Origin of the sequence: Muricoccus roseus, assembly GCF_900141905.1 — a bacterium.
Lineage (GTDB): Bacteria > Pseudomonadota > Alphaproteobacteria > Acetobacterales > Acetobacteraceae > Roseomonas > Roseomonas rosea.
The window spans coordinates 320,528-376,023 of sequence record NZ_FQZF01000002.1; the positions used below are offsets into that span (position 1 = coordinate 320,528).

54 protein-coding genes, 2 tRNA genes, 1 pseudogene and 1 riboswitch (1 of these 58 cut by a window edge) are annotated in these 55,496 nt (G+C 71.4%); of the genes and pseudogenes, 35 read left to right on the forward strand and 22 right to left on the reverse strand.

The window, feature by feature from the left end; all coding sequences use genetic code 11:
- Window positions 1-22: 22 nt before the first annotated feature.
- Window positions 23-1,024, reverse strand: coding sequence for an ATP-grasp domain-containing protein (locus BUB97_RS01545; protein WP_073130661.1), 1,002 nt, complete (start codon window positions 1,022-1,024; stop codon window positions 23-25).
- Window positions 1,025-1,112: 88 nt separating this feature from the next.
- Window positions 1,113-2,693 carry an ABC transporter substrate-binding protein gene (locus tag BUB97_RS01550; RefSeq protein ID WP_073130664.1) on the reverse strand — a complete coding sequence of 527 codons (1,581 nt, stop codon included), beginning with the start codon at window positions 2,691-2,693 and terminating at the stop codon, window positions 1,113-1,115.
- A gap of 132 nt (window positions 2,694-2,825) precedes the next feature.
- Between BUB97_RS01550 and BUB97_RS01555 the strand changes: the two genes are divergently transcribed.
- A complete protein-coding gene (locus BUB97_RS01555; protein WP_073130667.1) occupies window positions 2,826-4,280 on the forward strand; it encodes an N-acyl-D-amino-acid deacylase family protein in 1,455 nt (484 codons plus the stop codon).
- A gap of 4 nt (window positions 4,281-4,284) precedes the next feature.
- On the opposite strand, the gene BUB97_RS01560 is transcribed toward BUB97_RS01555, so the two are convergent.
- From BUB97_RS01560 to BUB97_RS27155, 3 genes are all read right to left on the reverse strand, one after another.
- Window positions 4,285-4,590, reverse strand: coding sequence for an AzlD family protein (locus tag BUB97_RS01560; protein ID WP_245818127.1), 306 nt, complete (start codon window positions 4,588-4,590; stop codon window positions 4,285-4,287).
- Window positions 4,587-5,291, reverse strand: a complete 705-nt coding sequence (locus BUB97_RS01565; protein WP_073130670.1) for an AzlC family ABC transporter permease — start codon at window positions 5,289-5,291, stop codon at window positions 4,587-4,589. The genes BUB97_RS01560 and BUB97_RS01565 overlap by 4 nt, the downstream gene beginning before the upstream one ends.
- An 81-nt stretch (window positions 5,292-5,372) precedes the next feature.
- Window positions 5,373-6,032 carry a RecX family transcriptional regulator gene (locus tag BUB97_RS27155; RefSeq protein WP_073130673.1) on the reverse strand — a complete coding sequence of 220 codons (660 nt, stop codon included), beginning with the start codon at window positions 6,030-6,032 and terminating at the stop codon, window positions 5,373-5,375.
- 94 nt (window positions 6,033-6,126) lie between these two features.
- Here BUB97_RS27155 and BUB97_RS26520 point away from each other — a divergent pair, with 94 nt between their 5' ends.
- From BUB97_RS26520 to BUB97_RS01610, 8 genes are all read left to right on the forward strand, one after another.
- Entirely contained in the window at window positions 6,127-7,278 is a 1,152-nt protein-coding gene (locus tag BUB97_RS26520; RefSeq protein ID WP_073130676.1) for a PRC-barrel domain-containing protein, read from the forward strand.
- Window positions 7,279-7,515: 237 nt separating this feature from the next.
- Entirely contained in the window at window positions 7,516-7,890 is a 375-nt protein-coding gene (locus tag BUB97_RS01580; RefSeq protein WP_073130679.1) for a hypothetical protein, read from the forward strand.
- A gap of 216 nt (window positions 7,891-8,106) precedes the next feature.
- Complete coding sequence (locus BUB97_RS01585; protein WP_175562529.1) at window positions 8,107-9,312, forward strand: aspartate aminotransferase family protein; 1,206 nt, start codon at window positions 8,107-8,109, stop codon at window positions 9,310-9,312.
- Window positions 9,309-10,262 carry an ornithine carbamoyltransferase gene (gene argF / locus BUB97_RS01590; RefSeq protein ID WP_073130682.1) on the forward strand — a complete coding sequence of 318 codons (954 nt, stop codon included), beginning with the start codon at window positions 9,309-9,311 and terminating at the stop codon, window positions 10,260-10,262. Before BUB97_RS01585 ends, argF begins: the two co-directional genes overlap by 4 nt.
- Window positions 10,263-10,353: 91 nt before the next feature.
- Window positions 10,354-11,067 (forward strand): CBS domain-containing protein, encoded by a 714-nt coding sequence (locus BUB97_RS01595; protein ID WP_073130687.1) that lies wholly within the window; start codon window positions 10,354-10,356, stop codon window positions 11,065-11,067.
- Window positions 11,068-11,221: 154 nt separating this feature from the next.
- Window positions 11,222-12,169 carry an Hsp33 family molecular chaperone HslO gene (gene hslO / locus BUB97_RS01600; protein ID WP_245818129.1) on the forward strand — a complete coding sequence of 316 codons (948 nt, stop codon included), beginning with the start codon at window positions 11,222-11,224 and terminating at the stop codon, window positions 12,167-12,169.
- 43 nt (window positions 12,170-12,212) lie between these two features.
- Complete coding sequence (locus BUB97_RS01605) at window positions 12,213-12,821, forward strand: hypothetical protein (RefSeq protein ID WP_073130696.1); 609 nt, start codon at window positions 12,213-12,215, stop codon at window positions 12,819-12,821.
- Between the two features lie 75 nt (window positions 12,822-12,896).
- Complete coding sequence (locus BUB97_RS01610) at window positions 12,897-13,247, forward strand: hypothetical protein (protein WP_073130699.1); 351 nt, start codon at window positions 12,897-12,899, stop codon at window positions 13,245-13,247.
- A gap of 72 nt (window positions 13,248-13,319) precedes the next feature.
- Here the strand turns inward: BUB97_RS01610 and folE are convergent, their stop codons facing one another.
- The 4 genes from folE to metZ all read right to left on the reverse strand — a co-directional run bounded on the left by folE (window position 13,320) and on the right by metZ (window position 16,588).
- The gene (gene folE, locus BUB97_RS01615; RefSeq protein ID WP_073130702.1) at window positions 13,320-13,982 is read right to left on the reverse strand and encodes a GTP cyclohydrolase I FolE; all 663 of its coding nucleotides are present in this window, start codon (window positions 13,980-13,982) and stop codon (window positions 13,320-13,322) included.
- Between the two features lie 143 nt (window positions 13,983-14,125).
- Window positions 14,126-14,536, reverse strand: a complete 411-nt coding sequence (apaG, locus tag BUB97_RS01620; protein ID WP_073130704.1) for a Co2+/Mg2+ efflux protein ApaG — start codon at window positions 14,534-14,536, stop codon at window positions 14,126-14,128.
- 91 nt (window positions 14,537-14,627) lie between these two features.
- Complete coding sequence (locus tag BUB97_RS01625; protein ID WP_073130706.1) at window positions 14,628-15,239, reverse strand: LysE family translocator; 612 nt, start codon at window positions 15,237-15,239, stop codon at window positions 14,628-14,630.
- A 101-nt stretch (window positions 15,240-15,340) separates the two neighbouring features.
- A complete protein-coding gene (gene metZ / locus BUB97_RS01630; RefSeq protein WP_073130709.1) occupies window positions 15,341-16,588 on the reverse strand; it encodes an O-succinylhomoserine sulfhydrylase in 1,248 nt (415 codons plus the stop codon).
- 45 nt (window positions 16,589-16,633) lie between these two features.
- A riboswitch (SAM riboswitch) is annotated at window positions 16,634-16,711 on the reverse strand.
- 250 nt (window positions 16,712-16,961) lie between these two features.
- Between metZ and BUB97_RS01635 the strand changes: the two genes are divergently transcribed.
- The 10 genes from BUB97_RS01635 to BUB97_RS01680 all read left to right on the forward strand — a co-directional run bounded on the left by BUB97_RS01635 (window position 16,962) and on the right by BUB97_RS01680 (window position 24,664).
- Window positions 16,962-17,036 (forward strand) — tRNA-Gly (locus tag BUB97_RS01635).
- 211 nt (window positions 17,037-17,247) lie between these two features.
- Window positions 17,248-17,577 carry a hypothetical protein gene (locus tag BUB97_RS25725; RefSeq protein ID WP_139281274.1) on the forward strand — a complete coding sequence of 110 codons (330 nt, stop codon included), beginning with the start codon at window positions 17,248-17,250 and terminating at the stop codon, window positions 17,575-17,577.
- 136 nt (window positions 17,578-17,713) lie between these two features.
- A complete protein-coding gene (locus tag BUB97_RS01645; RefSeq protein ID WP_139281275.1) occupies window positions 17,714-18,049 on the forward strand; it encodes a hypothetical protein in 336 nt (111 codons plus the stop codon).
- Window positions 18,050-18,604: 555 nt separating this feature from the next.
- The gene (locus BUB97_RS01650; RefSeq protein ID WP_139281276.1) at window positions 18,605-19,120 is read left to right on the forward strand and encodes a hypothetical protein; all 516 of its coding nucleotides are present in this window, start codon (window positions 18,605-18,607) and stop codon (window positions 19,118-19,120) included.
- 147 nt (window positions 19,121-19,267) lie between these two features.
- On the forward strand, window positions 19,268-19,510 hold the full coding sequence (locus tag BUB97_RS01655) for a hypothetical protein (RefSeq protein ID WP_073130722.1): 243 nt from the start codon (window positions 19,268-19,270) through the stop codon (window positions 19,508-19,510).
- 76 nt (window positions 19,511-19,586) lie between these two features.
- A complete protein-coding gene (locus tag BUB97_RS01660) occupies window positions 19,587-20,399 on the forward strand; it encodes a DUF6065 family protein (RefSeq protein WP_073130724.1) in 813 nt (270 codons plus the stop codon).
- Window positions 20,396-21,355 (forward strand): DMT family transporter, encoded by a 960-nt coding sequence (locus BUB97_RS01665; RefSeq protein ID WP_073130726.1) that lies wholly within the window; start codon window positions 20,396-20,398, stop codon window positions 21,353-21,355. Before BUB97_RS01660 ends, BUB97_RS01665 begins: the two co-directional genes overlap by 4 nt.
- A gap of 14 nt (window positions 21,356-21,369) precedes the next feature.
- Window positions 21,370-21,534 carry a hypothetical protein gene (locus BUB97_RS26090; RefSeq protein WP_175562530.1) on the forward strand — a complete coding sequence of 55 codons (165 nt, stop codon included), beginning with the start codon at window positions 21,370-21,372 and terminating at the stop codon, window positions 21,532-21,534.
- A 161-nt stretch (window positions 21,535-21,695) separates the two neighbouring features.
- Entirely contained in the window at window positions 21,696-22,523 is an 828-nt protein-coding gene (locus tag BUB97_RS01675) for a hypothetical protein (protein ID WP_073130731.1), read from the forward strand.
- Window positions 22,524-22,696: 173 nt separating this feature from the next.
- Window positions 22,697-24,664 carry an AfsR/SARP family transcriptional regulator gene (locus BUB97_RS01680; RefSeq protein WP_073130734.1) on the forward strand — a complete coding sequence of 656 codons (1,968 nt, stop codon included), beginning with the start codon at window positions 22,697-22,699 and terminating at the stop codon, window positions 24,662-24,664.
- A 10-nt stretch (window positions 24,665-24,674) separates the two neighbouring features.
- Here BUB97_RS01680 and modC read toward each other — a convergent pair whose 3' ends face one another.
- From modC to BUB97_RS01700, 4 genes are all read right to left on the reverse strand, one after another.
- A complete protein-coding gene (gene modC / locus BUB97_RS01685; protein WP_073130736.1) occupies window positions 24,675-25,757 on the reverse strand; it encodes a molybdenum ABC transporter ATP-binding protein in 1,083 nt (360 codons plus the stop codon).
- Window positions 25,757-26,452, reverse strand: a complete 696-nt coding sequence (modB, locus tag BUB97_RS01690) for a molybdate ABC transporter permease subunit (protein WP_073130738.1) — start codon at window positions 26,450-26,452, stop codon at window positions 25,757-25,759. Before modB ends, modC begins: the two co-directional genes overlap by 1 nt.
- On the reverse strand, window positions 26,452-27,240 hold the full coding sequence (gene modA, locus BUB97_RS01695) for a molybdate ABC transporter substrate-binding protein (RefSeq protein WP_073130740.1): 789 nt from the start codon (window positions 27,238-27,240) through the stop codon (window positions 26,452-26,454). The genes modB and modA overlap by 1 nt, the downstream gene beginning before the upstream one ends.
- A 73-nt stretch (window positions 27,241-27,313) precedes the next feature.
- The gene (locus BUB97_RS01700; protein ID WP_073130743.1) at window positions 27,314-27,883 is read right to left on the reverse strand and encodes a hypothetical protein; all 570 of its coding nucleotides are present in this window, start codon (window positions 27,881-27,883) and stop codon (window positions 27,314-27,316) included.
- Between the two features lie 197 nt (window positions 27,884-28,080).
- Here BUB97_RS01700 and fdnG point away from each other — a divergent pair, with 197 nt between their 5' ends.
- From fdnG to BUB97_RS01750, 9 genes and pseudogenes are all read left to right on the forward strand, one after another.
- On the forward strand, window positions 28,081-31,167 hold the full coding sequence (fdnG, locus tag BUB97_RS01710) for a formate dehydrogenase-N subunit alpha (RefSeq protein ID WP_139281277.1): 3,087 nt from the start codon (window positions 28,081-28,083) through the stop codon (window positions 31,165-31,167).
- 44 nt (window positions 31,168-31,211) lie between these two features.
- Window positions 31,212-32,162, forward strand: coding sequence for a formate dehydrogenase subunit beta (gene fdxH / locus BUB97_RS01715; protein WP_175562536.1), 951 nt, complete (start codon window positions 31,212-31,214; stop codon window positions 32,160-32,162).
- Entirely contained in the window at window positions 32,162-32,842 is a 681-nt protein-coding gene (locus tag BUB97_RS01720; RefSeq protein WP_073130752.1) for a formate dehydrogenase subunit gamma, read from the forward strand. Before fdxH ends, BUB97_RS01720 begins: the two co-directional genes overlap by 1 nt.
- A gap of 42 nt (window positions 32,843-32,884) precedes the next feature.
- Complete coding sequence (fdhE, locus tag BUB97_RS01725; RefSeq protein ID WP_073130754.1) at window positions 32,885-33,808, forward strand: formate dehydrogenase accessory protein FdhE; 924 nt, start codon at window positions 32,885-32,887, stop codon at window positions 33,806-33,808.
- A gap of 3 nt (window positions 33,809-33,811) precedes the next feature.
- Entirely contained in the window at window positions 33,812-35,200 is a 1,389-nt protein-coding gene (gene selA / locus BUB97_RS01730) for an L-seryl-tRNA(Sec) selenium transferase (protein WP_073130756.1), read from the forward strand.
- Window positions 35,187-35,972: a tetratricopeptide repeat protein gene (locus BUB97_RS01735; RefSeq protein ID WP_073130758.1), complete on the forward strand. Its 786-nt coding sequence runs from the start codon at window positions 35,187-35,189 to the stop codon at window positions 35,970-35,972. The genes selA and BUB97_RS01735 overlap by 14 nt, the downstream gene beginning before the upstream one ends.
- Window positions 35,969-37,795 (forward strand): annotated as a pseudogene (gene selB, locus BUB97_RS01740) (selenocysteine-specific translation elongation factor); the annotation flags it as partial. The gene BUB97_RS01735 and the pseudogene selB, both read left to right, overlap by 4 nt.
- A 108-nt stretch (window positions 37,796-37,903) precedes the next feature.
- Window positions 37,904-37,999, forward strand: a tRNA-Sec gene (locus BUB97_RS01745).
- 14 nt (window positions 38,000-38,013) lie between these two features.
- Window positions 38,014-38,394: a hypothetical protein gene (locus tag BUB97_RS01750; protein WP_073130760.1), complete on the forward strand. Its 381-nt coding sequence runs from the start codon at window positions 38,014-38,016 to the stop codon at window positions 38,392-38,394.
- Window positions 38,395-38,673: 279 nt separating this feature from the next.
- Here BUB97_RS01750 and BUB97_RS01755 read toward each other — a convergent pair whose 3' ends face one another.
- Window positions 38,674-39,021: a hypothetical protein gene (locus BUB97_RS01755; protein ID WP_073130762.1), complete on the reverse strand. Its 348-nt coding sequence runs from the start codon at window positions 39,019-39,021 to the stop codon at window positions 38,674-38,676.
- A 55-nt stretch (window positions 39,022-39,076) separates the two neighbouring features.
- Entirely contained in the window at window positions 39,077-40,156 is a 1,080-nt protein-coding gene (gene selD / locus BUB97_RS01760) for a selenide, water dikinase SelD (RefSeq protein ID WP_073131088.1), read from the reverse strand.
- Window positions 40,157-40,411: 255 nt separating this feature from the next.
- On the opposite strand from selD, the gene BUB97_RS01765 reads away from it, so the two are divergent.
- Window positions 40,412-41,395, forward strand: a complete 984-nt coding sequence (locus BUB97_RS01765; RefSeq protein WP_073130764.1) for an SGNH/GDSL hydrolase family protein — start codon at window positions 40,412-40,414, stop codon at window positions 41,393-41,395.
- A gap of 223 nt (window positions 41,396-41,618) precedes the next feature.
- Window positions 41,619-42,470: a glycosyltransferase family 2 protein gene (locus tag BUB97_RS01770; RefSeq protein WP_073130766.1), complete on the forward strand. Its 852-nt coding sequence runs from the start codon at window positions 41,619-41,621 to the stop codon at window positions 42,468-42,470.
- 34 nt (window positions 42,471-42,504) lie between these two features.
- Here the strand turns inward: BUB97_RS01770 and BUB97_RS01775 are convergent, their stop codons facing one another.
- Genes BUB97_RS01775 through BUB97_RS01790 form a run of 4 tightly spaced genes read right to left on the reverse strand, consistent with a single transcriptional unit; the run spans window position 42,505 to window position 46,681 of the window.
- Entirely contained in the window at window positions 42,505-43,314 is an 810-nt protein-coding gene (locus BUB97_RS01775; protein ID WP_073130768.1) for a hypothetical protein, read from the reverse strand.
- Between the two features lie 19 nt (window positions 43,315-43,333).
- The gene (locus tag BUB97_RS01780) at window positions 43,334-45,007 is read right to left on the reverse strand and encodes a fatty acyl-AMP ligase (RefSeq protein ID WP_073130770.1); all 1,674 of its coding nucleotides are present in this window, start codon (window positions 45,005-45,007) and stop codon (window positions 43,334-43,336) included.
- Between the two features lie 4 nt (window positions 45,008-45,011).
- Window positions 45,012-45,839, reverse strand: a complete 828-nt coding sequence (locus tag BUB97_RS01785) for a phytanoyl-CoA dioxygenase family protein (protein ID WP_217659544.1) — start codon at window positions 45,837-45,839, stop codon at window positions 45,012-45,014.
- Between the two features lie 2 nt (window positions 45,840-45,841).
- On the reverse strand, window positions 45,842-46,681 hold the full coding sequence (locus BUB97_RS01790) for a phytanoyl-CoA dioxygenase family protein (RefSeq protein ID WP_073130772.1): 840 nt from the start codon (window positions 46,679-46,681) through the stop codon (window positions 45,842-45,844).
- A gap of 107 nt (window positions 46,682-46,788) precedes the next feature.
- Here BUB97_RS01790 and BUB97_RS01795 point away from each other — a divergent pair, with 107 nt between their 5' ends.
- From BUB97_RS01795 to BUB97_RS01815, 5 genes are read left to right on the forward strand one after another with little or no spacing between them, the layout of a single operon-like run.
- The gene (locus BUB97_RS01795) at window positions 46,789-48,051 is read left to right on the forward strand and encodes a polysaccharide pyruvyl transferase family protein (protein WP_073130774.1); all 1,263 of its coding nucleotides are present in this window, start codon (window positions 46,789-46,791) and stop codon (window positions 48,049-48,051) included.
- A gap of 1 nt (window position 48,052) precedes the next feature.
- A complete protein-coding gene (locus BUB97_RS25395; protein WP_175562531.1) occupies window positions 48,053-48,367 on the forward strand; it encodes an acyl carrier protein in 315 nt (104 codons plus the stop codon).
- Window positions 48,364-49,233, forward strand: coding sequence for a glycosyltransferase family A protein (locus BUB97_RS01805; protein ID WP_073130776.1), 870 nt, complete (start codon window positions 48,364-48,366; stop codon window positions 49,231-49,233). The genes BUB97_RS25395 and BUB97_RS01805 overlap by 4 nt, the downstream gene beginning before the upstream one ends.
- Window positions 49,230-50,393: a cytochrome P450 gene (locus tag BUB97_RS01810; RefSeq protein ID WP_073130778.1), complete on the forward strand. Its 1,164-nt coding sequence runs from the start codon at window positions 49,230-49,232 to the stop codon at window positions 50,391-50,393. Before BUB97_RS01805 ends, BUB97_RS01810 begins: the two co-directional genes overlap by 4 nt.
- On the forward strand, window positions 50,390-52,069 hold the full coding sequence (locus tag BUB97_RS01815) for a hypothetical protein (RefSeq protein ID WP_073130780.1): 1,680 nt from the start codon (window positions 50,390-50,392) through the stop codon (window positions 52,067-52,069). Before BUB97_RS01810 ends, BUB97_RS01815 begins: the two co-directional genes overlap by 4 nt.
- A gap of 322 nt (window positions 52,070-52,391) precedes the next feature.
- Here the strand turns inward: BUB97_RS01815 and BUB97_RS01820 are convergent, their stop codons facing one another.
- The 3 genes in view from BUB97_RS01820 to BUB97_RS01830 are tightly spaced (each overlapping or abutting the next) and all read right to left on the reverse strand, a layout consistent with a single transcriptional unit that may run on beyond the window.
- Window positions 52,392-54,185, reverse strand: a complete 1,794-nt coding sequence (locus BUB97_RS01820; protein WP_073130782.1) for a class I SAM-dependent methyltransferase — start codon at window positions 54,183-54,185, stop codon at window positions 52,392-52,394.
- A complete protein-coding gene (locus BUB97_RS25730) occupies window positions 54,182-54,928 on the reverse strand; it encodes a class I SAM-dependent methyltransferase (protein ID WP_073130784.1) in 747 nt (248 codons plus the stop codon). Before BUB97_RS25730 ends, BUB97_RS01820 begins: the two co-directional genes overlap by 4 nt.
- On the reverse strand, window positions 54,925-55,496 hold the end of the coding sequence (locus BUB97_RS01830; protein ID WP_073130786.1) for a glycosyltransferase. Its footprint extends 2,854 nt past the window's final position; 572 of the gene's 3,426 nt are visible here — the last part of the coding sequence; its start codon lies off the right edge, out of view; the stop codon is at window positions 54,925-54,927. Before BUB97_RS01830 ends, BUB97_RS25730 begins: the two co-directional genes overlap by 4 nt.

Genomic DNA, 55,496 nt, shown 5'->3' on the forward strand with positions numbered 1-55,496 from the left:
CCTCAAACCCGGCCAACGAGCCTCAGGCCGCGGCGCGCCGGGTCAGGGCCAGTTCCCGGCCGAGGAAGGTGGCGATGGCCCCGGGGCCGGAGCGGTCCGTGCCGGCCAGCCCCGCCGCCGCCTCGGCATCCGGGTTGTAGTTAGTGTTGGTGTTCACGTCGTAGGTGAAGACCTTCCCCTCCGGCGTGCGGATGAACTCGATGCCAGCCACCTCCACGCCATTGGCGGCCAGGAAGGCTTCCAGCCGCTCGCGCTGGTTTGCCTCGATGCCGTCGGGGAGCACGCGGAAGCGGGGCTTCGCGGCCGCCGGAGCTTCGCCGACGGGGCAGAAGGCATCGCCCACGGCGGCGGAGGGGGCGGGCACCTCGCAAACATCGGCGGGGCAGAGCTCGAAGCCCGAGGAGGTGTCCACCTCCACGGCGTAGAGGAAGCGGCCGCCGATGAATTCGGCGCGGGTGATGAAGGGGCGGGCGGCGCGGATGTAGTCCTGCAGAAGCCACAGCCCGTCGGCGGGCAGCTCGTCGTCCGGCACCTCGGCCAGGAAGCCGGCCAGCGCGTCGGGATCCGCGAAGAGGCGCACGCCGAGGCCCTTGCCGCCGCGGTTGGGCTTCAGGATCAGCGGGCCGTTGCCGTAGCGCTTGCGCGCGGCCTCCACCACGTCACCGGCTTCGCCACGCACGACCACGGTGCCCGGCACCTCGATGCCGGCGGCCTCCAGGGCTGCGTATTGCCGGGCCTTGCTGATCTCCAGGTCCAGCGCGCGCGGGCCGTTCACCACGCGGCGGCCGAAGCGCTCGAGCCAGGCGAGCACCGCGGCCGTCAGCTCCGCCGAATAGCGATGGCCGCGCGTGTGCGAGGAGGCGGACATGCGGTTGTAGAACACGCCCTCCGGCGGGGGCTGTGAGAGGTCGAAACTGCCGGCGGAGAGGTTCCACTCGGCCCAGGGCAGGCCGCGCTGGTCGAAGGCGCGCGCCAGGGGCGGCAGCCATTCCGGGTTCTCGTGGATGACGTGGATCTTGGACATGGCGGGCGCCTCCGGTCGCGGCAGCGATGTGGGAGGGGAGTTAGCCCGATCAAGATGCGTACGAAAGTAGATTTCACGACATGGTGCGTTAAATCCGCCGGATCCCCGTGAAGGTCGGCAACCCGGCCTGGAGGTCCCGCAGGTTCGACTGGTGGGCGGTGACCCGGAAATACTGGCCCAGGGGCAGGTAGGGCAGGTCCTGCCAGAAGCGCGCCTGGATGCGCTCGGCCACGGCCTTCTGGGCGGCGGTGTCCGGTGCCGCCATCCATTCCCGGCGTAGCCCTTCCAGTTCCGGGCTGTCCGGCCAGCCGAACCAGGCGCGCGGGCCGTTCGCCCGGAGGCCGAGATGCGCCACCGGGTCCAGCAACCCCGCGGCGCTGAGGCCGGAGATGAAGACGCTCCAGCCGCCCTTCTCCACCGGCTCGCGCGAGTTGCGGCGCTGAACGACGCTGCCCCAGTCGGCCGCATAGGCCTCGGCGTTCATCCCGGCGCGGGTGAACATGTCCACCGCCACCTCGCTCATCGCCTTCAGGATGGGGAAGTCGTTGGGCTGGAGAACGACGACCTTCTCGCCCCGGTAGCTGGCAGCGGCGAGGTCCCGGCGCACCTTGTCCATGTCGCGCGGGCCGCGCAGGGCTTCCAGCCCCACCTCGCTCGCCATGGGCGAGCCGGAGAGGAAGACGCCGACGCCGTCCCGCCACAAGGCGCGATCCTCACCGAAGGCGGCGGTCATGAAGGCGGACTGGTCCAGTACCCCGAGCATCGCGCGGCGGATGGCCGGGTTGTTGAAGGGCGGCTGCAGGTGGTTGAAGCGGAGGATGCTGATGCTGCTGTCATCCGTGACCTGAACGGTGATGCCCCGGCTGCGCCGCATGAGCGGGATCAGGTCGTTGGGCGGGTACTCCACCCAATCCACCTCGCCCTGCTGGAGCGCGGCCACGGCCGTCGCGGCATCCGGGAGGATGTGCCACTCCACCCTGTCGAAATGGGCGATCTTCGGGCCGGCGGTGCGGCTGGCGGTGCCGCCCTGGCGCGGCCGGTAGTCGTCGAAGCGGGCATAGGCGACACGGGCTCCGGAGACGCGCTCATTCGCCAGGAAGCGGAACGGGCCGCTGCCGATCACCTCGGGCACGGGGCGCGCGGGGTCGAGGCTCGCCAGGCGCTCCGGCATGATGGCGGGCATGGCGGCCGTCACCTTGCCCAGGGCGCGGGGCAGCAGGGGGAAGGGCTGCTTCAGGCGGAAGCGGAGCGTGCGGTCGGTGGGGGCGGACAACTCGTCGGTGGCGGCCATCAGCTCGGCGCCGAAGGCGTCGCGCGCGGCCCAGCGGCGCAGGCTGGCCACGGCATCCCGGCCGCGCACAGGCTCGCCATCATGGAAGCGGAGGCCCTCGCGCAGGGTGAGCGTCCATTCGCGCCCATCGGCCTCGGTGACATGTCCTTCCACCATCTGCGGCTGGACGTGGTAGTCGGCATCCAGCCCGTAGAGCGTGTCGTAGACCATGAAGCCATGCGCCAGGGTGACCGTGGCGGTGGTGACGACAGGATCGGTCACGGCGAGATCGGCCTGCGGCACGAAGCGTAGGACGCGCGCGGCCTGGGCGCCGGCGAGGCGCGGGGCGGCGAGGGGTGCGGCGAGGCCGGCGGCGAGGAACTGGCGGCGGCTGGGCATCGGTGCGGCTCCTCGTCGGCGAAGGAGCGTCCGGCGCGGCTTGGCTCCCTGTCAACGATTCCCATGCGTCACGGTCTTGGCGCGGCGGGAGGGGCGGCGCATCCTCCCCGCATCCGTCCGGGGAAGGCATCCATGGCCCTGCGCTGCGACCTCATCATTCGCGAAGCCACGCTGATCGACGGAACCGGCGCGCCGCGCCGCCGCGGCGATATCGGCGTCACGGGAGATCGCATCGTCGCGCTCGGCGACCTCTCCGCCGCCAGCGCGGACCGGGAGGTGATGGCGGGCGGCCGGGTGGTCGCGCCCGGCTTCATCGACGCGCACACGCATGACGACCAGGTCGTGCTCTGCGGGCCTGCCTGCATGCTCTGCAAGACGAGCCAGGGCGTGACGACGGTCGTGACGGGCAATTGTGGCATCAGCCTGGCCCCGGTGCCGATGAAGGAGCGGCCGCCCGCGCCGCTGGATGGCGTCTGCGCGCCGGAATGGTGGATCTTCGACAGCTTCGCCGCCTATGCGGAGCGGCTGCGCGACACGCCCTCCTCCGTGAACACGCTGGCGCTGATCGGGCACATGTCCCTGCGCGTCGGCGCCATGGGGCGCGACACGGACCGGCCAGCCAGCGATGGCGAGGCCGAGCGGATGCGCAAGCAGCTCGCCCAGGCCCTGGCCGAGGGCGCGGCCGGCTTCTCCACCGGCCTGTTCTACCCGCCCAGCAAGCATGCGCCGACCGATGAGGTGATCGCCGTGGCGGAGGCGCTGCGCGGCACGGGCGGCCTCTATGTCACGCATATGAGGAACGAGGCGGAAGGCGTGCTCGATTCCATCGAGGAGACGCTGCGAATCGGTGAGGCGGTGGGCGCGCCCGTGGTGATCAGCCACCACAAATGCGCGCAGCCCGAGAACCACGGCCGCTCGGTGGAGACGCTGCCGCTGATCGCGCGCCATGCGGAGCGCTATCCCGTCGCCTTCGACGTCTATCCCTACACCGCCTCCTCCACCTCCCTCGCCGCGCGCAAGCCGCGGCCGGACGTGCCGGTGCAGATCACCACCTCCGTCCCGCATCCGGAGATGGCCGGGCGGATGCTCTCGGACATCGCGGCGGGATGGGGATGCACGCTGGAGGAGGCGGCGCAGCGGCTGATGCCTGGCGGCGGCGTGTTCCACAACATGGCGGAAGAGGATGTGCGCCGGATCATGGCGCATCCCCTTTCCATGATCGGCAGTGATGGCGGACCGCTGGCGAAGCAGCCGCATCCGCGCCTCTGGGGCACCTTCCCGCGGGTGCTGGGCCAGTACAGCCGCGAACTCGGCCTGTTCAGCCTGGAGACGGCCGTGCACAAGATGACCGGGCGCACGGCGGCGGTGTTCGGCATCCCCGATCGCGGTGTGCTGCGCGAAGGTGCCTTCGCCGATCTCGTGATGTTTGATCCGGACACGGTGCGGGACCGCGCCACCTTTTCCGAGCCCCGGCAGTTGGCGGATGGGATCGTCGAGACCTGGGTGAACGGGCAGTCCGTCTATACCCACGCCGGCGGCGCGAGCGACACGCCGGCCGGGCGGCTGCTGCGGCGCGAGGCCGACTGAGCCGCTACATCCCGGCCCAGCGGAGCGCTGCCATGGCGGCGACGCCCACCACGATGGAAAGGCCGAAATTGCCCCATTTCGCATGGGCGGCCGCGCAGGGGATGCTGGCCAGCGCCGCCGCGAGATCCTGCTTGGACAGGGCGATGGCGACATAGGCGGCGAAGAGCGGCGCGGGCAGGTTGCGCAGCAGCGCGTCGATGAAGGGCGGCGTTTGCACTGCGCGCAGCACGGCATAGCCGCCGGCCCGGCAGAGATAGGTGACCACGCCCATGGCGATGATCGCCAGCGTCACGTCCCAGCGCATGGTCATGCCCGGGCCTTTCGCGTTTCCCGCCAGGCGGCGAGGAAGGCCCCGGCGAAGGCGCCGGCCAGAAGCGGCAGCGGCGCCGGCAGGTGAAGCATCTGGGCAGCCATGGCGGTGGCGGCGGCCAGGATCCAGGGCGGCAGGTCCTGCCCCGGGCTGCGCCAGAGGGCGATGAGGATGGCGACGAAGCTGGCCGTCGCCGCGAAGAAGAGCGGGTGGTCGGGCGGCAGGGCCACCACGCTGCCCATCACATGCCCCACGGCCGTGGAGATCAGCCAGCCGAACCAGGTGAAAACCCCCAGGCCGAAGAGGAACCCCGCATCCCGCCCGCCGGCCCGGTTCTCGGCAACCGAAAGGGCGAAGGAATGGTCCACCGTGACGAAGAGGGAGCCCCAGAGGCGCCAGCCCTTCAGATGGTCGAGCCAGAAGGAGAGGGCGGCGCCGATCGGCACCATGCGGATATTGACCACGAAGGCGGCGAGCGCGACCGCGAGGATATCCGGCGGGTCGGTCCAGAGTTCGAGGGCGAGGAGCTGGGAGGCGCCGGCGAAGACCAGCGCGCTCATCAGCAGCGTCTCCGCCAGGCTGAGGCCCTTGCCCAGGGAGATCACCCCGACCACCGCCCCGAAGGGCGCGATGCCGAGCAGCAGCGGCACGCCCCGGCGCACCCCACGCAGGATACCGGCCGAGGTGAAGACGATCCGCATCCTCCCCCTATAGGGGGGAAAGGGGAGGGGATGCCATGCGCCGCGCCCCCGCCTGCCATGCCCTTGCCGTGATGCGGCGGCTCAGCCGCGCCGGGATTCGATGATCCGGGCCTCGGCCTCCGCGCGGTCGAGATCGAGCGCCGCCTCGGCCACCTCCCGCGGGAAGCCGGCGCGGGCGAGGGCGCCCATGGCCTTCATCCGCGCGGCACGGACCGCCTCCGCCTCCTCCGGCGGGTCGGGGTCGAAGGGGCCCTGGCGCCGGCGGCGGAGATGGGCGAGGGCGGCGGTCACCTCGTCCGTTCCGGCCTCCTCCAGCGTTTCGGAGGCCATCTCCCCGCCAACGCCCTTGGCGGCGAGATGGGCGGCGATGGCCCGGCGGGAACGGCCGGCGCGGGAGAGGCGGCGCGCGCGGGCGGCGGCGAAGGCCGCATCGTCCACCGCACCCGCCGCGACCATGCGCCGGGCGACGCTCACCGCCGCCGCGCGGCCCGCGGCGACGATCGGGGCCACGGCTTCCGGCTCCATCCCCTCGCGCTCCGCCCGTTGGGCCCAGCGGGCCACGCGGCGCTGCAGCACGCGGGCCAGCCCGGCCTCGGTCGCGGCGAAGCGTGCCAGGTGGTTCAGCGCCGCCTCCTGCAGCCGCGCCTCGGTCGGCGCCGGCCCGGCACTGGGTTGGCGGCGCTCGCGCGGGCGCCGGGCGGGTGGGGGGCGGTCCTCGGCCATCGGGGGGGAATCTGCCATGTCCGGCCCCGGCGGGGGAGGGGCAGGGCGCAACCGGCTTCGGGCGGCGGGCGTTCCACCGGCCACAGGCAGACAAGCCGCAAGGAGGCGCCGCATGACCACCCGAACCTACAAGTCGACCCTGATGGGTCTGACCGCCGCGGCCGCGCTGCTGGCCGTGCCCGCCCTTGCCCAGACCCAGGCCCAGCCCCAGACGCAGGCTCAAACGCGGGACGGCACGCCGGGCAACCCGCCTTCGACCGCCACCCAGCGCGCCGCCGACCAGGCCACCGGCAACCGGACCGCGCCCGATGGCACCCCCGGCAACCCGCCCGGCACCGCGCTGGGCCGCGCCGTGGACCGTGCCGGGGACAATGCCGCCGGCGCCAACCAGCGCGCCGGGGACCCGCTGAACACCCAGAACCGGCCGGACGGTACGCCGGGCAACCCGCCCGGCACGGCGCTGGGCCGCGCGGCCGATCGCACCGCGGACGGCGCCGCCGATGCCAACCGCCGTGCCGGCGATCCGCTGAACACGCAGGACCGCCCGGATGGCGCCGCCGGCAACCCGCCCGGCACGGCGGTGACGCGCGGCCTGGACCGCGCGCTCGGCACCAACATGTCCGGCGCCTTCCCGCAGAACGAGCAGCCCGCGACGGATGGCACCCGTGCCACCGTCACGGGGCGGGATGCGGCCGCGACGGATAGCGGCCGCAGCAACGAACCGGCGGCGGCCAATGCCAACCCCGGCGCGATGGGCACCACCGGCTCGCAGCCGCGGGCGAGCGGCGCGCAGGGCCAGGCCGGCATGCCCGGCCCGGTGAACCGCACGCCGGAGGGTGACCAGGCCCGGGCCGGTACGGCGAACGTGCCGCTGCAGAACCAGGCGGCGGGCAATGCGCCGGCCAACCCCTCCGGCCCGAATGGCGCGAACCGTCCGGCTTCGGCCACGGCTGCGAACTCCGCCGCCACCGCGCCCGCCGCCCAGACGGACCGCGTGAGCCGCATCATCGGCTCCAACGTCTATAACGAGCGGAACGAGTCGATCGGCTCGGTGGACGACGTGATCCTCCCCTCCGGCGGCTCCTCGCCGATGGCGATCGTCTCGGTGGGCGGTTTCCTCGGGATCGGCGCCAAGCTCGTCGCCGTGCCGATGTCGGAGCTGCGCTGGTCGGCCGCCGACAACCGCTGGACCATCACCGGCGCGACCCGGGAGAGCCTGACCTCGCTGCCGGCCTATTCCTACGACGCGGCGCGCCGCGGCTAGGCTGCCGGCTTCAGACGGCGCGTGATCGGCCCGGGTGCGGAAGCATCCGGGCCTTTCGCGTTCATGCGCAAACCGTCCGGGACCGTCTCGCGGCCGTTTCAGGAATGCGCCATGCGGATGTCACACGAAAGAAAGATGCCGCAGGACAGCAAGGAACCCACGGCGTGATGCCGCGTTGCCCCGGCAGGTCCCGCAGGCCATGCGGAACCAGAACAACCCGACCGGAGAGAGCTCCTGATGCTGTCCACCACCTTCCGTGCCGCGGCACTGCTCCTGAGCCTCGGCGGCCTCGCCGCCTGCGCGCAGGATCCGCTGAACACCTCGGGCCGCCCCGATGGCGCGCCGGGCAACCCGCCGGGCACGGCCGTGTCCCGCACCAATGACCGCGTCGGCGATCCGCTGAACACTCAGAACCGCCCCGATGGCACGCCGGGTAACCCGCCGGGCACCGCCGTCTCCCGCGCCAACGAGCGCGTCGGCGACCCGCTGAACACCGCCGACCGTCCGGACTGCACCCCGGGCAACCCGCCGGGCACCGCCGTTTCCCGCGCCACCGGCACCACGGACCCGAGCGACTGCGCCCCGCAGCGCCGCAGCCGCAGCCGCCGCTGATCCGGCAACCGGAACCGGATGGGGCGCCGCAGCGATGCGGCGCCCCTGGTGATTCCAGCGGGGTCGTTTCAGCGGGGCATTTTCGGCGGGTGTGCCCTGCATTGCGGACGCGCCGCATCCTTTGACCCGGCGCGCCCTTTCCGTCATCTTCGCCGGCTTCCCGCCCGGCGCTGCGATACCCGCCCCGCCCGCGGGGCAACCGGAGGGCCACGCCGCGTGATCCCCGCCCTGATGCCGAACTACAACCGCGCCGACCTCGTCTTCGAGCGGGGCGAGGGTGCCTGGCTGTGGGATGCGCAGGGCCGACGATTCCTCGACTTCGGCGCCGGGATCGCGACCACGAGCATCGGCCACGCCCACCCGCATCTCGTCTCCGCCATCGCCGAGCAGGCCGGGCGCGTGATGCACACCTCGAACCTGTACCGCGTGCCGCAGGCCGAGCGCCTTGCCGCGCGGCTGGTGGAGGCCACGCCCTTCGCGGACAGCGTGTATTTCTCGAACTCGGGCGCCGAGGCGAACGAGGCGATGGTGAAGGCGGTGCGGAAGTACCACGCGGCCAACGGCCATCCCGAGCGCTTCCGCACGATCTGCTTCGAGGGCGCCTTTCACGGCCGCACGCTGGCCATGATCTCCGCCACGGGCAACGCCAAGTACCTGGAGGGCTTCGGCCCGCCGGTCGATGGCTTCGACCATGTCCCCTTCGGCAACATGAACGCCGTGCGCCAGGCGATCACGAAGGAGACGGCCGCGATCATGATCGAGCCGATCCAGGGCGAGGGCGGCGTACGGCCGGCCGACCTGCGCTTCCTGCAGGAGTTGCGCGCGACCTGCGACGAGTTCGGGCTGCTGCTCGCGCTCGACGAGGTGCAGACCGGCATGGGGCGCTCCGGCAAGCTTTGGGCGCATCAATGGGCCGGGATCGAGCCGGATGTCATGTCCTCGGCCAAGGGCATCGGCGGCGGCTTCCCGCTCGGCGCGACCCTGGCGCGGGAGAAGGTGGCGGAGCATCTGAAGCCCGGCACGCATGGCAGCACCTATGGCGGCAACCCGCTAGCCTGCTCGGCCGGCAATGCCGTGCTGGACGTGATCCTCGCCCCGGGCTTCCTCGATCAGGTGGACCGGGTGGCGCGCCATCTCTGGCGCGGCATGCAGGACCTGGCCGGGCGCCACCCGAAGGTGGTCGCGGGCGTGCAGGGGGCGGGGCTGCTGCTCGGCCTGAAGCTGCACGACGTCGTCTCCAACGCCGAGGCGCAGGGCGCGGCGGTGGCGGAAGGGCTGCTCACGGTGGCGGCGGGGATGAACGTGCTGCGCGTCGCGCCGCCGCTCATCATCACCGAGGCCGAGGCGGACGAGGCGCTGGGCCTTCTTGACCGCGCCATGCTGCGCATCACGCCGGGCGAGGCGAAGGCGGCCGCCAAGTGAGTGCCGCGTTGAAAACGGTGGAGGGGGGGCCTGCGGCCCCCCGCCACTTCCTCGAGATCATGGATTTCGATGCGCCGACGCTGCGCCGCATGCTGGACATGGCGCGCGAGGCCAAGGCGGGGCGGGTGCCGGGCAAGCCACTGGCCGGCAAGTCCATCGCCCTGATCTTCGAGAAGCCGAGCACCCGCACCCGCGTCTCCTTCGAGGTGGGGATCACCCAGCTCGGCGGCCATGCGGTGGTGCTCTCGGGGCGGGACATGCAGCTCGGGCGGGGCGAGACGCCGGCGGACACGGCCAAGGTGCTGTCCCGCTATGTCGATGCGATCATGCTGCGCACCGACGATGTCTCGAAGCTGCGCGGGCTGGCGGAGCACGCGACGGTGCCGGTGATCAACGGCCTGACGGATGTCTCGCATCCCTGCCAGATCATGGCCGATGTCCTCACCTTCGAGGAGCATCGCGGCCCCATCGCCGGCCAGACCATCGCCTGGACGGGCGACGGCAACAACGTGGCCCAGTCCTTCATCCAGGCCGCCGCGCGCTTCGACTTCACCCTGCGCCTGGCGACCCCGGATGCGCTGCGCGCGCCGCCCGAGCTGGTGGCCTGGGCGCGGCGCGAGGGTGCGCAGATCGAGGAAACGGACGACCCCGCGGCCGCCGTGCGTGGCGCACGCTGCGTGGTGACGGATACCTGGGTTTCCATGTCCGACGAGAAGCCGGACGCGGCCACGACCAACCGCCACAACCTTCTCGCGCCCTACCAGCTCAACGCCGCGCTGATGCGCCACGCGGCGCCGGACGCCATCGTGATGCACTGCCTGCCGGCCCATCGTGGCGAGGAGATCACCCAGGAGGTGATCGACGGGCCGCAGAGCGTGGTGTTCGACGAGGCAGAGAACCGGCTGCACGCCCAGAAGGGCGTGCTGCTCTGGGCGCTCGGCCTGGGCTGAGGCCAGCCGGCGCGCGGCTTGATGCAAATCAAGGTGGAGCGCGCGCTGGCGGGCCAGTTTGCCATCCAGGTTGAAGCCTTGGAGGCATCCGATGAGCGCCGTGATGGAGTCCCTCTCCGCCCGTGACGTGATGACGCGCGAGGTGATCTGCGTACCGGCCTCGATGCCAGTGGCATCGCTGGCGCGGCTCCTGGCCGAACGCGGCATCTCCGCCGTGCCCGTCACCGGGGCGGATGGCCGGCTGCTTGGCATCGTGACGGAGCTGGACCTGATCCGCCGGCTTTCCGGCGCGGAGGACCGGCGCCCTGGCTGGATCCAGCGCCTGTTCGGCAGCCGGGACCGTGACGCCGAGCGCTATGCCCAGGTGCATGGCATGCTGGCCGAGGACGTGATGACCCGCAGCCTCATCACGGTGACTGAGGGCAGCTCGGTGGAGCATATCGCCCATCTGATGGAGGAGCGGGGCATCCGCCGCGTGCCGGTGCTGCGGGGCGAGCGCCTCGTTGGCATCGTCTCCCGCGCCGACCTGCTCCAGGCGCTGCTCGTCCCACCGGCCGCGCTGGGCGAAGGCGCCGACGAGGATGAGCGGATCCGCGAGGCCGTCTGGAAGGAGGTTCGCGAGCAGCCCTGGGCCGACATGGTCTACACCTTCGTCAGCGTGAAGGACGGGGTGGTGGAGTTCCAGGGCTTCGCGCGTTCCCCGGCCGTGCGCCGCGGGCTGCAGGCCATCGCGCATCGCGTCCAGGGCGTCCGCCGCGTGGTGGACAGCATGGAGGAGGGGATCCCGCAGCTCGCCCTCTACTGAGGAGCCCCGTCGAGGCGGCCCCTGGTCGGCGGCGGCTCGACGGCCGCCGTCCCGGTCCGCTCCCGCAGCGGGCGCGGGCCTGGAAAGGGCGCCATGCGCGCGGCGCGGGCGCAGGGCCCTGTCGATCCGCCGCGGCGCTGACTATCTAGGGCGGGTGCAAGACGTGACCCGCCCCTCCGAGACCCCCGACTTCCTCAACCATGACCGCCCCCCGGTGCCGGCCATGGTGGTGCCGCGCGCCATCATGCCCTTCCACCTGGACGGCCGCCCCGTGCGCGGCCGGCTGGTGCGGCTGGGCAAACTGGCCGAGGCGCTGATCGGCCGGCATGACCTGCCGGAGGATGTCTCCCGCCTGCTGGGCCAGGCCCTGGCGCTGACCGCCGGGCTGGCCGCCGCGCTGAAGTTCCGCGGTTCCTTCTCCCTTCAGGCGAAGGGCGATGGCCCCGTGCCCATGCTGCTGGCCGACTGCACGGATGCGGGCGAGATCCGGGGCTATGCGCGCGCCGAGGGCCTTGCCAGCGGCGAGGCCGGCGCGCTGCTGGGCAAGGGCTATCTGGCCTTCACCTGCGATCAGGGGCCGGACATGGACCGGTACCAGGGCCTTGTCGCGATCGAGGGCGAGACGCTGGCCGAGATGACGGACAGCTACTTCCGCACTTCGGAGCAGCTCCAGGCCTTCGTACGCCTGGCCTGCCGCCGCACGCCCGAGGGCTGGCGCGCCACCGCCCTGATCCTGGAGCGCGTCGCTGCCGAGGGCGGGGTCGATGGGCTGGGCGACGAGGAGGCCGACGAGGCCTGGAACACGGCGACCACCCTGGCCTCGACGGTCAAGGAGGAGGAGATGCTCGACGACGGCCTGCCGCCGGAGCAGCTCCTGCACCGCCTCTTCCATGCGGAGGGCCTGTTGGTGGACCGGCCCCGGGCGCTTTCCTATGGCTGCCGTTGCTCCCGCGCGCGCCTTGCCGGCGTGCTGCAGGGCTTCCCGGAGGCCGATCTGGACCACATGGCCGAGCACGGGCTGATCACCATGACCTGCGAGTTCTGCAATGTGGCCTTCCGCTTCGAGCGCTCCGAGGTGAGGGGTGGCGCTGGCCGGGCCTGATCGGCTAACGCGGAGGCCGGGCTTTGGGGGATTCCGCGAGATCATGACCGGACGCAGCATGACCAGGCGGGGCATCGTGATCGGTGCGCCGCTGCTCCTTCTTGCCTGCGGAGGGCGCGAGCCGCCGCCCGCGCCGCCGCGCGTGGAGGGCTATGCCTGGCTCACGCCGCTGCGCCTGAACGTGGCCGACCTGGAGGTGGTGGAGAACCCAGCCGGCTCCCGCGCCGATCCGCCCGCGCCCATCCTGCCTTCCGCCGAGGTGGCGCGGATGGGGCGGGACCGGATCATTCCCTCCGGCACCACGGGCCGGGCGCGCTTCATCGTGGATTCCGCGAGCCTCACCCGCTCGGGCGATGCGATCGCCGTGCTGCTGCGCGCCCGGGTGGAGATCCTGCTGGACGGTGACCGGCGGGTGGCCTTCGCCGAGGCCGAGGCGCGGCGGGGCCTGACCGGCGCCGGCGGCAGCGCCGCCGCCCGGGCACGGGCCGCGGAGACGGTCATGATCCGCGCCATGGAGCACCTGAACGTCGAGTTCGAGCTGCAGGTCCGCCGCAACCTTCGGGACTGGCTGCTGGAGACGACCCCCACCGCGCCGGTGGCGCCGATCGACGCGCCGGGCGGCATCCAGCGGCAGGACCTTCCCCAGGGCTAAGGGCTAAGGGCTGGGGTCGCTTTCGCAACCCCGGGCAGGGATTCGGCGCTTCTTCCCCATCGAAGGAGAATCGCCATGAACCGCTTCCGCCCTGCCTTGCTGTTGCCGGCCCTGGCCCTCGGCGCCGGCCTGGCTGCCTGTGCGCCCTATCCGGCGGAGCCCTACTACCAGCCCGGCACCTATGGCGTGGCCCCCGCAGTTACTCCGGGCTATGCCGCCGCGCCCTATGCCACGCCGATGCCGGGCTATGTCGGCCAGGCGCCCGCGCCTGCCGTCGGGCCAGGCTATGCCGCCGCCGTGGATCCCTATTGCCGCGAGGCCTATGCCGCCGCCGCCGGCGCGCAGCAGCAGGCCGCGATCAGCGGTTCCTATGCCGATGCCGCCCGTGCCGACCGCTCGGCTGGCTTCTTCCGCCGAGATTGCTAAGGCGGTCCGAAGGTCTCGCGGGCGTGGCGCCGGGTTCCTGGTGCCACGCCCGCGGTTCTCTGGGGCCCCGCGCTACCCCTCAAAGGTGCCGGAGCGGCCGTTGATGATCGACAGGAATTCCCGCCGCGTCGCATGATCGTCACGGAAGGCGCCCAGCATCGTGCTGGTGACCATGGTCACCCCATGCTTGTGCACGCCGCGCGTCGTCATGCACTGATGCGCCGCCTCCAGCACCACGGCCACGCCCACGGGGTCGAGCACGTCGTTGATCGCGTTGGCGATCTGCGCGGTCAGCTTCTCCTGAATCTGCAGGCGCTTGGCGAAGGCATCCACCACCCGTGCGAGCTTGCTGATGCCGACGACCCGCCCGCGCGGCAGATAGCCCACATGCGCGCGGCCGATGATGGGCACCATGTGGTGCTCGCAATGGCTCTCGAGCCGGATGTCGCGGAGGACCACCATCTCGTCATAGCCCGCCACCTCCTCGAAGGAGCGCTGGAGGAGCTGCACGGGGTCGGTGCCATAGCCGACGAACAGCTCCCGGTAGGACTTCGCGACGCGCTTGGGCGTATCGACCAGCCCCTCCCGGTCCGGGTCGTCGCCGGCCCAGAGGAGGAGGGTCCGCACCGCCGCTTCCGCCTCAGCCTGGGTGGGGCGCTTGTGGCCGGCGAGGTCGGCCGGACAGGCGGCGCCGGCCTCGGCTGCGGCCTGGGTGTCGGGATGGGGTTCGGTCACGGGCAGTCGGTTCCTTGGGCGCGGCGGGCGCTGATCCGGGGTGCCGCGGGGCGGCGCGGGCAAAGAGATGGGGAGGGGCGGCGGAGTCGGGAAGCGGCCTGTCCCGCGAGGCGGGGCCAGGCCGTGGAGCTCATCACCGCCGCCTAGTTGAGCGTGACCTGCCCATGCGGGCTGTCCAGGCTGAAGGCCGGGATCTCGGCGTCGAAGGTCTCGCCCGTGACGGGTACCACCATGTGGTAGACGCCGCGCATGAAGCCGGAGGAGGTCGCGAGCGGGGTGCCCGAGGTGTACTCGAAGGCCTCGCCGGGTTCGAGCACCGGCTGCTCTCCCACCACCCCGTCCCCGTGCACGACCTGGGTGCGGCCGAGCGCATCGGTGATGGACCAGCTGCGCTTCATGAGCTGCACGGTCTCCCGCCCCTCATTGGCGATGCGGACCCGATAGGCCCAGACATGCCGCCCCTCCTCGGGATCCGACTGATCCGCGAGATAGAAGCTCCGCACCGTCACGCGCAGCCCGCGCGTGATAGCGGTGAAGGCGCCGGCATCGCTCATCGCGAAGCCCTCCCCTTGCCCTGGCGGGAGGAGCCCGCCGCCCTCTTCCGTGAGGCGCCCGGCACGCTCAAGCGCGACATACCCCGCCCGCTCACGCGCGACGCCCCAGCAGCGCCGTGGCCATCCCCGCACCGATCAGCATCGACCCGCCAATGCGGTTCATCGCCTGCCTGGGGCCGGGCCGGCGCACGACGCCCGACAGGCGCCCCGCCAGCAAGGCATAGCCCAGCGCATTGGCCGCGCCGAGCGTGACAAAGCTGGCCACCAGCAGCGCCGCCTGCAGCAGGAAGGGGCGGGCAGGATCGAGGAACTGCGGCACGAAGGCGACGAAGAAGGCGATGCTCTTCGGGTTCGTCGCCGTGACGATGAAGGCCTGCATCCCCGCCCGGCGGGGCGGCAGCGGTGCCGGCGCCCCCTCAACCGGGGCGCGCCACATCCGGATGCCCAGCCAAATGAGATAGGCGGCGCCCGCCCAGCGCAGCACCGTGAAGGCGAGCGCCGAGGCGGCGAGCAGCGCGCCCAGCCCGGCCAGGGAGAGGCTGAGGGCCAGGGCATCCCCCGCAGCCACGCCAAGCACCAGCGGCAGGGTGGAGCGCCGCCCGCCGCCGAGTGACTGGCCGAGCACGAGAAGAATGGTCGGCCCGGGGATGATCAGCATCGCCGCCGAGGCGGCCAGGAAGGCAAGCCAGGTTTCGATGCTCATCCTTCTCCCCTCAAGGTTGTGGCGGGAAGGGGGCGCAGCCTGCCACCGGCCGCGCCGCCCCGTCCACCTTGCCGCCCCGTGGCGCGGTCAGCGCGCCCTCTTCAGCGGTCCGGCGCCGCCGCGCGGGAGAGGTCGGCCTTGCCGCCGCCCGTGCTGCGCAGCCCGTCGAGCGCCTGCGAGAGGTCGTCGATCAGGTCCTGCGCGTCCTCCAGCCCCACGGAGAAGCGCACCGTGCCATCGGTGATGCCAAGGCGCGCTCGCTCCTCCGGCCCCACTTTCATATGGGTGGTGGTGGCGGGGTGCGTGACCATGCTGCGGGCATCGCCGAGGTTGTTCGAGATGTCGATCAGCCGCAGAGCGTCCAGCACGCGGAAGGCCGCCTCCTTGCCGCCCTCCACGTCGAAGGTGACGAGCGAGCCGCCGGCCGACATCTGCTTCTTCGCCAGCGCCTGCTGCGGGTGGCTGTCGAGGAAGGGGTAGAGGGTGCGCGAGACCTCCGGCCGGCCGGCGAGGAAGTCGGCCAGCTTCGCGGCATTGGCGCACATGGCCGGCAGGCGCAGATGCAGCGTCTCCAGCCCCTTCAGGATGACCCAGGCATTGAAGGGCGAGATGCTGGGGCCGGTGTTGCGGATGAAGGGCTGCAGCACCTCGTCCACCCACTTCTGCGAACCCAGCACCGCGCCGCCGAGCACGCGGCCCTGGCCGTCGAAATGCTTGGTGGCGGAATAGACCACTACATCCGCGCCGAGGGTCAGCGGCTTCTGGAGAAGGGGCGTCGCGAAGACATTGTCCACCACCACGATGGCGCCGGCCGCATGCGCCAGCTCGGCCACCGCCGGCAGGTCCACCAGCTCCAGCATCGGGTTGGAGGGCGTCTCCAGCAGCACCAGCGCCGCGGGCTTGCGGAAGGCGTCGCGCCACTGGTCGAGATCCGTGCCGTCCACGAAGACCGTCTCGATGCCGTAGCGCGGCAGCAGGGTGGAGACGATCCAGTGGCAGGAGCCGAAGAGGGCGCGGGAGGCCACGACCCGGTCGCCGGTCTTCAGATGGGACAGCATGGCCGAATGCACGGCGGCCATGCCGGATGCCATCACGCGGCAGGCCTCGGCGCCTTCGAGCGCGGCCAGCTTGTTCTGCAGCGCCTCGATCGTCGGGTTGCCGAAGCGGGAATACTGGAAGTGCTGGATTTGGCCGAGGAAGGTCTCCTCCGCCTGGCCGGCGCTCTCATACATGAAGCCCGAGGTGAGATGCAGGGCTTCCGACATCTCGTCGAAGGAGCTTCGGTTCTGGCCCCCGCGGACGAGCAGCGTCGCGGGGCGGAGGGGGGTGTTCGGAAGGGTCCTGGGCATCGCGGGCGTTCCACCAAGTCACGGATGGCCCGGTCGGGCGGTGGGAAACCCACCGCCACGGCCGTTTAGCGCGTTTCTTTAGGCTCGCCGCAAGCTGGCCGACAAATCGCGAGCTGGCTCCGCCGGGCGCGGAGCCGGTGGCAAGCTAGTCCCCGCCTCCCGGCGGGGCAAGGGCGGGAGGGGAAGGGGGGGCGCATCCCCTGTTTCCGGGCTTGGCTCCCCTCCGGCCCACACGGGGCCGCGATCATCTCCTCGCGGTGGCGGAGGAGGAGGAGGAGCGGCAGGGCAGGCATGCCGGCCTTCCAGCGGAGTCGTGCCCATAGTGCGGATTGCGCGGGCGCGGGGCCTGCGCTAGGTGTGGATACCTCGGAGCGCGGGCGTAGTTCAGAGGTAGAACGTCAGCTTCCCAAGCTGAATGTCGTGGGTTCGATTCCCATCGCCCGCTCCAGAGTTTTGCCGCTGCGCCGTGTCGGGCGGCCCACCCCACCCTCAGCGGGTTGCAGGACGGGGTAGAGAGTTCTGCCAAGGTAGCTTGGAACGCGGTCGCTGATCTCGACGGCGAGGCCCTGTCCCTGCGATCGGCCCCATGCGCAGCGCTTCAGAGCGGCCACGCTCTGCCCCCGAATAGGTTTAGACAGGCGGCAGGGAGTTGGCGGAGGATGCCCGATCAACTTGAGGCCGGGTGGGAGGAACAGATGCTAGGTCGAGGTATCTTCGGAAGCCGAGAGGTGGCTCTGCCGGAAGAAGTCGCCGTCCATCTCACGGAAGACGATGAGCGGAACCTGGTCGGCGTCGTGGTGGCGCCCGGCACCCACCGTGAACTCTCCCTCACCGGCGATCTCCCCAGGGGGCCAGGTCTCATCCCGCGTGCCGCGCCCCTTGCGATCAATGACGGGATCAGAAAGGCTCAGGCCCTGCAGGCGCCTCTCGTGATCATCGACCCCTTTGGGGTATGGGATCCCGCCTGGGGGGAGCTGCGCTTCCACTGAGCATCGGGGCTGGGGTGGGGCGCGGCTCTGCTCGTCGAATCAAGAGGCTAGCCTTTGCGCCGCCCTGGAGGCGGCTCGGGGGAGCCATCGCGGAACAGGGGAGTGGGCCGGGAGTGGGGCTGAGGAAGGGTATGGAATGAGCCGCGACCGACGACAGGGGGCGGCGAGGAAGGGCTCTCCCCGCTCGGGAAACCTGGTCAGTGAAGTCGCCCGCCTCTCCCGCGAGTTGGACGAATGCCGCGCGAAGCTGAAGCAGATCGAGCAGCAAGGAATCGCGAAGGTGACGGCACGGCGTCTGGCGGCCCTGGAGGAAGGGCAGCAGATCGCACGCGGTCAGGCCGTGGACGCGGCACTCGCGAAATCGAAGGCCGAGGCAGAGCTGCGCGCTCTTCGGAAGGCAATCGCCGAGGCGCCAGGCCCGCTGGGATGGCTGATCCGGAAGGCGGCCGGAAGGCTGCGAATTGGGGGGTAATGCCCAGCCTGCAGTTCATCTGGGCGCTTGGCAGCGCGGCCTGGCGGGTCGGGAAGGCTTGAAGCTCCACAGCTTGCCGGTGCGTTACTCGCTCCAGACAGTGTGAGCCCTTCTGGCATGCAACAGCCGAAAACGACCGACGGCAGTGCCGCCCTCGAGCGAACAATTCAGCGCCTCCTGGAGGCATGCCGGCGGTCTTTCCAGAATGGCCATGCCCGCCGGGCCAGGCGGGAGGTGGATGGAGCGGCCGCTCTCCGCCGGGTCGCGGATCGTCTGCGCACGTAGATTGAGGGCGACACGCCGACGGCTTCGCGCCGTGTTCCACTTGGCCGCGACTGGGCGACCCCCTTCACGCCTCTTCGACGACCTCTCCGCTCCGCCTTGTGAGGTGCATTCTCCCGCCCTCTGGACGAGAAGCATGGCGCCGGCCGGGCGAGGGCCGGCTGTGGCCCGGCAGGTTCCGCAGCATGGGACCGGGGCTGGAGGAAAACGATCCAGTTGACCAAGGGCGCTCCCACGGCCTCGTTGCCGCACGCCCTGATCGACGGAGACGTCATGCATCGATCCGCATCTTTCGCGTTGCTCACCCTGCTGGCTGCCTGCGGCTATGGCGATTCCCGGATGGCCCATGAGGCCCAGCTCAGCATGGAGGGGATGACGGCCGCCGACTTGCAGGCCTGTGCCGGGATTCCCGAGAAGACGAAGCGGCTGGATGCCAGGACGGAGTTGTTCAGCTACAGCGTGAAGAACGAGGCGGCCGGCGGAGTGGAGGTTTCCCTGCCGGTGATCGGGGGCGGCTACACCCTGGGCGGGAGCGGAACCGCCTGCACCGCGACCTTTCGCCTAGTGGATGATCGGGTGAGCGGGCTGTTCTACTCCGGCAACAATGACCGGCCCATCGGCCGGGATGGCGTCTGTGCGCATATCATCCGGGGCTGCATGCGGCGCCCGCTTTCGAGCATGACGCGGACGGACGACACGGCCTCCGCCTCCTCCGCCTTCCGGCAGCCGCCTGCGCCGCCGCCCCCGTCGCAGCCGGCAGTCGTAAGGATGGAGCCCATCGGGCGTTGATCACGGAAATTCCGTTCTGCATCACCGAATTCACGCTGCTTTGACGGAGGGCTGACGGAGGTTTCCGCCCCTTGTGCTCGGATTGGCCCAAGAGCTCGCGTGTCGTCCTGGCGCGCGGAGCGGCCGATCTCAGCAGAGGAAAAATCCATGACCGAGAAGAGCAGCGTAAAGACCCCCGTGATCCGCACCCCGGCCGCCGCCGTGGCGGATTCGGGCCGGGTTTCCACCGGTGGCCTGCAGCGCGCCATCATCCGCACCCTGCCGAAGAAGCTGGCCGATGCGGGGCGGGTTTCGACCGGCGGCCTGCAGCGCGCGATCGTCCGCACTCCCCCGAAGGCCGTGGCCGATTCCGGCCGCGTCTCCACGGGCGGACTGCAGCGCGTCATCTGATCGCGCCAGCCCCGCGCCGGCCCGCTTCAGGGCCGGGCGGGGCAGCCGGGTGATGCAAGCGCGGGTAGATCGGCTCATGGACCAGACACCGACCTCCGAGATTCCCGCCCAGATCCGTGGAACCGCGCCGGACGCCGATCCGATCGTGCGCTTCCACAATCTTTTTCCGGGATGCCGCCCGCCGCAGCGCGCCGCGCGCGATGGCCATGGCACGATCCCCATCCGCGCCTACCGCCATTGCGAGGCGCTGTGCTCCGCCGCCGCCTTCGGCTGGCATGTCTTCCCGCCCATGGATTTCGAGCTGGTCTGGGATGGCAGCACCGAGATCCAGTGGACCTATGAGGGCGCCGAGGGCTGGTACCCGCTGAACGTCGCCCAGTTCCCCCATTTCGCCGCCGCCTTCGACGAAGGCGCGCCGGAGGATGCGAAGGGCTTCTCGCCCCCCTTTCTCGCGAATTTCGTCGAGCCCGGCGTGGTGCAGATCTGGACCGGCCTGGTGGCGCGCACCGCGCCCGGCTGGAACCTGCTGCTCCGCCCGCCCGCCAATGTGCCGCGTGACCTGGGCTACGAGCATTTCGAGGGCATCATCGAGACCGACCGCTGGTTCGGCCCGCTGTTCTTCAACGTGCGGCTGACGCGGACGGACATCCCTGTGCGCTTCCGGGCGGGCTATCCGTTGATGCAGGTGCAGCCCGTGCAGCGCGCCACGCTCACCGATGCCGTGCTCGAGAATTATGACGTGTCGGAGGGGCTGGAATCGTTCACCCCGGCGGATTGGGACGCCTTCCGCGACACCGTGGTGAAGCCGAACAAGGACCCGAACCGCCGCCGCGGCGCCTATGGCGCCGAGACCCGCAAGGGGCGCAAGCGCGAGGAACGGGGACCATGACCGCCGGGCGGGACAGGCTCCATGGCCTGGCCTGGGCGGTGGTTACCGTCACGGTCGCGGCCGCCTATCCGGCCATCACGCGGCTCGGCGTCACGCAGCAGGCAATGACCCCGATGGAACTGGCGACGCTGCGCTATGTGGTGGCCGGGCTGGTGCTGTTTCCCGTGCTGCTCGCCTCCTGGCGCCGCTTCGGCCGGGCGGACTGGGCCGAGGCCTGCATTCTGGCCCTGTGCCAGGGCACGCCGCTCGCGGCCCTGATCGCGACGGGGCTTTCCTACGCTCCGGCTTCGCATGGTGCCGCGCTCACCCTCGGCCTCATGCCGGCCGCCACCCTGGTCTTCGCCATGGCCGCGGGCCGCTATCCGAGCCGGGCCGCCGCCTTCGGCGCCGCCGTGATCGCGTTCGGCGCCGTGGCGCTCTCCCTGCTCGAAATCGGAGGGGGCGGCTCCGCCCTGATCGGTCACGCGATGTTCGTGCTCGCGGCGCTGATGGGGGCAACCTATTTCACGCGGCTGCGCGCCTCCGGCTTCACGGCGCTGGAAGGCGCCGCCTTCGTCGCCGTTCTCTCCGGCGCCGGCGGCGTGCTGGCGCTGGCCGTGATGGGGGACCTGCCCCAGATGCTGCGCATCGCGCCGCGAACCCTGCTGCTGCAGGCGGTCTTCCAGGGGCTGCTGGTGGGCGTGCTGACGATGGTGGCGATGAACCGCGCCATCGCCCTGCTGGGCGCGGCCCAGGCAACGGTCTGCATGTCCCTCGTCCCGGCGGGGGCGGCGGCGCTGGCCGTGCCCGTGCTGGGCGAGGTGCCCTCCGGCCCCGAGATGCTCGCCATCGGCACCATGGTCGTCGGCGCCATCCTTTCGGCCCTTCCCGGTTCCCCGGCTGCGGTCGGGCCTTTCCGCTGCCTCGTCCCGCCGCGCCGCGGCATGCCGGCCGCCTCGCCGGGAGGACTTCCATGACTGAGGAGAAGCCGATGATCCAACTCGATCTGCCTCGTGAAGAGGCGCAGCTGGAAGAGGTGATCGGGACGTTGGCGGTGCTCGCCCGCTCCACAGGCCGGAACGCGGCCGGGGGGGTGCTGGAGGCGCTGCGCGACACCCTGGCAACCCAGCCTCACCAGCCCGTCCAGAGGCGCTGAGCCCGCGCATCCGCGCCGGCCGCCCGAACGCTTCACCATTTGCCCAGCGACCCGATCGCGCACACCGCCACGGCGGGCGTGATTGGCCGGTCGCGCCCGGCCGCCGCGCCGGCCGTGAGAGAGATGCCATGGCACGAATCAGCAGATCCGAGGGCCCGGCCATGGCGGGCAGCCCCGTCGCGAGGCAGGCCTGGCTGCACCTCGCGAGCGAGACCCTGGCCCTGGGATGCCTCTTCGAGCGCCGGGGCGCCGCCCATATCCGCATCCCCGTCCACCGGCGGCAGCAGATGGCCGGGTGCGAGTGGCACAGCCAGCGCAGCGGGGGGGTGCTCCGCTCCGTCTCCTACACCTTCGAGGCGCTGGAGGACTGGAACGCGATGGCACGGGAGTCGATCGAGGACGTGGCCGCCCTCTACCGGCACATCCTCGGCCGGCCAGAAATCCGCCCGGCCGACCTGACCTGGTCGGCAGACATCTATCGCCGCGGCCCCGAGGGCCATGTGCTCGCCTTTCCGGCCGGCAGCTACAACCCCCTGAACGCCTGGAACACGGTGCGTGGCGCCGTGCACCTCAACGGCGGCATGGCGGCGGGCTTCGAGGCCTCACCCCTGCCAATGACCGATCCGGGCCGGCTGCGCCTGACCGATGCGGGGCTGGAGCGCGGACTTCTCTTCCTGAGGGGGCGGGACTGCACGGCCGAACTGCTGCACCCAGCGCGGCGGGAGGGCTGGGCCGGCCCGATCAGCCGCCTCGAATTGCGGCTCCCCGGCGGCGCGGATTGGTCGCTGGACGACCTGACCCTGCCCGATGGCGAGCGTTTCACGCCGCTCGGCCTGTTCCAGGCGCTGCTGGGCGAGCCTGCCTGGGCGCGGGAGGGGCGGAGGCGAGGCCTGGCAGAGCCGACGCGCGATCCGATGCTGCCCGGGCCGCTGGTGAGCAGGGCCATGCTGCGTCAGCTTTTCGCCTCAGGGCGCCCCGCGCTGGCCTGAGCCGCGTTCCGACGTCCTAAAACGGCGTGGAATCGAGGGACGTGGCTTGCCTCTCCCATGCCGATACAATGAAACGGCGCGCAGGCCGCAGTCCTTTATCCCGGGGAATCCGATCGCCATAATCACCCGGTGATGGTCGAGCATCCCCGTGACACGACGGGCGGATGGCCCCTGTGAGCCCCGCGCCGCCTTTCCGGCCGGCAGGTGGCCCCGACCAGCCCGCGCCCTTCGTGCGGGTCTCGTTGCTTGGCCCGGTGCGGGCCTGGGACGGGGAGGGAGGCGAGATCGCCATCCCTGGTCGTAAGCCGCGCGCGCTGCTGGGCATCCTCCTGATGGCTCGCGGCCGGCCGGTGAGCCGGGCACGGCTGGCTGCGCTCCTCTGGGAGCGCTCCGCCGAGGCGGAGGCGCGGGGCAGCCTGCGCCAGGCGGTGCTTGAGCTCACCCGCGCATTCGGGGCGGTTCCCCTGCTGCGCCGGGACGGCGAGAGCCTGCGTGCCGATCCGGCCTGCTGCGTGGTCGATGCGCTCACGCTTCCGGCTGGCGGAGCGCCGCCCGATGGGATGCCGGCTCTCATGGATGGGCTGGAGGGGATCGGCGAGGGCTTCGACGACTGGCTTCAGGCGGAACGCGATGCCTTCCTCGCCGATCTGCGTGCCCGGCAGGAGGCGAGGCTCGAAGCCCTGGCCGAGGATCCGGCCCGCAGCGAGGAGGCGATCCAGGCGGCCCGCGGCCTCGTGGCCCTCGACCCGTCGCATGAACCGGGCTGGCGCGCGCTGATGCTCCTGCTGGCCAGTGCGGGCAACCGGGCCCAGGCACTGGCGGAATATGAGCGGTGCGAAGCCGCGCTCCGCCGGGCGCTGGACCTGGAGCCCTCGGCGGAGACGCAGCAGCTCGCGGCAAGGCTGCGGGCGCCGTCGCGGGCTGCCCTCCTGCCGCCCGCGCCGCCCCCGCCCTCGGAGGATGGACGGCTCCGGGTCGGCGTCATTCCGGCGCGCCTGTCCGCCGGGCAGGCGCATCATCCCCTGACCGCCGCCTATGCGCATGACGTGGCGCTGGAGCTGGTGCGCTACCGCCATTTCGACGTGCTGCACCCGAGCGCGCTGGAAGCGGGCGGCGTGCCATCATCGGAGGCGTTCCGGGGCCTTGGCTTGGATTACATCGTCACCACCGCGATCCGGCGGGAGGCCGAAGGGAGCAGCCTCGTTCTCTCCCTTTTGGAGGTGTCCGGCCCTGCCCGCCCGATCTGGAGCGCGCGCGCCCCGCTCGGCGGCACCGCCGACGAGCTGGACAGCGAGGCGCTGGGCCGGCTCGTCGCCCGGCTGGAGCCGGTGATCCTGCACACGGAGGGCACCCGCCCCGTGCCGAAGCGCGTCACGGATGCAAGTGCCATCGTGCTCCGCGCCATTCCGCTGATGTTCAGTATGGAGGCGCCCCGCTTCTTCCGGGCCGGCGAGATGCTGGCGGATGCGGTGACGCGGGAGCCGGAGAATGCCATGGCGGCGGCCTGGGCGGCCCAGTGGCATGTCTTCCAGATCGGCCAGAGCTGGGCGCCCGATCCCGCCGCCGCGCTGGAGGAGGCGGAGCGCCTCGCGGTGCTGGCGATGAGCCTCGACCCCGAGAGCGCGGAGGCGGCGGCGATCTACGGCCATGTCGCCTCCTTCCTGCACAAGGATTTCGACAGCGCGGCCTATTACCTCGGCCGTTCGCTGGAGCTGAACCCGCACCAGGCCTCCTCCTGGGCGCTCTCGGCCGCGACCCAGACCTATTCGGGCAGCCCGAAGGAGGCGCTGCGGCAGCTGGAGCGCTACCGCAGCCTTGCGCCCTGCCATCCGCATGACCGCATCCTCAGCCAGGTCTTCACCACCGCCTATGCAGTGGGCGGGGATTTCGAAATGGCGCTGTCCTTCGGCCGCCGCGCCGTGCGGGCCGCCCCCGGCTTCGTCAATGGCTACAAGCCCGTTCTCTCCGCGCTGGGGCATCTTGGCCTGGCGCGCGAGGCGCGGCCGCTGATCGAAGCACTGCTGCGGCTGGAGCCCCGCTTCAACGTGGCGGAATTCGTCAGCACCTATCCCTTCCGGCGGCCCGAGGACCGCGAGGCCTATGCCGAGGGCCTGCTGCGGGCCGGCGCGCCGAAAGGCTGACCGCAGCCGGTCAGGCGCCCGGCCCGGCGAAGGCGACGGACTTCACCAGCGCCCAGAGCCGCTGGCCCGGACGCAGGCCGAGGCGCGCCACGGCATCCCCGGTGATGCGCGCGAGCAGCACGGCCTGCCCCACCCGGAGCCGCAGCATGGCCTCATGCGGCGCGGCGGGATCGATCGCCTCCAACACCGCCGGCAGGACGTTCTGCACGGAGAGGCCGCGCGGCTCCTCGGTGGAGACGGAGATGTCGCGCGCGCGCACCCGGATGCGCAGCGCGGTGCCGGGCGCCTCCTCCCGCAGAGGTACGCGCAATTCGCCCCCCTCGAAGCGGAGCCGGGTCAGGCCGCGCAGGGGATCATGGCCGAGCACGGTGCAGGCCAGCAGGGCGCCTGCGTCCCGCCGGCTGGCCAACAGCGGCAGGTCCGTACGCGCGGCCAGGGTTTCGATCGGGCCGGCGGCGAGCACGCGGCCCGCTTCCATCAGCACGAGATGGTCGGCCAGCCGGTCCACCTCATCCAGCGCATGGGTCACGAGAAGGATGGGCAGGCGCAGCCTGTCGCGCACGCGGGCGAGATAGGGCAGCACCTCGGCCCGGCGCGGCGCATCGAGCGCGGCCAGCGGCTCGTCCATCAGCATCAGGCGTGGGCGCGAGAGAAGCGCGCGGCCGAGGGCGACGCGCTGCCTTTCCCCGCCGGAGAGCGCGGCGGGGCGCCGATGCAGGAGATGGCCGATGCCGAGAAGCGCGACCACCTCCTCCAGCGCCGGACCCTCCGCGCCGCGTGGTGCCCGGCGGAGGCCGTAGCGGAGATTCGTCTCCACCGAGAGGTGGGGAAACAGGCGCGCATCCTGGAATACCACGCCGCAGCGCCGCCGTTCCGGGGGGAGGACAAGGCGCGCCTCGGTGTCGAGCAACACCGTGCCGTCCAGCACCACGCGGCCTTCCTCCGGACGCAGCAGACCGGCCACGGCGGAGAGCAGCGTGGACTTGCCGCAGCCAGACGGGCCGAAGACGGCCGTCACGCCCGGCATCGGGGCGGCGAAGCGCGCCTCCAGCGCGAAGCCGGGGAAGCGGTGGCGGAGTGCGACCTCGAGCATCAGCGCACCGGTCGGCCGAGAAGCAGGGCGAGGCGCCGCCCGGCCAGATCCGCCAGCAGCAGCCCGGTCACGGCCAGGGCAAGGGAGACGGCCGCGAGCCTGGCCGCCGTGGCCTCGCCGCCCGGCGTCTGGGTGGCGCTGTAGATGGCCAGGGGCAGGGTCTGGGTTTCGCCGGGGATGTTGGAAGCAAAGGTGATGACGGCGCCGAACTCGCCCAGCCCCGCCGCGAAGGCGGTGATCGCGCCGGCGAGGATGCCGGGCGCGATGAGCGGCAGGGTGACCGTTACGAAGCGGTCGAGCGGCCCCGCGCCGAGGGTGCGCGCGGCCGCCTCCAGCCCCGGATCCACCGCATCGAGGCTGAGGCGCACCGCGCGCACGATGAGCGGGAAGGACATCACCGCCGTGGCGAGCGAGGCGCCGGCGGTGGTGAAGACCAGGCGGATTCCGAACCAGTCGTTCAGCAGGGAGCCGACGGGACCGCGCAGGCCGAAGGTGACGAGCAGGAGCCAGCCCACCACCACGGGCGGCATGACCAAGGGCAGGTGAACCAAGGCGTCCAGCAGCGCGCGCCCGGGAAAGCGCCCGCGCGCCAGCAGCCAGGCGACCAGCACGGCCGGCGGCAGGCCGAAGGCGACGGAGCGCAGCGCGACCGCCAGGCTGAGCCGGACGGCGCCCCATTCCTCCGGGGTCAGCACTATTCGGTGCGCAGCGCGAAGCCGAAGCGGCGATAGATGTCGGCGGCTTCGGGCCCGGTGGCGAAGGCAAGGAAGGCTCGCGCCTGGGCATGGCCGGCGGCGCGGCGGGTGAGGGCGAAGGGATAGGTGACGGCGGGATGGCTCTCCGGCGGGAACGTACCCAGCACCCTCACCCCGCGGGATGCCGCCGCGTCCGTCGCGTAAACGATGCCGAGAGGCGCCTCGCCGCGTTCGACGAGGAGGAGGGCGGAGCGGACATTGTCGGCGCGGGCCAGGCGTGGAAGCAGCGTGTTCCACTGCCCCATCCAGCTCAGTGCCGCCTGCGCATACTTCCCGACCGGCACATTGGACGGGTCGCCCGTGGCGATGCGCCCGGACGCGCCGAGCAGCGTGGCGAGGTCGGTGTTGCGCGCGAGAGTGGTGGGCGCGAGGGGGGTGTCCGCCGGGGCGATGAGCACGAGGGCATTGGCCAGGGGGCTGACGCGCGTCTCGTTCACGATCAGGTCGCGCTGCTGGAGATAGTCCATCCAGGGTTCGTCGGCGGAGGCGAAGAGATCGGCCGGCGCGCCCTGCTCGATCTGGCGTGCGAGGGCGGAGGAGGCGGCGAAGGAGAAGCGCGGCGCGGCGTGGCCCCGGACGCGCCAGGCCTCCCCGAGTGCCCGCATCGCATCCGTGAGGCTGGCGGCGGCGAAGACAGTGGGGCCGCCTTCCTGAGCCTTCGCCCTGGCGGGTAGCCCGGCTGGGAGCAGCAGGGCAGCCGCGAGGCCGCGCAGGACGAGGCGACGCATGGGAGGATCCACCGTTGTTCCCATCCGGATATATCGGCGGGCCCGGGGTCGTGCAACCGGCCTCCCGCCGGGGTCAGCGCCAGGGCGTCGGTGCGGGCCGGGCGGGTGTGTCCAGCGAGGGAGGAGCGGGGCGGGAGGGGGCCTGGCGTGCATCCTCCCAGGGGCGATCGGCCGCCGGGCGGGGAGGGTTTCCCGTCGCCACGCCGCGCGCCGTCTCGGCGGGACGGTCCGGTTCCGCGCCTCGTTCCGGCCACGGGCGGTCGGTGGCGCTGCGGGGCAGATCGTCGCGGTGCATCTCCCCCTGCACGGGCGGCTCTGGCCGCCGGGCCTGCTGCCGCAGCGCCGGTCGTGCCGGGGGGGAGGGGCGGAGCGCGCCGTAGCCGGGGCCGTAGCGCAGGACGTAGTCGGGAAGGGGAACGCGGCCGCCTTCCTGCCAGCGGCGGGCCTCGTGGCGACGGTGCCCCCGCCCATGCCCCCGGCCACGCCCGCGGCGGATCTCGCGGAAGGCCGGGCTGTCGCCGTCCCAGCCGGGATTGGCCCATCGGCGGCCATGCCCGCTCTCATCCTTCCACGGATCGGCCCGCGCGTCGGAGAGCGGCATCCAGCAGCCGGAGAGGAGAAAACCCAGTGCCCCGACCCGCAACCAACCCATCCGGTCCCGCCTCCCAGCGCATCAATCCATGAGGAAGAACGCAGGGGCGCGCCACAGGTCGCAGAGAGGAAGTGGATCTGCGTCAAGACCCTGCGGGAACGCCGCATTTCCTTGACTCGAACTGGACCATCCCAACAACATACGATATTCTAGTGAGTGGCACATTTGCTCGGTTCGGGGAGGGTCACATGAACGTGGAACTCTCGCGGCGCGGCTTCTTGAAAGTCGGTGGCGCGGGGGTTGCGGCAACGTCTCTGGGAGCGATGGGCTTCAGCGAGGCCGAGGCGGCCGTCGCCGCCCATGTCCGGCCCCTGAAGCTGGCGAACACCACAGAGACACGCAACACCTGCCCCTATTGCTCGGTCGCCTGCGGCGTCATCCTCTATGCGAAGGGTGACGTGCGGAAGGGCGAGAGGGCCGAAATCATCCATGTCGAGGGTGACGCGGACCATCCGACCAACCTCGGCACGCTCTGCCCCAAGGGCGCGGCGCTGAAGGACTTCATCCAGGCGCCGACCCGCCTGCAGCACCCGATGTGGCGCAAGCCCGGTTCCGACCGCTTTGAGCGGATCTCCTGGGATCAGGCGCTCGACCGCATCGCGCGGCTGATGAAGGAGGACCGCGACGCCAACTTCGTCGCGAAGAACGAAGCGGGCGTTCCGGTTAACCGGTGGACCACCACCGGCTTCCTAGCGGCCTCCGCCACCACCAACGAGACAGCCTGGGCGACCTTCAAGGTCGTGAAGGCTCTCGGGATCGTCGGATTCGATAACCAGGCGCGCGTCTGACACGGCCCTACGGTGTCCAGTTTGGGCCCGACTTTTGGCCGTGGTGCGATGACGAATTCCTGGACCGACATCCGGAACACCGACCTTGTTGTCGTCATGGGCGGCAATGCGGCGGAAGCGCATCCCTGTGGATTCAAGTGGGTGACCGAGGCGAAGGCGCATCGTGGCGCCAAGCTGATCGTGGTCGACCCGCGCTATACCCGCACGGCCTCCGTGTCGGATTTCTACGCGCCCATCCGCCAGGGAACCGACATCGCGTTCCTGCTGGGCGTGATCAAGTACTGCATCGACAACGACAAGGTGCAGTGGGAGTACACTAAGGCCTTCACCAACGCGTCCTACATCGTGAAAGAGGGCTTCGGTTACAGCGACGGCCTGTTCACGGGCTATGACGAGGAGAAGCGCGACTACAACCGGACGACCTGGGACTACGAAATTGGCGAGGACGGCTTCGCGGTCACGGACCCGACGCTGCAACACCCGCGCTGCGTCTGGAACCTGCTGAAGCAGCACGTCGCCGTCTACACGCCCGAGATGGTGGAGCGCATCTGCGGCACGCCGAGGGACAAGTTCCTCCGCGTCGCGCAGATGATCTCCGAGTGCTCGTCGCCCACGAAGACGATGACCTCGATGTATGCCCTGGGCTGGACCCAGCATTCGCACGGCGCGCAGAACATCCGCGCCATGGCGATGCTGCAGCTCATCCTGGGCAATATCGGCGTGCGCGGCGGTGGGATGAACGCGCTTCGCGGGCATTCCAACATCCAGGGCCTGACCGATATCGGCCTCATGTCGCACCTGCTCACCGGCTATCTGAACATGCCGACGGAGCAGGAGACCGACTTCGAGATCTATATGCGCAGCCGCCAGTTCCGGCCGCTCCGCCCGGGGCAGACGAGCTACTGGCAGAACTACCGGAAGTTCATGGTGAGCTTCCAGAAGGCCATGTGGGGCGACGCCGCGACGGCGGAGAACCAGTGGGGCTACGAGTTCCTGCCGAAGCTGGACGTGCCGGCCTATGACGTGCTGCGCATGTTCGAGCTGATGGGCGCGGGGCGGGTCAACGGCTACTTCTGCCAGGGCTTCAACCCCATGCTGGCCTTCCCCAATCGCGGGAAGATCACGGCCTCGCTCTCGAAGCTGAAGTTCCTCGTCACCATGGACCCGCTCGAGACCGAGACGGCGCGGTTCTGGGAGAATCACGGCGAGTACAACGAGGTCGACACTCGCTCGATCCAGACCGAGGTGTTCCAGCTCCCCACCACCTGCTTCGCGGAGGAGGAGGGCTCGCTCACCAATTCCGGGCGGTGGCTGCAGTGGCACTGGGCCGGTGGCTCGCCGCCGGGCGAGGCGAAGCACGACACCTGGATCATGGCGCAGATTTTCCTGCGCATGCGGGAGCTGTACCGGAAGGAGGGGGGCGCGTTCCCGGACCCCATCCTGAACCTCTCCTGGAACTACCATGATCCGAATGAGCCGGAGCCCGAGGAGCTGGCGAAGGAGATCAACGGTCGGGCCCTGACGGACCTGTCGGATCCCGCGGATCCGAGCCGGGTGCAGGTCGCGGCCGGGAAGCAGCTGCTTAACTTCTCGCAGCTGCGCGACGACGGCTCCACCATGTGCGGCGTCTGGATTTACTCCGGCTGCTGGAACGAGGCCGGCAACAACATGGCTCGCCGGGGGACCGAGGACCCCGACGGCACGGGTGCCTATCTCAACTGGAGCTTCGCCTGGCCGCTCAACCGGCGCACGCTGTACAACCGTGCCTCGGCCGACCTGCAGGGCAGGCCCTGGGATCCCAGCCGCAAGCTGCTGGAATGGGATGGGACGAAGTGGACCGGCTATGACGTGCCGGACATCGCGCCGACCGCCAGGCCTGACCAGGTGATGCCCTTCATCATGAACCAGGAAGGGGTCTCGCGCCTCTTCACCCGGGGCATGCTGCGGGACGGGCCCTTCCCGGCGCATATGGAGCCGTTCGAGAGCCCGGTGCCGAACGTGATGAACCCGCGCATGCGGGGCAATCCGGTCGCTCGCGTGTTCCAGAGCGACCTCAGCCAGTTCGGCAATGCGGACGAGTTCCCCTTCGCGGCGACCTCCTACCGGCTCACCGAGCACTTCCACTACTGGACGAAGCACAACCGGGTGAATGCCGCGCTGCAGCCCGAGTTCTTCGTCGAGATCTCGGAGGAGCTCGCGGCGCTGCGGCAGGTGGTGAATGGCGGCTGGGTGCGCGTCTGGTCCAAGCGTGGCTCGGTGAAGGCCAAGGCGGTCGTCACCAAGCGCATCCGCCCGCTGAACTGCGACGGACGCGTGGTCCATGTGGTGGGCATCCCGCTACACTGGGGCTTCGTGGGCGCGGCGAAGAAGGGCTTCGGCCCGAATTCGCTCAGCCCCTTCGTCGGTGACGCGAACATCGAGACGCCGGAATACAAGGCGTTCCTGGTGAATCTCGAACCCACCACGGCGCCGGGAGTGCAGTCATGAGCGACAGCCCTCGCACGGCGGTCAGCAACCCGCCGACCCAGCCCATGGTCAGCAATCTGGGCCCGGCCGACCTGATCCGCCGTTCGGCGACGGAGGACCTGCCGCCGCCGCAGCGGCAGCTCACCCCCGTGGCCAAGCTGATCGATGTCTCCAAATGCATCGGCTGCAAGGCGTGCCAATCCGCCTGCGTGGAGTGGAACGACACCACGCCGGCGGTGGGGGAGAATGTGGGCGTCTACACGAACCCGCACGACCTTACCGAGAACATGTTCACGCTGATGCGGTTCACCGAATGGGTGAACCCGTCGACGGACAATCTCGAATGGCTCATTCGCAAGGATGGCTGCATGCATTGCGCCGATCCGGGCTGCCTGAAGGCTTGCCCGGCACCCGGCGCCATCGTGCAGTACACGAACGGCATCGTGGACTTCATCCACGAGAACTGCATCGGCTGCGGCTATTGCGTGAAGGGCTGTCCCTTCAACATCCCCCGCATCTCGAAGGCGGATCACCGGGCCTACAAGTGCACACTCTGCTCCGACCGCGTGGCGGTGGGGCAGGGGCCGGCCTGCGCGAAGGCCTGCCCGACCCAGGCGATCGTCTTCGGCACCAAGGAGGACATGACGCGCCATGCGGAGGGGCGGATCGCGGACCTGAAGTCCCGCGGCTACGCCAATGCCGGGCTTTACGACCCGCCGGGCGTGGGCGGCACGCATGTGATGTATGTGCTGCACCACAACGACAAGCCGCATATTTATGCGGACCTGCCGGACAACCCGCGGATCTCGCCGGTGGTGCAGACCTGGAAGGGGCTGACCAAGTATGTCGGCCTCGCGGCCATGGGCTTCATGGCGGCGGGCAGCCTCATCCACGGCGTCTTCGCGCGGCCCAACCGCGTGTCGAAGGAGGATGAGGAGAGCGCCGAGAAGCTGGTCGAGACCACGATCGGCCAGCCCGTCCCGGAGGCTTCCTCCAGCAACGGGGAGCGTGGCTGATGGTCGAGCGCATCCAGCCCGGCGACGCCATCCATCCGGGCAAGCCGGTCACGGTGGACCGCTACGGCGTCGCCGCGCGGGTCAACCACTGGATCACGGCGGCCAGCCTCATCCTGCTGGCCCTGTCCGGCCTCGCCCTGTTCGATCCGTCGCTCTTCTTCCTCACGGCGCTGTTTGGCGGCGGGCAGAACACGCGGGCCTTCCATCCCTGGATCGGCGTCGTCCTCTTCGTCAGCTTCTTCGTCTTCTTCTTCCAGCTCTGGCGGGCCAACCTGCCGGCCAGCGTGGACTGGGTGTGGCTGACCCGGCTGAAGGACGTGGTCACCGGCCATGAGGAGAACCTGCCCGAGTTCGGCAAGTACAATGCCGGGCAGAAGGTGATCTTCTGGTCGATGGCCTTCCTGATCCTGGTGCTGATCGCCACGGGGCTGATGATTTGGGAGCAGTATTTCGCGCCCTACACCTCCATCCCCACACGCCGCATCGCGGTGCTGGCGCATGCTATCTCGGCCGTGCTGATCATTTGCGTCTTCATCCTGCACGTCTACGCGGCCATCTGGACGCGGGGCACGCTGCGGGCGATGACGCGGGGCTCGGTGACGGGCGGCTGGGCCTGGCGCCATCATCGCAAGTGGCTGCGGGAACTGGTGGGGCAGCGGAAGATCGGCCCGGCCGAATAACCCCTTCAAACACGCCGTGGCCGGTTCGGCCCGCGAGGTAACATGTCCGGAACCAACGCTCTGCAGCCCGATCCTTCCGCGATCGGGCGGCTCATCAGGCCCGCCTTCGCCATCCTGCCCGATCCGCCCCGGCTGTTCCGCCAAAGGGCGGAGCGGTTCGGGGTGCTGGCGGAGGCGGGGGAACTCGCTCCCTATCTTCGCTTCCTCGGGCGGATTTGCGACGTGCAGGCGCAGCTGGCCGAGGCGCTGCCGGCGCCCGAGCCGATCCCCGCCGCGCAGATCGAGCGCGCGCGGGAGAACAGGATGCCCCCGCTCGACCGCGCCACGCTGGTGAACGCTCCCGCCCTGCGCGGGGCCGTCACCCGCTTCCTGGAAGCGATGGAGCCGGTGGAGATGCCGGCCCAGGCCCGCGACGCGCTGGACTGGCTGCGGCGCACCACCCCCGAGGTGCTGGGCGGGATGCTCGGCCATGTCATGGCCGACGCCATTCCCTTCGACAGCCTGCCCCAGCACCTCTTCCTCTCGGCGGCGGCGCAGGTGGATGCGGCCCGGCGCGCTGCGACGCTCGATGCGGCGCAGCTGGTGCCCCTGGAAACCGGCCTCTGCCCGGTTTGCGGCGGGCCCCCTGTGTCCTCCCTCGTCGTGGGGCGCCCGGGGGCGGAGGGGTCGCGCTACGCGGCCTGCGCCTTCTGCGGTACCCAGTGGAACGAGGTCCGCATCAAGTGCCTCGCCTGCGGCTCCACCAAGGGCATCGGCTACAAGGCGCCCGAGGGGGAGGAGGGGCAGGCGACGGTGAAGGCCGAGACCTGCGATTCCTGCCGCAGTTGGGTGAAGATCCTGTACCAGGACCGGAACCCGGCCCTGGAGCCGGTCGCGGACGACGTGGCCAGCCTTGGCCTCGACATGCTGATGCAGGGCACGGAATACCGGCGCGCCGGCTTCGACCCCTTCCTGCTGGGCTACTGAGCCGTGGAGAAGGCGGCGCTGCGCGCGCTTCCCTCGGTGGATCGTGTCTTGGGGATGCCCGAGGCGGCCGGGCTGGTTTCGCGCTTCGGCCGGGCAGAGGTGACCGCCGCCATCCGCGCCGCCCTGGCCGAGGCAAGGGCCGGGCAGGGCGCGCTGCCCACGGCGCCGGAGGTCGCGGCGGCGGCGGGCGCGGCGCTGGAGCGCCGGCACCGGTCCAACCTGCGCCCGCTCTTCAACCTCACCGGCACCGTGCTGCACACGAATCTCGGCCGCGCGCTGCTGGCCGAGGCGGCGGTCGAGGCGGCCACCGCGGCCATGCGTGATGCGGTGGCGCTGGAATTTGACCTGGAGACGGGCCGGCGCGGCGAGCGCGATGACCATCTGCGCGCGCTGCTCTGCGAGCTGACGGGCGCCGAGGATGCGACGCTGGTCAACAACAACGCCGCGGCCGTGCTCATCGCCCTGAACACGCTGGGCGCGGGGCGGGAGGCGATCGTTTCCCGCGGCGAGCTGATCGAGATCGGCGGCGCCTTCCGCATGCCCGACATCATGGCCCGGGCCGGGGTGACGCTGGTCGAGGTGGGAACCACCAACCGCACCCATCCGAAGGACTACCGCGCGGCGCTGCGGCCCGAGACCGGGCTGGTGCTGAAGGTCCACACCTCGAACTACCGGATCGAGGGCTTCACGGCGGAGGTGGAGGGCCCCGCCCTCGCCGCCATCGCGCATGAGGCAGACGTGCCGCTGCTGAACGACCTCGGCTCCGGCACGCTGGTGGACCTCTCCCGCTGGGGGCTGAAGAAGGAGCCGACGGTGCGGGAGGCGGTGGCGGAGGGGGCTGATCTCGTCACCTTCTCCGGTGACAAGCTGCTCGGCGGGCCGCAGGCCGGGTTCATCGTGGGGCGGCGGGACCTGATCGCGGCGATCAACCGCAACCCGATGAAGCGCGCCCTGCGCGTGGACAAGATCCGCATCGCAGCACTCGCTGCGACCCTCGCGCTGTATCGCGATCCGGACCGGCTCGCCGAGCGCCTCCCCACCCTGGGGCTGCTCGCGCGCCCCGCGGCGGAGGTCGAGGCGCTGGCCCAGCGCGTGGCGCCGCATCTCGCGCGCGCCCTGCCGGACGCCTTTTCCGTCACGGTCTGCACCTGCCGCAGCCAGATCGGCTCCGGTGCGCTGCCGCTGGATACGCTGCCGAGCGCCGGGCTGCGCATCGATGCCCCTGGCGGCCGGGTGCTCGAGGCCGTGGTACGGGCGCTCCGGGAGCTGCCGCGCCCCGTCATCGGGCATGTCCATGACGGCGCGCTGGTGCTGGACCTGCGTTGCTTGACGGATGAGGCCGGCTTCGTCGCCAACCTCGCCTCTCTTTCTGCTGCGCATGGGCTGGCTTGACCGGTTCCGGCGCGCCCCCGCGCCGCTGCCCGACCCGATGGAGGAGGCCCTGGCCGCCTTCCGCGCCGGAGACCACGCCACGGCGCTAGCCCTGTGGGAGCCGCTCGCACGGGCCGGCGATGCGCGGGCGCAGGCGAATATCGGCGCCTGCTTCGCCGAAGGGCTGGGCGTGCCGGCGGATGCGCCGCTCGCGCTGAAATGGCTCAACCTGGCGGCCGAGGCGGGGCATCCGCCTGGCCAGCGGAACCTGGCCGCCCTGTTCCTGCGCGGCGGCCGCGGCGTGGAGGTGGATTTCGCCCGCGCGGCCGATCTCTACCGCCGAGCCGCCGAGGCCGGGGATGCGCTGGCGCAGGACATGCTGAGCTGGATGCTGCTGGAGGGCGAGGTGATGCCGCCCGACCCGGCGGAGGCGCGCCGCTGGGCGCTGAAGGCGGCCGAGGGCGGCGTCGCCGCTTCCATGACGCGGCTGGGCATGCTGCACCATCATGCCATGGGCGTGGAGCGTGACGTGGCCGAGGCCGCGCGCTGGTGGCGGATGGCGGCCGAGCGTGGGGATGCGGATGGGCAGGCGATGCTCGGTGCCGCCCATCACCTCGGCGCCGGGGTGGCGCGCGACGGCGTCGCCGCCCTGGCCTGGCTGCTCCGCGCCGAGGCCGGTGGCAGCGAGCTGGCCCGCCCCTTCCTCAACCCCGTCCGCGCGGGCCTGCCGCCCGGGGATATCGCGGAGGCGGAGCGCCGGGCCGCCGCGCCGCTGCCGGAGGCCGCCGCATGATCATCGGCACCGCCGGCCATATCGACCACGGCAAGACGGCACTCGTGCAGTCCCTCACCGGCGTCGATACCGACCGGCTGAAGGAGGAGAAGGCGCGCGGCATCACAGTCGATCTCGGCTTTGCCTATGTCGGCCAGGGGGACCGGGTCACCGGCTTCGTGGATGTCCCGGGCCATGAGCGCTTCGTCCACACGATGCTGGCCGGGGCGAGCGGGATCGACTTCGCGCTGCTCGTCGTCGCGGCCGATGACGGGGTGATGCCGCAGACGCGCGAGCATCTCGCCATCCTCGACCTGCTGGGCATCGGGCGCGGGATCGTGGTGCTCAGCAAGGCGGATCTGGCCGATGCCGAGCGCCGCACCGCTGTGGCCCAGGAGATCCGCGCCACCCTGGCCGGCACGTCGCTGGAGGGTGCGCCCATCCTCCCGGTTTCGGTGCGGACGGGGGAGGGGGTCGAGGCGCTGAAGGCCGCTCTCGCGCGGGCGGAGGAGGACACCCCGGCGGCGGGCGACCAAGGCGCCTTTCGCCTCGCCGTGGACCGCAGCTTCACCCTGTCGGGCGCCGGCACGGTGGTGACGGGCACGGTGCTCTCCGGCGCGGTGTCGGTGGGGGATCAGGTCATGGTCAGCCCGCGCGGCATCCCGGCGCGGGTGCGCTCCATCCATGCCCAGAACCGGCCGGCGGAGCGGGGCGTGGCCGGGCAGCGCTGCGCCCTGAACCTGGCGGGGGAGGGGATCAGCAAGGAGGCTGTCGCGCGCGGCGACATGGTTCTGGATCCGTCGCTGCACGCGCCGACGGACCGGATCGACGCGCATTTCCGCGTGCTGGGGAGCGAGCCCAAGGCGCTCGGCACCTGGTTCCCCGCGCGGCTGCACCATGCGAGCGCCGAGGTCGGCGCCCGGCTCGTTCCCCTGGGCGATCCGATGGAGCCGGGTGGCGGAGGCTTCGTCCAGCTCGTGCTGGACCGCCCGATCGCCGCCGCCATCGGGGACCGCTTCATCCTCCGCGACGTCTCGGCCCAGCGGACGATCGGCGGCGGCCGGTTCCTCGACCTGCGCGCCCCGGCGCGTAAGCGGCGCACGCCGGAGCGCCTGGCCCAGCTGGAGGCGCTCTCGGCGCGCGACCCCACCGAGGCGCTGGCCCGGCTGCTCGAGGTCCCGCCCTATCAGGCCGAACTGTCTGGCTTTGCGCGGGACCACGCGCTGACTGCCGCTGAGGGCGCCGCCATCGTCCAAGGGCTGGGTGCGTTGACGCTGGATGCCGTGGGCCAGCGCCATGTCCTCTCCCACGGGCAGTGGGACCGGTTCCGCGAGAACCTGCTCGCGGCCATCGGCCAGCATCACGAGGAGAACCCGGACCAGCAGGGCATCGGGCGCGAGCGGCTGCGGATGCTCGTCCAGCCTCGCCTCCCGGCCGCCGCCTTCCGCGCGGCGCTGGAGCGGGAGGCGCGGGCCGGCGCCGTGGTGCTGGAAGGCGCCTTCCTCCGCCTGCCCGGCCATGAGGTGCGGTTGGACCCGGAGGACGAAGCGCTTTTCGCGCGCATCATGCCCCTGTTGCTGGGCGAAGCGCGCTTCCGCCCGCCGCGTGTACGAGACATCTCCAACCTGTTCGAACATCCCGAGATGGAGGTCCGTCGGGTGCTGAAGGCCTGCGCGCGGCTGGGCCGGGTGGACCAGATCGCCCACGACCACTTCTTCGCCCGCGCCACCACGGCGGAGATGGTGGAGATCGCGAAGGATGTGGCGCGTGGAGCCGACGCTGGCTGGATTTCCGCCGCCGCCTTCCGCGACCGGATGGATAACGGCCGGAAGGTCGCCATCCAGATCCTGGATTTCCTGGATCGGCAGGGCGTGACCTTGCGCCGCGGCGACCTGCGGCGCATCAATCCCCATCGGGCAGACCTGTTCGGTTCGCCCGCCGATGATGGCCTTGGAGGAGAAGCGTCCCCGGTGGGGCGTCCGGACTTCAAATCCGGGTGGGGCAGCGAGACTGTCCCGGGTGGGTTCGACTCCCATTCTCTTCCGCCATCCGGGAATCGCCCATGACCGTGCCCGCCGAAACCGATTTCGACGACTGGCTGATCGGAACCTTTGGCGAGGTCGGGTCCTTCACGATGCTCTTCGTGCTGGTCCGGATCACGGAAACCACGGTGGAGCCGCTGCGCTCGGCCTGGCTGCATGTGGTGGGGGACGAGACGCGCTGGCCGGATATGGCGGCGCTCTTCGCCGGTGCCGGGGTGGCCTGGTCAGGCGCGGTGTTCTTCCGTGCGGGGCGCGAGGGCCTGGTGGAGGACAGCGAGGCACGTGCCCGCCTCTCCGCCCTGACACGCAAGCTGCACGAGGACCGTTCCCTGATCCGCGACGGCGAGTTCTTCAACGCGGACGGGCTGCGGCTTCAGATCGAGGAGATGAAGCGGCACTGACGCCAATTCTGGTCTGTCTGTTTGTCCGGGGGAGAGGAAGAAGGAATTCTTCCTCTCCCCGGACCCCTCACCATCATCTTTCTCTTCACGTTTGGATTCACTCGTCAGGCGGTGCGCCTGAGGTCCACTACCTCAGGCGACTGCAAGCGCAGGATCAATCCCCTCCAACCAGAGACCCCTTCGATCCGGGGCATCCACGGCAGTCAGACGGGGTTCCAAGGGCCTCAGGCCCTTGGCGGGTGAGGGCGGAGCCCTCGGCTTTATTGATAGCGCGCCGGCTCAGCAGGCCGAGGCCGGGCGAGCCGGGGCGGAGAAGGGGTCCAGACCGCGCGCGGTGGGAGGCTGCCAGGTGCGGGAGGCCTGGGTGGCGCCGCTGGGGTTCGTCCCGATATGGGAGCCGCCCGTGCCGCCGCTCCAGCCCGTGGAGCCCGCATTGCCTGGCGCCGTGCCGTCGCCGCTGCCGCGTGCCGGCGGGGTGGCCGCTTCGGCTTTGCCGGCCGCGTTGCAGCCTGGCCCTTCGAGGCTCTGCGCCGAGCGCGGCTGGCCGGCGGCCCCGCCCTGGGCCAGGGCCGGCGCGGCGAGGGCCAGCGTGGCCAGCATGGCGATCATGCCCGGTTGAAAGCGCATTCCACCCTCCTCCATCGCGGGGCCTGGGCCCTGCATTCTTCCAGCCGGGCGCGGATCAGCCCTTCTGCCCGGAACGCGCGACGCCGCCTCCGGTCACCGTCACCCCCGGTTCTCCGGCAGTCGCCGTGCCGATGCGGCGCGCGAGAGGATAGCCGGCGGCCACGATGCGCTCCACCAGATCGTCGGCGGCTTCCGGGTCGCAGGCGATCAGCAGGCCGCCCGAGGTTTGCGGGTCGGTCAGCAGCATGCGCCCGGCATCGGGCAGGCCGGGCGGCAGGGTGACCGATGCGCTGTAGCTGTCCCAGTTGCGGTGGGAGGCGCCGGTGACGAAGCCCTGCCCGGCGAGGCTGGCGGCATGGGCGAGGAACGGCACCGCCTCCATCCCGATCGTCAGCCGCAGCCCCGAGCCGCGCGCCATTTCCAGCGCATGGCCCAGCAGGCCGAAGCCAGTCACATCGGTGATGCCATGCACGGCGGGGTCCTCCGCGAGCGCCGCGCCCACGCGGTTCAGCAGCGTGGTGGAGGCGATCATCTCCTCATAGGCGCCGTCGGGCAGGGCGCCCTTCTTGATGGCGGCGGAGTAGATGCCGATGCCGATGCCCTTGGTCAGGATCAGCGCATCCCCCGGCCGCGCCCCGCTGTTGCGCCTGATGCGGTCCGGGTGGCCGAGCCCGATCACGGCCAGGCCGTAGATCGGCTCGGGGGAATCGATCGAATGGCCGCCGGCCACGGGGATGCCAGCCTCGGCGCAGACCGAGGCACCGCCCTGCAGGATCTCGCGCACCGTGGCGGGATCCAGCTTGTTCACGGGGATGCCGAGGATGGCGAGGGCCATGATCGGCTTGCCGCCCATCGCGTAGATGTCGGAGATCGCGTTGGTGGCGGCGATCCGGCCGAAGTCGCGGGGGTTGTCCACCATCGGCATGAAAAAGTCGGTGGTCGCGATCACCGCGAGCTTCTCGTCGACCTGCCAGACGGCGGCGTCATCCGCCGTCTCGGTCCCGACAAGGAGCTGGCTGAAGCCCGCGGCCATCGGCTGGTCCGCCAGCAGGCTCTGGAGCACGGAAGGGGCGAGCTTGCAGCCGCAGCCGCCGCCATGCGCGAGCTCGGTCAGCCGGATCGTGGTCGCATCCATGGCGTCCTCCATGTTCTTCGTCCCTGCCGGCGAGGATGGGGAACCCGACAGTGGGACAGCCCGCGCGCGGCGGGGCGATGAAGCGTTTTGAGCCGGGAGGGCGGGAGCCGCAAGCCAGCCAGGCGGGGAGTGGCGGCAGGAAAGCGCGGCGCGAACGACCATCCGGGGAGGCTCCAGGGCGAAGCAGGCTTGAGCCGAGGGCCGCCATGATCCAGAGCGGGGCGACCACATGCGTTGGGAAAGATCACCCGCAGAATGCCACGGCTCCTCGTGCTCGGCTTTTCCAACACCGCCCTCCGGGCCGGATATACCGGCCCCCTGAAGACCCTTCTCGCGGAGCGGCACCCGGAGCTGGAGCTGTTCGTCTGCGGCCTGGGCGGGCTCAGCCCCCATGTCGTGCCCGTTGCCTTTGACCGCATGCAGCAGCGGCACGGACCCTTCAGCCATGTGGTGCTGGAGATCGCTACCTCGGTCTATGCCCGCAGCACGACGGATACGCCGGAGCAGGCCGGGCAGCTCATCCTGGACTGCCTGAACCGGGCGGCGGAAGCCGGCGCGCGTCCGGCGCTTCTGCACCTGTTCCGGACGGATCTGACGGTGGCGCGCCTGCCCTTCGCCCGGCTGCTCACCGAGGCCGCGACCGAGCATGGCTATCCGGTGGTGGATCTGGCCGAGGGCCTCGTTCAGCGGAAGGGCGAGGAGTTCGTGCGCGGGCTGCTGCGCGACACAGTGCACACCACCCCCGAAGGAAGCCTCTTCCAGGCCGAGGAACTGCTGGCCGCGCTGGACGGCTGGCTGCGGAGCACGGTGCCCGCCACCGTTCCGCCGCGTCCCGCGCTGCGGCGGCTTGGCCTTGCGCTCCACCTCTCCGCGGGGCGCGCGGGCCTTTTCCACTGGCAGGACTTCCTGTGCGAGACCGGCGTGATCGAGGCTGGGGAGAACCTGACACTGGCGCTGCCGGAGCCGCTGCGCGTCTTCGGCCTGACCTATCTCGTGGGGCCGAGGACCGGCCGGCTCGAATTCGGGCTCGACGAGCGGATCGTGCCGATCGAGGCCTTCGACGAGCATGCGCATTTCACCCGGCTCGGGCTGCGTGTGCTGCCCCCGGCGCAGCAGGGCCCGGTGCGGCGCGTCTCCATCCGTCAGGATCCGGCCATGCCGCAAGTTGTCCTGAAGCGCGGGACGCCGGATCACGGGCCGCGCGAGGGGCAGGTGGTGGACCTTCTCCACCTCGGCTGATTCGCCGCGGCGGCGGCGTCGTGGCTTGCGCGGCCAGGCTGAAACGATAGCCTGTGACGACGTTGAGTCATTCGGCACGGCAAAGCACCGCCGGGTCTGACGAAAGGGGGGAGCCGGCGTTGGGATCGGGCGTTCGCGAGCTGCGGACCGGCAACCGCCATAGGGGTGGACCGGGCTGGAATGGCGAAGGGCCGGGTTCATTCGCCAGGGAACCGGGCCGCGCATGCTGAAGGGCTCGGTCGGCGTCGTCATCCCGAACTACAACTACGCCCGCTACCTGCCCGAGCGCCTTGCCTCCATCGCGGCGCAGGGCGAGCCGGTGGGCGAGATCACCTTTCTCGACGATGCCTCCACGGACAACAGCATGGCGGTGGCGGAGCCGCTGCTTGCGCGCTTCGAGTGCCCGGTCTCGATCCTTCGCAACGACGCGAATTCCGGTTCCGTGCTGCGCCAATGGGCGCGCGGGCTGGAGCGGACCACCACCCCCTATCTCTGGATCGCCGAGGCGGATGACGCGGCGGAGCCGGGGATGCTGGAGGCGCTGGCGGGCCGTCTGGCCGCGGATCCGGCGAGTGTCTTCGCCTTCGCCGACACGGCGGCCATAGGACCGGCCGGCGAGGTGATCGAGGACAGCGGGAAACGCTACAGCGCCGCCATGGGCGATCAGGCGCTCGAACGCGACGCCGTGTTCCCGGCCGCCGATTTCCTGCGCCGCTGCCTCTCCCCGCGCAACCTGGTGGTGAGCGCGAGCGCCGTGCTATGGCGCACCGAGGCGCTGCGGGCGGTCTTCGCGCGGCTCGGGGGCGAGGTGGACCGGTGGCGCTGCGTCGGCGACTGGCGGATCTATATCGAGGCGGTGCGCGGGGAGGGGCGGGTGCAGTATGAGGCCCGCCCCTTCAGCCGCCACCGCCGCCATGGCGGCAGCGTCACCGGCTCCGCCCCGCCCGCGCGCCACTTCGCCGAGGTGGTGGCGCTGCACGCCATGCTGCGGCGGTTCCTTGCGGAAGACCCGGCCTGCGAGGCGCGGATGCGCCACCATCTCGCCGACCTGCGCCGCGCCTGGAAGCTGGGGTGACGGGCCGGCCGCCGGGGACGGCGGCCGGCGTCGTTCAGCCTTTCGCGGCCTCGCCCGGGGCCTGATCGGGCGGAATCAGCAGCCAGCTCTGGCGGCTCGACTGCACGGTGAAGCCGTGCTCGGCCGCGAAGGCCTTCACATGCTCCTGCATCCGCAGCACGCCCTTCTCGTCCGGCCAGAGCCAGTCATCCCCGCAGAGCACGGCGTTGGGGAAGAGCTTATAGGCGGCATCGAGGTCGTCGCGGTGCTTGCCGGCGTCGATATAGATCAGCTCCGGGACGATGCCGCGCACATGGAGGTAGCTCAGCGCCTCCGGCGAATGGCGGCGCACGGGGTAAAAGCGCTGCTTGTAGAGCCGCACATTGTTCATCGCGACGCAGAAATTACCGTGGCGGCGGAGGTTGGCGACGATGGTCGCCACCTGCTCGTCGCCCAGGTGCCACACGCTGCGCGACTGGATCGGGTCCAGCGCCATCCGCTCGATATAGGCGGCCCAGTTGCCGTCCCATGGGTCCACGCCGATGATCGTCAGCTTGTCGGAGCTGCGCAGCCACTGGAGGGTGGAGCCGCAGAGAAAGCAGCCCACCTCCACCATCAGCTGGATGTTCCGCTTGCGGATGGTGTCAAAGATGATCTCCCGCCCGCCGCGGCCATTGCCGTCCAGGGCGAGGAAGAAGGGCTCGATCTCGCCATAACCGAATTCCGGCCAGGGATTGTCGCGCAGCAGCGCCTTTAGCCCGAGATTGATGCGGGAGACCGGCCCGGTGCCCTCGCCCACCGCCTCCCGGGCCGTGCGCTTGTCGGTTTTGGGGGGCGTTCCCGTCATGGAATCCGCATCGGCCACGGGGCTGCTCCTTCCGAAGTCATGGGCCAGTTCTATCCGCCATCGCTGGCTGCGGGTGAAGGGGGGCCGCTTCCCTCGTTGCCAGCAGGCCCTCCGCCCAGGCGGCCTTCGCGGCCTGCCGGCGGACCTTGCCGCTGGAGGTGCGGGGGAGGGCGCCGTGCCGCAGCAGGGCGAGATGCGGCACCACCCCGTGCCGCTCCGCCACCAGGGCGGACAGGGCGGGGATGACGGCGGCGGCCGCCTCGAGGTCCCGGTTGCCGGTTTCGCAGAGCACGACCAGCCGTTCCTCGTTCCCGGCCCCGATCACGCCGAAGGCGGCGGCGGCCAGGACCTCCTCATCCAGCGCGGCCTCCAGCAGCGTGCCCTCGATATCCGTGGCGTGCAGCTTGCGGCCATGGATCGCGACCACGTCCTTCAGCCGGTCGAGCACCACCAGTTCGCCCTCCAGCACCGCGCCGAGGTCCCCGGTGCGGAGGAAGTGCTTTCCGACGGCCTCGAAGCCACCGGGATGCGGAAGCACCGCACGCGTCTCGCCGCACCAGAAGCCGGGCGAGACATGCGGGCCCGCGACGCAGATTTCGCCCTCCCGGCCCTCATCAGGGGCATGGGCGCCCGCTTCGTCGGCGAGGAGGAGGTCGCAGCCCGGCGCGGGCCGGCCGAGCGCCACGCGTGAAGCCCCGGCATCGCCCGCGCGCCCGACCAGGCGCAGGCCCGATCCAGCATCCCGGCCCGTGACCAGGAGCGTCGCCTCCGCGAGCCCGTAGCAGGGCAGGAAGGCGGAGGGGCGGAAGCCGGCCGGGGCGAAGCGGGCCGCAAAATCCTGTAGCACCCGTTGGCGGATGGGCTCGGCGCCGCAGAAGGCCACCGTCCAGGCGGAGAGGTCGAGCGCGCGGAGATCGGCTTCCGAAACGCGGCGCGTCAGCAGTCCGTAGCCGAAGCTCGGCCCGCCCGCCGTGGTGGCCCCGTGCCGCGCGATCGCGCGCAGCCAGCGCAGCGGGCGCTGCAGGAAGGCCATGGGCGGCATGAGCACGGCCAGCGCCCCCAGCAGCACCGGCTCCAGGATGGCGCCGATCAGGCCCATGTCGTGATGATGCGGCAGCCAGCTCACGCCGATCCCGCCCGCATCCAGGCCGAAGCGCTGCCGGATCATCGCGAGATTGGCCGCGATGTTCCCGTGGGTGAGCACGATGCCTCGCGGGCTGCGGGTGGAGCCTGAGGTGTATTGCACAAAGGCCGGGGCTTCCGGCGGCGGCATGGGGGGCAGGGCATGCGCCGCCCGCAGCAGGCGGGGCAGGGCGATGGTGCGCGCCGCGGCCCAGGGGGCCCCCGCATCCTCCTCGCCCGCCACGATCATCGCATCGGGCTGGGCATCGGCCATGAGGAGCGCGAGGCGCTCCCGCTGGTCCGCCATGACCGGGCGCAGCATGGGCACCGCCACGGCGCTGACGCGCAGGCAGGCCAGGAAGGCGGCGATGAAGCCCAGGCCCGGCGGGAAGACGAGGGCGAGAGTGCAGCCCGCGAGCCCTTCCGCCGCCAGGCCGCGCGCGATCTGGTCCACCTCGCGCGCCAGCATCGGCCAGCTCAGCCGCTCCGTGACCTCCTCGCCCCGGCCGAGAAAGAGGAAGGCGTCGCGCTCGCCACGGGACTGGGCATGGCTCTCCAACGCGGCGAGCACGCCGACCGGCTGGTTCATGCCGTCATCCGCCCTGGCCACGGTCGCGCTGGATGGCCGCCGAGACATTCGCCATGGCGTTTCGGAGCATGCGGGAATGCCGGGCCACCGCGTCGGGGTGGAACTCGCCCTCGGGCCGCTGCTCCAACTCGAAATGCCCGTGGTCGCGCCCGCGCACCAGCGCCGCCGTGCCGCGGCGCGGCCCCTCCTGGCGCAGATGGCCGGCGATGTAGCGGATGGCGAAGCCCACGCGCCGCCGGCCCGAGCTGTTCGGCTTCGAGCCATGGACGAGGAGAAGGTGGTGCAGCGACATCTCCCCGGGCGCGAGGACCACGTCCACCGCCTCCGCCTCATCCACCTCGACCAGGATCTCCTCGCGCCCCGGCAGCATGTTGTGGCGGTCCTTGTTGTCGCCATGGGCCAGGGGCGTGAGATGCGTGCCGGGCACGATGCGCATCCCGCCATTCTCGGGGGTTGAGGGAGTGAAGGCTACCCAGGCGGTGACGGCGGTGGGTTCCGACAGGCCCCAATAGGTGGCGTCCTGGTGCCAGGGCACGTTGGCGGGGTCGGCGGCGTTCTTCGCGAAGAAGCTTGAGGCCCAGCAGAGGATGTCGGGGCCCAGCACATCCTCCACGGCATCCAGGATGCGCGGGTCGTGCACCATGTCCCACAGCGAGGGGACGAGGAGGTGGATCTTGTAGTTCACCGCCGGCGGCAGGCGCCCGGCGCGCGCGGCCTCCATCGCCTCCAGCCCGGCGAGATGCCCGGCCATCTCCTCCTCGGGGAAGGCGCGGATCGGGAAGACCGCGCCTTCGCGCCGGTAGCGCTCCACCATGGCCGGGGAAAGCCGCACGCCTAGCCCTCCGCCGGACCGGCCGCGTCGCCCTTGTTCTCCGGCGCGAAGATCACCTCCATGCCGCGGCGGAGGACGGCGCGGTGTCGGGCCACCGCATCGGGGTGGAAATCACCCTCCGGCGCGAGTTCGGGATCGAAATGGCCGAAATCCTTTCCGCGCACATGAGTCGCGGAGTTGCGCCGCCGATTCTGCCGCGTGGAGGCGGGGATGTAGCGGATGGCGAAGCCGGTCCGCCGCGTCTGGCCTTGATTGGGCGCCGAACCGTGGATCACGAGCGCGTGATGTATCGACATTTCGCCGGGAGCCAGGACAACGTCGATCGCGCGGTCCTCGTCGATTGGCCGCATCACATGCTCCCGGCGGCCGAGCATGTTGGCGGCGTCCTGCGTATGCCCATGCGGAAGCTGCTCGGCATGCGTGCCCGGCAGCATGCGCACGCAGCCCGTTTCCGGCGTGCTCGGCGTCAGCGCGATCCAGGCGGTCACGGCCTCGGGCGAGGAGAGGTCCCAATGCGTGGCGTCCTGGTGCCAGGAGACGTAGCGCCCGTCATCCGCCCGCTTGGAGATGAAGCTGGTGCCCCAGCAGAGAAGGTCGGGGCCGAGGATGTCCTCCACAGGACCGACGATCCGTGGGTCATGCACCAGGTCCCAGAGCCAGGGGAGAAGCAGGTGCGGCTTGGCATTCGCGGCCGGCGGCAGCCGCCCGGCCCGCGCGCCCTCCAGTTCCTCGAGGCGCGCATGGAGCCCCGCCGCCTCGGCCTCCTCCAGCACGCGCAGCGGGAAGACCACGCCATCGCGCCGGAAACCCTCGAGCTGCGCCTCATCCAGTCGCTTCGGCAAGCGGAAGTCCTTTCCCTGCGGCCGCACTATGGCGGAGCGCCGCGCGGCGCGTCCATACGGGCCCGTATCCTTGACACGGGCGCCACGACACGAAAGAGCTAGCGCCCATGCCATCCGCCATGCCGCGCCGCGTCCTGCTCTCCGGCGTCTTCGACATGCGCAACTATGGCGATCTCCTCTTCCCCCTGGTCGCGCGGGAGCGGCTCGCCCCGCATGGCATCGCGGTGCAGCCCGTGGCGCCGACGAACGGCCTCACCACGCTCGCGGATGCCATCCCGCCCGTCGCGTTTTCCGAGACGATGCGCCCCGGGATGGACGCCGATGCGGTGCTCATCGGCGGCGGCTATGTCATCCATACGCACCCGATGGACTTCCTCGAGCAGTACCAGCTTGGCGACACGGGGGACTGGGCAGCGTCGAGCCTCTGGCTCGGCATGACGCTGACCGGTGCGCTGCGGGACGTTCCCGTGCTCTGGAACGCGCCGGGCGTGCCGCATCCGTTCACGCCCCGGCAGCTTCCCATCGTGGCGGCGGCGATGCGCGCGGCGGATTACGTTTCGGTCCGCGACCGGGGGAGCGCGGAACTGCTCTCGGCTCCCACGGACCTGCCCGTGTCCATCGTGCCGGACCCGATCGCAGACCTCGCGCGCCTCTGGCCGAGGAAGGTGCTGGAGGAACCCTATCGCCGGCTGGCCGCGCGCAAGGGCTTCCCGGCCGAGGCGCGTATCCTGGCGCTGCATGTGCGGGACCGCTCGATGATCGGCCTCGGGGCGGAGGGGCTCGCCGAACTGATCGACGGCTTCGCGGCGGCGCGTGGCCTGACGCCGCTGCTGGTAGCGGTGGGCGCGGCGCATGACGACCCCCGCATCGCGAGCGAGGTGGCGCGGCATATGCCGCACCCGCCGGTGGTGCTGGACGATCCGGAGAGCCTGCTGGAGATCACCGCGGCCTTCGCCCATGCGGCCTGCTATGTCGGCGCTTCGCTGCACGGCTATGTCGCGGCCTCGGCCTATGGCGTGCCGGGCGTCCTGGTGGCGCGCCCGGCCTATCGCAAGTTCACGGGCTTCCTCGAGCATGTCGGGCGGGAGGGGGACCTCGCGCGGGACTGGCCGGCGGCCTTCGCGATCGGCCGGGATCGGGCGGAGGAGGATGCATCCCCTCGCATTCCCCCCGCGGTCCATGCGGCGTTGGACGCGCACTGGGTGAGGATCCTCCGCGGTATCGACGACCCTGCCCAGGGCCATGCGGCGCGGCGGGACTTCCCGGCGGCCTTGCTGCGGCTGGGCATGGAGACGGCCGGCGCGGGATGGGCTTTGCGCCCCTTCCTCGCCCGGACGAGCATGGCAAGGCACAGGCAGAAGACAGGATAGAATGTCTGAATCGACGAGCAGCGGGACGACCGCCCCCGGGGGCATGCTTCCGGTCAGCCGCGCGGCGCTGCGCGACTGGATGGTCACCTATATCAGCAAGCTCCTGGACATGCCGCCGGGGGGCTTCCCCACCGCCGCCTCCTTCGCCGAATACGGGCTGGACTCGGTGGAGGCGGTGGTGATGGCCGGCGCCATGGAGGAGGAGTTCGGCGTGGTGGTGGACCCCATGCAGTTCTTCGAGAACCACAGCGTGGATGCCTTCGCGCAGGCCTATGGCCAGCCAGACGACGCAAGGGCCGCACCGGGCGCCGCATGAGGGCCCCGCCCTCCCTCTCCGTCGTCGTCGTCTCCTACGAGATGAAGCGGGAGCTGCCGCGGACGCTGCTGTCGCTTTCGCCCGCCTATCAGCGGGGGCCGGCGGCCGGGGGGTGCGAGGTGATCGTGGTGGATAACGGCTCGTCCGTGCCGCCGGACCTTTCCGCACTTGGCGCGGCCGGTGCCACGCCGCGCCTGCTCCGGGCCACGCGCCCGGGGCCCTCGCCGGTGGGCGCGATCAACGAGGGCATCGCGGCGGCGCGCGGTGAGCTGATTGGCGTGTGGATCGACGGGGCGCGGCTTGCCTCCCCTGGGCTGTTGCAGGCGGCCGCCGAGGCGGCGGCGCTGCATCCGCGCGCCGTGGTCGCCACCCCGAACTACCATCTGGGCCCGGATCTTCAGTATCTCAGCGGCGAGAGAGGGTATGATCGGGCGGCCGAGGACGCGCTGCTCGATTCCATCGCCTGGCCGCAGGACGGCTACCGGCTGTTCGAGGTGGCGACCGCGGAGCTGCGCAACGGGCCGGAGGCGCCCATGCTGGAGAGCAACGCGCTGTTCATGCACCGCGCCCTCTGGGCCGAGCTGGGCGGCTACGACGAGGCCTTCCAGGAGCCGGGCGGCGGGGTGGTGAATCCCGACACGCTGGTGCGCGCCTGCGCCCTTCCCGGCGCGCAGCTCATCCGCATCCTGGGGGAGGGGACCTTCCACCAGATCCATGGCGGGCTTTCCACCAGCACGCTGCGCGGGGCGATGGCCGTGCTGCAGGAGGGCAGCCGCGCCTATCTGCAACGCCGCGGCCTCCCGCTGGCACCGGTGCGCATGAAGGGCTGGCTCTATGACGCCCGGCGCAGCACGGTGACGGCATGACCGCCCCCCGCACCGCCGCCGAGGCGTCGGCCATGACGCCGGCCGCGCTGGAGATCATGCCCCCGGCGCCGCCCTTCTGGGACGAGGCGCAGCAGGCCTGGATTGTCACCCGCTACGCGGATCTGCGAGCGGTGCTGGACGCGCCCGGCATGCTGGTGGCCGAGCCCAGCCCCGCCCTCTGCCGCGTGGCCGCGCGGGTGGGGATGGAGGTGGGGAATCTTACCGCCGTGCTCGACGGCATGTTGCTGACCCAGAACGGGGCGGTCCACCAGGCGTCCCGCGCGGCCCTGCGCGGGTTCATGCCCCAGCTCTCCGGCCGCTGGTCGGCGGAGGCGATCGACGCCTCGGCCGCGCGCCTCGTCGCGGCCATGACACCGGGCGAGGCGGTGGACATGGTGCCCGCCCTGGCCGGGCCGCTGCCCGATGCGGTGATCGCCGACGGGCTGGGCCTCTCCATCCCCGAGGTGGTCGCGCTGCGCGAGGCCGGGCGGCGTGTTTCCGATGTGTGGCGGCCCGCGCCGCCGCTGCGCGACGTGGCGCGGCTGGAGGGCGTGGCGGCCGAGGCGCGGGCCGCGCTGGAGGCGCCCCGCGCGCCGGACCGGATCCCCCTGGACCCCGCCCCGGCCTGCCCGGTGCATGACCTGGAATTCTTCCTCATCTCCGCCGCGGTGGAGACCACGGCGGCCACCCTCGGCAATGCGCTGGAGATCCTTTCGTCGGACGCCGAACTGCAGGCAGCCCTGCGCGGGGGCACGGCGCTGGTCGCGCGCTTCGTCGAAGAGGTGCTCCGCTTCGCCGGCCCCGTCCGCCGCCTGAACCGCCGCGTGGCGGGCGAGGCGCTGGAGCTGGACGGACGGCGGATCGAGGCCGGGTCCGCCCTCATCCTCTGGGTGGAAAGCGGGCATCGGGACCCCGTGGCCTATCCGGATCCCGACCGCTTCGACCTCGCGCGCCGCGGGCCGCCGCTGCTGGCCTTCGGGGGCGGGGCGCATCTCTGCATGGGGCCGGCGCTGGGGCGCCTGCTTGTCCGCGCCGCCGTTCACCGCCTGCTCGGGCGCTTCGCCCTCGCGCCTTCCCCGGAACCCATCCGCATGCGGCCTGGCCGCGACCTGCGGCAGCACCTCGCCCTGCCGCTCAGCCTCACCGAGCACCCCGCATGACCGACCCGCAGACGCTGAACGACGACGTGCTCCAGGAACTGGAGCGGGGGAGCGTGGAGAAGGCGACGAGCCTGCTGGACCAGGGGCTGAAGAAATGGCCCGGCAGCCTGCGGCTGAAGCTCACGCGCTCCGATGTGCTGATCCGCGCCGGGGCGCGGGAGGAGGCGGCCGAGCACCTCGCCGCTCTGCTGGACCGCGAGGAGGCCGCGCGCTGGGCTGGCCCGCGGCTGCTGACGCTGGTGAAGGAGCAGCCGCTGCCGGCGGAGGTCGCGGGGCGGCTGGTGAAGCCCGTCGCCGCCGGCGCGCTGGAGGAGCGGGTCAAGACCCAGCTGCTCGACGCGCTGCTCGCCGGCCGTGATGCGGAGACGCGGGTGGCCTGGCTGGAACCCGTCGCCCGAGGCGCCGGGCTTTTCCGGCTGGAATGGCTCCTGGCCGTGGCGCTGACCGAATCCTGCCGGCTGGAGGAGGCCGTCGCGCTGCTCGAGGAATCCCGGTTGGCCGGGCGGGGCACGGCGCGTTCCCTGCTGCTGGAAGCGGAGCTGCGCGCGGCCGGTGGCCATCCCGAAGCGGCGCTGGACATCCTGCGCGACGTGACCCGCGACCACCCCGAGCTGCCGGACGGCTTCCGGCGCCGCATCGCCATCGCCCGCCGCGCCTGCCGCTTCGACGAATGCGCCGCCGTGCTGGAGGAGGCGCTCGGCAAGTGGCCGGGCGACTGGTCCTTCCCCTATCTCATGAACCGCGTGCCGCTGGCCCCGGCGGCGCTGTCGCGCCTCTTCCCCATGCTGGAAGCGGCCGCGGCCGCGCCGGGGCGCACGGAACGCTTCGCCTTCCAATACGCGCTGGCGGCGCTCCATGCCGTGCGGCTGGAGGAGGCGGTGAAGGTCCTCGGCAGCGGCTTCGCCGAGCCGACCGTCGCCTATATGGCCGGGCCGGTCGCGGCGGCGCTCGCCGCTCGCGACCCCGAGGCCTGGCGGGCCGGCTCACGCCTGGTGGATGACCGCACGCGCGACGTGCTTGTCACGCGCGCCGAGGGGGCGGAGGCGACCTTCGTGCTCACCACCGGCATGGCCTTCGGCTACCTGCCGCTGCCGCTGATCGACACGCTCTTCGCCGAGCAGCGCGTGAATGTCATCTACCTCCGCGACTTCCGGAACCTCGCCTATCTGCGCGGCGTGACGAGCCTGGGGCCGGACGAGGCCTCGACCATCGCAGCGCTGCGCGGGCTCATCGGCGAGCTGGGCGCGCGACGCCTCGTGGTCGTCGGCGCCTCGCTCGGCGGCTACTCGTCCCTGCGCTACGGCGCCCTGCTGGGCGCCGATGCGGCGGTCTCCTTCTCCGGACGCACGACGCTGGAGGACGGGCTCGCGGAGGCGCGGCCCACCATCTGGAACCCGGCCTTCTTCGTGCGCCAGATGTGGCTGGCCCAGGGCGAGTTGCCGCGCGACCTCGTGCCCGTGCTGGCCGGCGCGCCGGAGATGGAGGTGCTGCACATCCACAGCGCTGGCGCGGCGGAAGACGTGGCGCAGGCGCAGCGCATCGCCCAGCTGCCGAATGTGCGCCTGCACGCGGTGCCCGGTGTGTCCGACCACTATGCGGTGGACCACATGATCGGCGACGGCTCCTTCGGCGCTCTCATCGCGGCCTTGCGCGACGGGCGGCGCTGGGAGGCCTGATCGCGCCTGGGGGTTGTTCTGGGGTGACGGTCTGTCCCGGGGAGAGGAAGAAGGAATTCTTCCTCTCCCCGGACCCCTCACCATCATCTTTGTCTTCAAGTTTGGAATCACGGGGCTGACGGTGCGCCTCGGGTCATGGACCCGAGGCGACTGCAAAGGCAGGAAAGGCACCCGCAACCAGAGACCCCTTCAATCCGGGGTATCCACGGCAGTCTCATGCAGGTCCAGGAGCCTCAGGCTCCTGGCGGGTGAGGTCCGGAGAGGGCAGCGCCCTCTCCGGGAAGCCGCGACAGTTCAGAACCACCGAAGCAGCCCGGTACCCTCAGCCGGGCTGCTCCGCATCCACCGCCAGCAGCAGCGCGCGTATCGCCGCCGCGTCCCAGCCGAGGAAGGCCGCGTCGTCCATCGCGGTCACGTCGCCGCGCAGGCTTTCGGGCGAGAGGCCGAAGCGGTCGGCGAGGTAGCCGATCTCGCGCGCCAGCACCGGCTCCAACAGCCGCCAGACGAGTTCCGGGAAGACGAGCGGCTCGCCCGGGACCTGGCGGAGCCGGGCCCGCAGCGCCTCGGTGGCCTGGCCGATGCCGGGCCCTTCGCGCAGCGCGAGCAGGGCGCGTGCCGCCGGGAGGGAGGGGGGCGGTTCCGCGGGTGGGGGAGGCCGCACCGGCATGTCGGGCACGCTGATCCCGAAGGAGGACAGCATCGCGCGGCAGGCCTCCAGCGGCTCTTCGGGCGCCAGCCGCACCGTCACCGCCTCCTTCCCGAAGCCGGTGAGCCATGCGTCCAGCCGCTTGTAGGAGGGCTGGAAGGCCCGCTCGATCCCCGGGCCGAGTTCCTGCAGCGAGAGGCCCCGGAGCAGCCGGTCCTCCAGCATGGTTGCGATCTGCTCGGCGGGGGGGCGCAGCCAGCACAGCACGGTGCTGCGGACCCGCCGGGCCGCGAGATGGTTCGCCAGCGCCGCCACTTCCGGCGCCTGCAGGCTCCAGAGCCCGTCCGCCGCGAGCAGGCCGGTTCCCTCGCCCAGGCTTTCGATCCAGGCGTCCAGCGTGGCTCGCGCGGCTTTCGGGGTGGGCGCGCCGCCCGGGCGGGCCTCGGCGCGGCGGAGCCAGGCCTCGCCCTTCGCGCGCCGCTCCGGCGTGCCGAAGCCGCCGAAGATCACCTCCATCACATCCTGGCCCTGCGGCCAATGATGCACGCCCTGTTGTGCGAGCGCTTCGGCGGCGGGACGGAGCCAGCGATCGAGCCGGGGGATGCCGGTGCGGGGCATGCCCATCAGCAGCAGCAGGCGCGGGCCGCCGTGCTTGGGCTTGCGCGGGGAAGGGTCGGGCAGCGGCTCCGGCCGTACCGGGTTCGGCGCGATCCGAACGGGGCGCCGCAGCGGGCGCTGGTGGTGGAAGACGGAATGGCTGCCCGGGCCGCGCCAGGCGGCTTCGGGGATGGCCGCCAGCCGCAGCTCATCCGGCGTGAGCAGAGAGAGGGGCTCGATCAGCGGATCCTCCACGCCCCAGACCCGGCGCAGCATGGCGACGAGATCGACCGAGCCGAAGATACGCATGTGGTCTTCCTGGCCGAAGCGGTGGCGGCGCTCCTCCGGCGTCAGGCTCTCGTCCAGGTCCTCACGGGTATGGGCGCCGCTGATCGGCACGGAAAGGAAGTGGTGGCCGCCGGGTGCCAGCACGCGCTCCAGCTCGCCCAGCACGGATTCCACGCTGCAGGGCAGGTGTTCCATGACATGGCTGTGCAGGATGAGGTCGAAGGCGCGGGAGGGGAGCTTCTGCAGGTCGGTGCAGAGGTCCAGCGCGCGCACCGTCATGAAGCGGCTTCGGTAGCGGTCGGGGTCGAGGTCGCAGGCGTGGTAGCGGTCCCCGCACAGCTCCACCAGGCGCCGCGCGAGGCCCTGTTCCGGCGCCATGTGCAGCACGCGCATGCCCGGGCGGAACACGCCGCGTTTCTGCATGATCATCCAGAGCAGCCGGTTGCGCTCCACGGACTTGCATTGCGCGCAGCGCGCCATCTCGCGCCCGTTGAAGGGGATGAACTCGGTGGCGCGGCAGATGGGGCAGCGATGCGCGGGCTCGCCCAGAGCGACCGCGGTGGCGGCCAGGCCAGCGGTGCTCATCCGCGCTTCCTCGCGACGAAGGTGGCGTTGACGTAGCAGGGGTCGATGCCGGAATGCCGCCGCACCACCTGGGTGGAGCAGCCCGTGGCCGCCAGGATGTCCACGATGTCGGCTCCGTAATCCCAGGTGACGATGCAGGGCGAGCCATCGCCCGAGACGTGGTAGCGCGGCGGCTTCAGGTGGTGCTCCTCCCCGTCGATCAGCTCCACGCGCGGCTCGCTGCGGTCCGGGAAGGGCCAGTCGTTCGGGATGGAGAAGATGTGGACGCCGCCGGGCTTCAGCACGCGGGCGATTTCCGCGAAGGCGGTGTGGATGTCGTGGACATGCTCCATCACGTCGCTGCTCAGCACGAGGTCGAAGCTCTCATCCGGGAAGGTGAGCTGCGTCAGGTCCTCGCAGCGCACGCCCTCCTCGTCCACGCTGCCCAGCGGGCGGTCCGGCCAGAAATAGGAGCGGACATAGCGCGGCAGGCCCTTCATCTGGGTGACGAAGGGGCCGCGCAGCGCCACCTCGAAGATATCCACCGTGTTCAGCTTGCCCGAGCCGACGAGATGGCGGAGGAACACTGACTGCCCCCGTGCGAACTCGTCGAGGATGATCGCGGCCTGCTCGCGCCAGCGCAGCGCGGCGCGGCAGCTCGGGCAGGGGAAGGACTCACGGGTGGAGCGCCCGCCCGCGGGGAAGAAGCCCTTGGCGCCGCAGAGATTGCACAGGCCGCGATAGCCGGCGGTCTCCTCGCTCATGCCGCGGCCTTCCGCGTGTCGAACACCTCGTGCAGGCGGGCCATGATCGTCTCCAAGCGGGATTCCCAGGACAGGTCGCGCATCCGGGCGGCATCCGGCCATCGGCGCTCCTGCCGGCGCTCGGCCAGCGCGGCCTCGAGCGCTACCAGGAAGGCATCGGCCCCGGAGGCGATCCGGATGTCCTCGGCGAGATCCTGCAGGTTGGCGATGGGGGTCGAGACCACCGGCACGCCGAGGCTGCGATAGACATAGAGCTTCAGCGGGTTCATCCGCTCCGAAAGCCCGGTGTGCAGGTGCGGGATGATCGCCGCGTCGAAGGCCGCGATATGCGCGGTTGCCTCGGCATAGGGGATAACCCCGAAGGCATGGACATTGGGCCGCGCCATCACCTCGGCCGCCCGTCCGCCGGTCGGCGTCGCGCCGATCAGCACCACGGACCAGTCCGGCCGCGCCTCGGCGACGGAGGCGATCAGCTCCCAGTCGATGCGGTCCTGCAGGTTGCCCGCATAGCCGATGACCGGCCGCCGCAGCCCGGCGAGGGAAGGGGGCACCGGCCAGCTCTCCACAT

Bases quoted from the DNA above. Each gene is read 5' to 3' on its own strand.
- BUB97_RS01545 (WP_073130661.1), bottom strand. From the start codon at position 1,024: ATGTCCAAGATCCACGTCATCCACGAGAACCCGGAATGGCTGCCGCCC.
- BUB97_RS01550 (WP_073130664.1), bottom strand. From the start codon at position 2,693: ATGCCCAGCCGCCGCCAGTTCCTCGCCGCCGGCCTCGCCGCACCCCTC.
- BUB97_RS01555 (WP_073130667.1), top strand. From the start codon at position 2,826: ATGGCCCTGCGCTGCGACCTCATCATTCGCGAAGCCACGCTGATCGAC.
- BUB97_RS01560 (WP_245818127.1), bottom strand. From the start codon at position 4,590: ATGACCATGCGCTGGGACGTGACGCTGGCGATCATCGCCATGGGCGTG.
- BUB97_RS01565 (WP_073130670.1), bottom strand. From the start codon at position 5,291: ATGCGGATCGTCTTCACCTCGGCCGGTATCCTGCGTGGGGTGCGCCGG.
- BUB97_RS27155 (WP_073130673.1), bottom strand. From the start codon at position 6,032: ATGGCAGATTCCCCCCCGATGGCCGAGGACCGCCCCCCACCCGCCCGG.
- BUB97_RS26520 (WP_073130676.1), top strand. From the start codon at position 6,127: ATGACCACCCGAACCTACAAGTCGACCCTGATGGGTCTGACCGCCGCG.
- BUB97_RS01580 (WP_073130679.1), top strand. From the start codon at position 7,516: ATGCTGTCCACCACCTTCCGTGCCGCGGCACTGCTCCTGAGCCTCGGC.
- BUB97_RS01595 (WP_073130687.1), top strand. From the start codon at position 10,354: ATGAGCGCCGTGATGGAGTCCCTCTCCGCCCGTGACGTGATGACGCGC.
- BUB97_RS01605 (WP_073130696.1), top strand. From the start codon at position 12,213: ATGACCGGACGCAGCATGACCAGGCGGGGCATCGTGATCGGTGCGCCG.
- BUB97_RS01610 (WP_073130699.1), top strand. From the start codon at position 12,897: ATGAACCGCTTCCGCCCTGCCTTGCTGTTGCCGGCCCTGGCCCTCGGC.
- apaG (WP_073130704.1), bottom strand. From the start codon at position 14,536: ATGAGCGATGCCGGCGCCTTCACCGCTATCACGCGCGGGCTGCGCGTG.
- BUB97_RS01625 (WP_073130706.1), bottom strand. From the start codon at position 15,239: ATGAGCATCGAAACCTGGCTTGCCTTCCTGGCCGCCTCGGCGGCGATG.
- metZ (WP_073130709.1), bottom strand. From the start codon at position 16,588: ATGCCCAGGACCCTTCCGAACACCCCCCTCCGCCCCGCGACGCTGCTC.
- BUB97_RS25725 (WP_139281274.1), top strand. From the start codon at position 17,248: ATGCCCGATCAACTTGAGGCCGGGTGGGAGGAACAGATGCTAGGTCGA.
- BUB97_RS01645 (WP_139281275.1), top strand. From the start codon at position 17,714: ATGAGCCGCGACCGACGACAGGGGGCGGCGAGGAAGGGCTCTCCCCGC.
- BUB97_RS01650 (WP_139281276.1), top strand. From the start codon at position 18,605: ATGCATCGATCCGCATCTTTCGCGTTGCTCACCCTGCTGGCTGCCTGC.
- BUB97_RS01655 (WP_073130722.1), top strand. From the start codon at position 19,268: ATGACCGAGAAGAGCAGCGTAAAGACCCCCGTGATCCGCACCCCGGCC.
- BUB97_RS01660 (WP_073130724.1), top strand. From the start codon at position 19,587: ATGGACCAGACACCGACCTCCGAGATTCCCGCCCAGATCCGTGGAACC.
- BUB97_RS01665 (WP_073130726.1), top strand. From the start codon at position 20,396: ATGACCGCCGGGCGGGACAGGCTCCATGGCCTGGCCTGGGCGGTGGTT.
- BUB97_RS26090 (WP_175562530.1), top strand. From the start codon at position 21,370: ATGATCCAACTCGATCTGCCTCGTGAAGAGGCGCAGCTGGAAGAGGTG.
- BUB97_RS01675 (WP_073130731.1), top strand. From the start codon at position 21,696: ATGGCGGGCAGCCCCGTCGCGAGGCAGGCCTGGCTGCACCTCGCGAGC.
- modC (WP_073130736.1), bottom strand. From the start codon at position 25,757: ATGCTCGAGGTCGCACTCCGCCACCGCTTCCCCGGCTTCGCGCTGGAG.
- modA (WP_073130740.1), bottom strand. From the start codon at position 27,240: ATGCGTCGCCTCGTCCTGCGCGGCCTCGCGGCTGCCCTGCTGCTCCCA.
- fdxH (WP_175562536.1), top strand. From the start codon at position 31,212: ATGGTCAGCAATCTGGGCCCGGCCGACCTGATCCGCCGTTCGGCGACG.
- BUB97_RS01720 (WP_073130752.1), top strand. From the start codon at position 32,162: ATGGTCGAGCGCATCCAGCCCGGCGACGCCATCCATCCGGGCAAGCCG.
- fdhE (WP_073130754.1), top strand. From the start codon at position 32,885: ATGTCCGGAACCAACGCTCTGCAGCCCGATCCTTCCGCGATCGGGCGG.
- BUB97_RS01735 (WP_073130758.1), top strand. From the start codon at position 35,187: ATGGGCTGGCTTGACCGGTTCCGGCGCGCCCCCGCGCCGCTGCCCGAC.
- BUB97_RS01750 (WP_073130760.1), top strand. From the start codon at position 38,014: ATGACCGTGCCCGCCGAAACCGATTTCGACGACTGGCTGATCGGAACC.
- BUB97_RS01755 (WP_073130762.1), bottom strand. From the start codon at position 39,021: ATGCGCTTTCAACCGGGCATGATCGCCATGCTGGCCACGCTGGCCCTC.
- selD (WP_073131088.1), bottom strand. From the start codon at position 40,156: ATGGATGCGACCACGATCCGGCTGACCGAGCTCGCGCATGGCGGCGGC.
- BUB97_RS01765 (WP_073130764.1), top strand. From the start codon at position 40,412: ATGCCACGGCTCCTCGTGCTCGGCTTTTCCAACACCGCCCTCCGGGCC.
- BUB97_RS01770 (WP_073130766.1), top strand. From the start codon at position 41,619: ATGCTGAAGGGCTCGGTCGGCGTCGTCATCCCGAACTACAACTACGCC.
- BUB97_RS01780 (WP_073130770.1), bottom strand. From the start codon at position 45,007: ATGAACCAGCCGGTCGGCGTGCTCGCCGCGTTGGAGAGCCATGCCCAG.
- BUB97_RS01795 (WP_073130774.1), top strand. From the start codon at position 46,789: ATGCCATCCGCCATGCCGCGCCGCGTCCTGCTCTCCGGCGTCTTCGAC.
- BUB97_RS25395 (WP_175562531.1), top strand. From the start codon at position 48,053: ATGTCTGAATCGACGAGCAGCGGGACGACCGCCCCCGGGGGCATGCTT.
- BUB97_RS01805 (WP_073130776.1), top strand. From the start codon at position 48,364: ATGAGGGCCCCGCCCTCCCTCTCCGTCGTCGTCGTCTCCTACGAGATG.
- BUB97_RS01810 (WP_073130778.1), top strand. From the start codon at position 49,230: ATGACCGCCCCCCGCACCGCCGCCGAGGCGTCGGCCATGACGCCGGCC.
- BUB97_RS01815 (WP_073130780.1), top strand. From the start codon at position 50,390: ATGACCGACCCGCAGACGCTGAACGACGACGTGCTCCAGGAACTGGAG.
- BUB97_RS01820 (WP_073130782.1), bottom strand. From the start codon at position 54,185: ATGAGCACCGCTGGCCTGGCCGCCACCGCGGTCGCTCTGGGCGAGCCC.
- BUB97_RS25730 (WP_073130784.1), bottom strand. From the start codon at position 54,928: ATGAGCGAGGAGACCGCCGGCTATCGCGGCCTGTGCAATCTCTGCGGC.